A 57671-nucleotide genomic window follows, 5' to 3' on the forward strand; every position below is an offset into this window, starting at 1 on the left:
GAGGACTATGAAGCCCTGCTGCCCTGGATCCTCAACGCGACTGAGTAACTGCGCCTACTCGCATCGCAAGGACGTCGTCAATCAAGCGCTTACCCCTCAACAGCAGCACGTCGACCACCCTGAACAACGCCATCAACCTGAACGCCAACCTGACCGCCGGTGGCTCCAATGCGTTGACCCTTGGCGGGGTGATCAGCGGCAATGCCGGCCTGCTCAAGACCGGCCTGTCGAGCCTGACACTGAGCGGCAACAACAACTACAGCGGCAACACATCGCTGAGTGCCGGCTCACTGATTGTCGGCTCCAACACCGCACTGGGCACAGGCGTCCTGAACGCCGCCAGCGGTACCCAGCTCGATGCCAGCACTGCCACGTCGCTGGCGAACAACATCAACCTCGGTGGCAACCTGACCCTGGGGGGCAGCAATGCGCTGACCCTCGGTGGTGTCGTGGCCGGTGTCGGGGGGCTGGTCAAGAACGGATCCGCCGACCTGACGCTCAACGTTGCCAACACCTACTTCGGTAACACAGCGCTGAACGCCGGCAAGCTCATCGTCGGCAGCAATACAGCGCTGGGCACTGGTGCGCTGAACGCAGCGGCCGGCACCACGCTGGATACCAACACGGCGGTCAACCTGGGCAACGCCGTCAACCTCGCCGGCGCCCTGAATATCGGCGGTTCGGCTGATCTGTCACTGGCAGGGACGGTCAACGGCGCGGGCGGCCTGGTGAAAAATGGCGCGGCCAATCTGACGCTCAACGGTGCCAGCGGCTACCTCGGCGGTACTACGCTGAACGCCGGCAAACTGACCGTCGGCAACAGCTCGGCGCTGGGTTTGGGGGCTCTGACCGTTGGCGGCGCATCGACGCTGGACAGCAATTCGTCGCTGGTCAATCTCAACAATGGCGTCACCCTCAACGCCGGGCTCACCGTCGCTGGCTCCCAGGACCTGGCCCTGGGCGGCGTGGTCAGCGGCACAGGTGCGCTCATCAAGAATGGCGCGGCCAATCTGACCCTCAATGGCATCAACACCTTCCAGGGTGGCACCACGCTCAATGCCGGCACGCTGACCCTTGGCAATTCCGGTGCCCTGGGCAACGGCAAATTGACCGTTGGCGGGGCGGCGACGCTGGACAACAGCTCGCCTCTCGCCCTTGGCAACAACATTGACCTGAACGCCGACTTGTCTTTGGCTGGCAACAATTCCCTGGTGCTCGCAGGTTCGATCGGCGGCTCCGGCGGCCTGACCAAGAATGGCCTCGATGACCTCATGCTGGTGGGCAACAACACCTTCACGGGTGCACTGAATATCGCCTCCGGCAGCGTCACTACCCTGAGCAGCGGGGCGCTGGGCAACACCTCGGGGGTCGACATCAGCGCCGGTGCCAGCCTTAATCTCAACGGCAACGCGAGCGTGGGGCTGCTCAGCGGCAGCGGCAGCGTACAGACCGGTAGCGGCAGCCTGCTGACGGTGGGCAGCAGCAACGGCAACAGCACCTTCTCCGGCGATCTCAGTGGCAACGGCTCACTGAGCAAAATCGGCAGCGGTATCTTCACCCTCAGCGGGATCAACGGCATTACCGGCGACACCACGGTCGATGGCGGTACGCTGAACCTCAGCGGCTCGCTGGCCAGCTCGCAGCTCACCGTCAACAACGGCGCAACCCTGACCGGCACCGGCTCGGCACTCGGTGCGGTCACGGTCAATAATGGCGCTCACCTGGCGCTGTCGTCGGGCAATACCCTGAGTGCCGGTTCGCTGCTCCTCAGCTCCAACAGCAACGTCGACGTCACACTCGGTGCCCCGTCAACCACATCGTTGATGGATGTCAGCGGCAACGTGACCCTCGATGGCAAGCTCAATGTCACCGATGTCGGCGGTTTCGGCGCTGGCGTGTATCGCTTGTTCAACTACACCGGCGCCCTGGTCGACCAGGGCCTGGATGTGACCAGCGTGCCGGATGGTTTCGGCCTCAGCGACCTGTTGGTACAAACGGCGATCGGCAACCAGATCAACCTGCTGGTTTCGGCCCCGAATGCCAACATCCGCTTCTGGGATGGCAGCCAGACCATTCCCAACGGTGCGATCGATGGCGGCAGCGGCACCTGGAACGCCGGTGGCACCAACTGGACCAACGCCAACGGCACGCTCAACCAGACCTGGGCTGGCGACTTCGCCGTGTTCCAGGGCAATGCCGGCACCGTGTCGGTCAATGGCACGCAGCTGTTCACCGGCCTGCAGTTCGCTACCGATGGCTACAACCTGGTCAACGGCGTAGCGGGGCAGCTGACCGCCGTCAACGGCACTGCCGGTACCACGGCGGTGCGGGTCGATCCGGGGGTGACGGGCACCATTGGCGTCAACATCGATGGCAGCGGCATTCTCAACAAGCTCGACGCTGGCACCCTGGTGCTCAACGGCGCCAACAGCTACAGCGGCGGCACGCAACTGGACGGCGGCACTCTGGTCGTCGGCAGCAACAGCGCATTGGGCAGCGGCGCACTCACCGCCAACGCCGGCACGCAGCTGGACAGCAATACAGCAGTCACCCTGAGCAACGCCGCAACGCTCAACGGCAACCTGACGGTGCTCGGCAGTAATGCGCTGGCCCTCAACGGCGTGATCGGCGGCAGCGGTGGCTTGATCAAGAACGGTTCGGCCAGCCTGACCCTCGGCGGCAACAACGCCTTCCTCGGGCCGGTGGCCCTGAACGCGGGCAATCTGATTCTGGCGTCGAACAGCGCCCTGGGCTCGGCCACCCTGAACGCGGCGAACGGCACCACTCTGGATGCCAGCAGCGCCGTTTCAGCGAACAACGCAGTCAACCTGGCCGGTAACCTGGGCATTGTCGGCAGCGGCAACCTGACCCTGGCCGGCACCATCAACGGCGCCGGCAGCCTGACCAAGAACGGCGCGGGCAACCTGACCCTGAGCGGCAGCAACAACTTCCTCGGCGGCGTCACGCTGAACGCCGGCAGCCTGACCGCCGGCAGCAATACGGCACTGGGCCTGGGCAACCTCACCGTGGCGGGTGCTGCAGCGCTGGACAGCAATGGCGCGATGAGCCTGGGCAACAACCTGGTACTCAACGCCAACCTGACCAACACCGGCAGCAACGACCTGAGCCTGAATGGCGTCGTCAGCGGCACTGGCGGCCTGGTGAAAAACGGTGCGTCGAGCCTGACGCTCAACGGCATCAACACCTACAGTGGCGCCACCACGCTCAACGGCGGCACCCTGACCCTCGGCACCAGCGCCGCGCTGGGCAGTGGTGCGCTGACCGTGGCGGGGGCTTCGAGCCTCGACAACAGCGCACCGCTGACGCTGGCCAATGACATCAACGTCAACGCCAACCTGGGGCTGGCCGGCAACAACAACCTGAACCTGGCCGGCGTGATCGCCGGCGCCGGCACCCTGACCAAGCAGGGTCTGTCCGATGTGACGCTGAGCGGCAACAACACCTTCAACGGCACCTTCGATGTGCAGTCCGGCAGCCTGACCACCTTGAGCAGCTCGGCGCTGGGCAGCAACGCCGCGGTCAACCTTGGCGGCGGTGCAGTATTCAATCTGGGCGCCTCGGGCAGCCTCGGCGCGCTGACCGGCAGCGGTACTGCACTGATCGGCACCGGCACTACCCTGAGCGTTGGCAGCAACAACCAGAGCAGCACCTTTGCCGGTGCTCTCAATGGAATCGGCGCGCTGAGCAAACTCGGCAGCGACACCCTGACCCTGAACGGCATCAGCAATCTGACCGGCAACACCACGGTCAACGCCGGCACCCTGTTGGTCAACGGCTCGCTGGCGAGCGCCAACGTGCAGGTCAACAGCGGCGCCACACTGGGCGGCAGCGGCAGCCTGGGCGGTGCAGTCGACATCGCCGATGGCGGTCACCTGGCCCTGGCCACCGGCAGCACCTTGTCGGTGGATTCGCTGGTACTCAACGCCAACTCGAACCTCGACGTCGCGCTGGGCGCGCCAGTGAACGGCGGCGGCACAGGGCTGCTGAACGTGGGCGGCAACCTGACCCTCGACGGCACTCTCAATGTCAGCGACGCCGGTGGCTTTGGCAGCGGTGTGTACCGTCTCGCCAATTACGCCGGAGGCCTGACCGACAATGGCCTGCTGATCGGCAGCGTGCCAGGCAGCGTCATCCCCGGCGACCTGCAGCTGCAAACCGTCATCGCCAATCAGGTCAACCTGCTGGTCACCAGCCCCGGCGTCACCGTGCAGTTCTGGGACGGCAGCCAACTGGCGGCCAACGGCGCTATCGACGGCGGCAGCGGTACCTGGAGCGCCGGCAACACCAACTGGACCCGCGTCGACGGCGCGCTGAACCAGTCCTGGGCCAACAGCTTCGCGGTATTCCAGGGCAGCGCCGGCAGCGTGACGGTCGACGGCACGCAGAACATCACCGGCCTGCAGTTCGTCACCGATGGCTACAGCCTGCAGAGCGGTGCGGCCGGGGCCTTGAATCTGCTGAACGGCTCACTCGGTAACGCCACGGTGCGGGTCGACCCGAACGTCACCGCCACCCTCGGCGTGGCGCTCACCGGCAGCGGCACCCTGGGCAAGTACGACAGTGGCACCCTGGTGCTCACCGGCAACAACAGCTACAGCGGCGGCACCGCGCTCAATGGCGGCAAGCTGGTCGTGGGTAACGCTGGCGCGCTGGGCAGCGGCGCCCTGACCGCGGCCGCTGGCACCCACCTGGACAACAGCTCGGCGCTGGCCCTGAACAACGCCGTGGTACTCAACGGTGGGTTGACCCTCGACGGTAGCCACGACCTGACCTTGGCTGGCGTGGTCAGCGGCAATGGCTCGCTGACCAAGCAGGGCGGCAGCACCCTGACGCTCAATGGCGTCAACACATACAGCGGCGGCACCCAGCTCAACGGCGGCACGCTGGTACTGGGCAACGCCGACGCGCTGGGCAGCGGCAGCCTGACCGTGGCGGACGGCACCACCCTGGAGAACAGCGCAGCCCTGACAGTGAGCAACGCGGTATCGCTCAACGGCGATCTCGCCCTCGCTGGCAGCCATGACCTGACCCTGGCCGGCGCCATCAGCGGCAACGGCTCGCTGACCAAGCAAGGCGCCAGCGACCTTACCCTGAGCGGCAACAACAGCTTCAGCGGCATGCTCAACGTGCTCGCCGGCTCCCTGACCCTGAGCGGCACCAATGCCCTGGGCAATGCCCTGCTGAACGTCGGCAGCGCTGCCGACGTTGCCCTTGGCGGCTCGACCGTGCTCGAAGCACTGAGCGGCTCGGGCGACCTCAGCCTCGCTTCGGGCAGCCAGCTGCAGGTCGGCAGCAACGACGCCAATAGCACCTACGACGGCACCCTGAGTGGCGCCGGCAGTCTGACCAAGACCGGCAAGGGCAAACTGGTGCTCAACGGCCAGTCGAGCATTGGCGGCGGCACCCAGGTCAACGCCGGTAGCCTGGTGGTCGGCGGTGCACGCGGCAGCAGCGCGACTCTGGCCAGCGATGTGCAGGTCGCCAGCGGCGCATTGCTCGGTGGCCACGGCACCATCATCGGTGATGTCGGCGTTGCCAATGGCGCGACCCTCAACCCGGGCAACTCCATCGGCACGCTGCACGTGAACGGCGACGTCAACCTGGCTGCTGGCTCAAACCTGGAAATAGAAGCCAATCCTGACGGCAGCTCGGACCAGCTCATCGCCACCGGTACCGTCAGCGTCGCCGGCGCCAATCTCAAGCTGCTCGCCGGTGCCGGTGACTGGGCGCCCAGCACCAGCTACGGCATCATCCAGGCCGCCGCACTCAACGGGACATTCGCCAGCGTCAGCAGCAACCTGGCGTTCCTCACACCGGAGCTGGCCTACAGCGCGACCGGCGTGCAACTGACCCTGGAGCGCAACGAAGTCAGCTTTGTCTCGGTCGGCCGTACCTACAACCAGCGCGCAGCCGCCGCTGGCGTCGAGTCGCTGGGCTCGGGGAGCCTGTATAGCGCCATCAGTGCGCTCACTGCCGAGCAGGCGCAGGATGCCTACGACAGCCTTTCCGGCGAGCTGCATGCCAGCACGCAAGGCGCTCTGTTCGATGACAGCCGTTACCTGCGCGATGCCGTTGGCCAACGCCTGCGTGCGGCCCAGGGACAGGCCTCGACTGACGCCATTCTGCACACCGACGCCGACAGCGGCATGACCTTCTGGCTGCAAGGCTACGGCGGCTGGGGCGACAATAGCGGCAACAGCAATACCGCGCGCCTGGATCACGACAGCCGCGGCACCCTGCTGGGTATCGACCTGCCAGTGAACGACAACTGGCGCATCGGTGTGGCGGCGGGCTATGGCACCAGCAAGCTCGACGTCGACGCGCGCAACTCCTCGGCCGAGATCGACAGCACCTCGCTGACGCTGTTCGCTTCCGGCCAGTGGGACGCCATCAACCTGCGCCTGGGTGCCTCGCATGCCTGGAACGACATCGACAGCAGCCGTCACGTCCAGGCCGGCGGTATCGCCGAGCACGACAAGGCCAGCTACGACGCCAACACCAGCCAGGTCTTCGGCGAACTGGGCTACGCCATCGCCGCCGGCGACTTCACCCTGGAGCCTTTCGCCGGCCTGGCCCACGTCAAGGTCGACAGCGACAGTTTCAAGGAGCACGGCGGCAGCACCGCTCTGCGCAGCGACAGCGAGAAGGACGAGGTGACCTACGGCACCCTCGGCCTGCACGCCTCGACGGCGCTGACCACGGTGGGTTCGGTGCCGCTCGCGCTGCAAGGAACGCTGGGCTGGCAGCATGCCTTCGACGACCTCGATCCGAAGCGCCAGCTGTCGTTTGCCGGTGGCGACTCGTTCACCGTCAAGGGCACGCCGCTGGCGCAGGACACCGCACTGGCGGAACTGGGCGTGACGGCGCAGGTCGCCAGTGGCACCACGGTGGGCCTGGGGTATTCCGGGCAATTCGGCGACGGCTACAAGGACAACGGCATTCGCCTGGGGCTGAATGTGAGCTTCTGAGCCCGACTCGTTAAGCGCCCGCTACGGGCCGGCAGCTGACTCAGGAGAGAGGTCTTCACTCGTGCTCGGTGCTCGTAGCGGACAACGTGGCTGACGCTGCAAGGGCTGTCGGCCATGCGCAACGGTGGGGGTGCGCCTCGCTCCGGGAGAACTGTGCCGTGAAGCAGCGGCCGCTTCTGGCGCCGCTCCGAATGCCATCGGGAAGCCGGCCTTGCCGTGCCGATGGCAGGCGGGGTGTCGAGCGCCGCCGGTTCTGTAGCGAGCGGAGATGCCCGCTCGAAGTCGGGGTTGAGTCTACGCCGACGAAGTCCGGGCAGCTCTACAGGTAACGCACGTTCTTCCAGCAGTCACCGGTGCTTGGTTGGCCGCTCTGGCTGGCCGGCGCGGCTGGCTCGCGCGGCCGGACAGACGATGCGCCGCGGGTCTGATCAACCCCGCGCAGCCGTTGCGGACTCGGGGGAGTGCCGGTCGGCAACACGATTGCGCCCCGCGCTCTTGCCGCGGTACAGCGCGGCATCGGCCTGCTGCAGGTAGTCGTCGAAGGCGTAGGGGTTGTCGAAGGCCTCGGAGACGCCGAGCGTGGCGGTGCAGCGGATCGGCTGAGCGGGGCCGATGCCGGGCATTTCGCTGTGCTCGATGGCCGTGCGGATGCGCTCCGCCAGGTGCAGGGCGCCGTTGTCGTCGGTGCCGAAGGCGACCAGGACGAACTCTTCGCCACCCAGGCGGCAGATCAGGTCACCCTGGCGAGCCGTGGCCTGGAGGACGCCGGCGACATGGCACAGCACCAGGTCGCCCACCTTGTGTCCATGGGTATCGTTGATCCGCTTGAAGTGGTCGATATCCACGATCACCAGGTAGGCCGGCCCCGCGCTGGCCGAGTCGAAGTGCGCCTTCAGCCCCTCGGTCAGCCCGCGCCGGTTCAGCAGCCGGGTGAGCGGGTCATGGGCGGCCATCCTGCGCAGTTCGTCGGTGAGGCGGCGCAGCACCAGCCAGACGGCGCAAGGCGGAAGCACGGTGCCGAGGAAGGACATGTAGAGGTAGAAGACCTTCTGGAAGCCACTGTCCATATCCAGCGCGGCCAGGCCGTGCTGGAGGATCATCACGAACTTCGCGGCGTTCAGCACGCAGATGCCGCCGATCAGGACGGCCGATACCAGCATCTCCACCCGCAGGTCGCGAGCGACGCTGCGTCGGGCCAGCAACACGGCGATGGTCATGCCCAGGAAGAGCAGGGCGCACGACGCTGCCAGCAGTGCATGGCGCGCGGCGCCGCCGAGCGTCGATTGCACCACGACCTGCAGAACCGTGTAGACCAGCGCCAGGCTGAGCAGGGGCCGCCACACCGCGGTCGGCCGATCGAAGAAGCGCATCGCGCCCAGGACGTAGGCGACCGGGGCGCAAAGCGTCATCGTGTGGTTGACCAGGCTCAGCGCGTCCCCGCTGGCAGAGCCGCCGATCAACTGCAGGATGTAGGCGAGCCCGAGCAGCAGATTGCCCAGGGCGAAGACTTCCATGCCCATTTTCCGGCCGTTGAGCCGGGTGCTGATCAGCAGGAACATCACGCAGAAGCACAGCAGGTGCACGCAGAGCATGCTGAGGATGACAGTGGAGACCATGGGTTCGCGTCGCTGAAGGCACTGCAAAAGGGAGGCGAATGCAGGAGCAGGGGGGAACGCGCGGGCTGATTCCCTGGCCGCCTCCCCACCCAGCGCTGCAGTCGCGGGCCCCGGCACCTAAGCACATGCGCCAGGGGAAGGCAATCCGCTATCACGGGCAAGGTCGAGGCGTCAGCGCGTGCGGGCGTGCAATGCCTGACGCATTGGCGCCGCCCGTACAACGCGCGGGGCAGGGCGCTGGGCCCTGGCCAGCGGCAGTTGCGGTTCGCCGGACCGACCCGCCAGCCGATGCGCCTCGATCCGCCTACTGCTTCGGATAGGCAAACGAGTAGGAATTGCAGGCGTCGCCCACGCTTTTCCAGGTCTTGAAATCGGTGATGACGTTCTGCGCATTGAAGGTCAGCTCCAGCCGGCATTCCTTGCCGTAGGTTTCCTCATAGGAGTGGGGCGTCACCATGACGCCGCCGGGAGTGGGGCCGGCGGACAGTTCGTTGTAGCCCTGGGTGCGGGTGAACTGTTCGCTGTAGATCCAGCGGGCCACCGAGTTGTTCTGCGCGTCCTTCACCACATCGCTGGGCTCGCCGAAGGTGTCCACCGCTTCCTGCAGCGGGCGGCCCTCCCAGTCGGCGGCGTCCATGAGGTCCGGGATACCCTGGAAGTAGTGGGAGCAGCCGGCCAGCAGGGTGACGCCAAGGCCGAGGGCGGCGTGGAGCAGCAACGATCTTGCAGACATGAATGATCCTTCATCGAATGTGAGCGATACGGGCTACAGGGTAGGGAGTTGACGGCCAGTGGTCCGTGCATTGGTCAGCGGATTCTGCCATTCGCCGATAGACAGCCCCACCTGCCGGTGGAGTTCCCTTCATCGCGAGCGGCCTGAAACCTGCCAGCGCAGTGGCTTTGCGTTCGTCGTGATTTCTAAATTTAAATTGAATTTAGAATATGGCGAGCGCAAGCTGCCGTTCATTGTCCGCTCCAGCAGGAAATACCATGGCCATCCGCGAGTCCCGCAAAGACGGTGAAGCGACCCGCATGCGCATCCTCGAAGCCGCCGGCGAGCTGTTCTCGGCCCTGGGCTTCGGCGAAACCAGCAACAAGGCGGTGGCCGCCAGGGCGGAAGTCGACCTGGCGTCGATCAACTACCACTTCGGCAGCCGCAACGGCCTCTACCAGGCGGTGCTGGGCGAGGCCCGGCGGCGCTTTCTCGATATCGCCGACCTGCAGCGGATCATCCAGGGCGAGCAACCGGCGCCGGAGAAGCTGCGCGCACTGACCGAGCTGGTGGTGCGCAAGGCGGCGCGGGGCCGCGAGAGCTGGCACCTGCGGGTGCTGGCGGCCGAGGCCCTGGCGCCCAGCAGTCACGGCCAGGAGGTGCTGCATCCGCAGAAGGCCCTGAAGCTGATGCTGCTCAAGCAATTGTTCAGCGAGCTCACCGGGATACCGAGCGACGACCCCACCCTGATGCCCTGCATTCTCAGCGTGACCGCGCCCTGGGCCATGCTGCTGATCGGTCCGCGCGGCGGCCAGGGTGCCCTGCGCGACACCCTCGACCTGCCTGTCGAGGTGATCACCGCCCAGCTCTACAGCTTCACCCTGGCCGGCCTGACGGAAGTCGGCCGGCAGTACCGCCAGCGCGCCGCTGGCGCGGACGCCTGAGTCCGCCTTCCACGCCCTCACACGACGCTTCAACCCAGCAGGTCAGACCATGCCTTCGGCCGCCGATCAGAGCCTGGTGTCGAGCGCGAGTCCCGCGCTCGACACCAGCACACGTCCTTCCATCCCGCTGTTGCTGGCAGCCCTGCTGCTGGTGATGTTCCTCGCGGCGCTGGACCAGACCATCGTCTCCACCGCGCTGCCGACCATCGTCGGCGAGCTGGGCGGCCTGCACCTGCTGTCCTGGGTGGTGACCGCCTACCTGCTGGCGTCCACCGTGGTGGTGCCGCTGTATGGCAAGTTCGGCGACCTGTATGGCCGCAAGCGCGTGCTGCAGACCGCCATCGTGCTGTTCCTGCTGGGCTCGGTGCTGTGCGGGCTGGCGCAGAACATGACCCAGCTGATCCTCCTGCGCGCGCTGCAGGGGCTGGGCGGCGGCGGCCTGATGGTGGTGGCGATGGCGGCCATCGGCGACGTCATTCCTCCCGCCGAGCGCGGCCGCTACCAGGGGCTGTTCGGCGGTGTGTTCGGCCTCGCCACCGTGGTCGGCCCGCTGGTGGGCGGCTTCCTCGTCGAGCACCTGTCCTGGCGCTGGATCTTCTACATCAACCTGCCGCTGGGGCTGCTCGCGCTGTTGGTGATCGGCAGCGCGTTCCGTCCCCACGTTGCGCGGGTGAAGCATGTCATCGACTACTTCGGCGCCTTCTTCCTGACCCTGGCGCTGGCCTCGCTGGTGCTGATCACCAGCCTGGGCGGCAGCACGCTGAGATGGATGTCGGTCGATATGTTCTGCCTGGCGCTGTTCGCCGTCGTCGGCTTGATCGGCTTCGTCACCGAACAGCGGGTCGCCGCCGAGCCGATCATGCCGCTGCACCTGTTCCGCCATCGGACCTTCGTGCTTGCCGGACTGATCGGCTTCACCGTGGGCGTGTCGCTGTTCGGCTCGGTGACCTTCCTGCCGCTGTACCTGCAGGTGGTGAAGGACGCCACGCCGACCAGCGCCGGCCTGCAGATGCTGCCGCTGATGGGCGCCATGCTGGTGGTCTCGGCGATCACCGGCCGGCTGATCAGCCGCTTCGGCCGCTACCGGCTGTTCCCGATCCTCGGCACCCTGCTGCAGGCGATCGCCCTGGGGCTGCTCAGCCGCCTCGACCTGCACTCGTCGATGTTGCAGATGAACCTGTGCATGGCCCTGCTCGGCGTCGGCCTGGGCATGGTGATGCAGGTGCTGATCCTGGCGGTGCAGAACAGTGTCGAGTTCCGCCACATGGGCGTGGCTACCTCCGGCGCGACCCTGTTCCGTTCCATCGGCGGCTCCATCGGCGTTTCGGCATTCGGTGCATTGTTCTCCCATGAGCTGATCAGCCGGCTTGCCAGCAGCTTCCCGGCCAGCGCCGGGTCGCCGGCCAACCTGTCGCCGGCCGCCGTGCATGCCTTGCCGGCAGCGTTGCAGCAGGCCTACCTGGAGGCTTTCTCCGGGTCGATGCACGGGGTGTTCCTGGTGGCTTGCCTGGTCAGCAGCGTGGCTTTCGCGCTGTCCTGGCTGCTCACGGAAGTGCCGCTGCGCAAGGCTTGAACCTGGCAGCCGGACGCTTCGTCAGGGCGGCGCTCGACGGCCTTGCTTTCGTGGCAGAACGGTCAATGCTCAAGCGGCCTCCGACGATCTGCGCAGTACGGCTGCGGCGGTGGGCGAGGGCAGAGGGCGGGCGGATCGATACGCAGGCTTTCCCCGGCAGTTGATATGCATCAACCGTGATTCTCCGTCGACAAGCACACTGGACCGGCTCGGCCGAGGCTGCACAGCGCCCTCGGCCAGGCTGCATCCAAGCGCAATTCCTGCAAGGAGAAAGAACGATGGCAATGATGAAAGCGGCGATCTTCGTGGAGCCGGGACGAATCGAACTGGCGGACAAGCCCATCCCGGAGATCGGCCCCAACGACGCGTTGATCCGCATCACCACCACCACCATCTGCGGCACCGACGTGCACATCCTCAAGGGCGAGTACCCGGTGGCCAAGGGGCTGACCATCGGCCACGAGCCGGTGGGCATCATCGAGAAGCTCGGCAGCGCGGTGAAGGGCTACCGCGAGGGCCAGCGGGTGATCGCCGGGGCCATCTGCCCGAACTTCAATTCCTATGCCGCCCAGGATGGCGTGCCGTCTCAGGATGGCAGCTACCTGAACGCCGACGGGCGTTGCTCCTGCCACGGCTACAAGGCCACCGCCGGCTGGCGCTTCGGCAACCTGATCGACGGCACCCAGGCCGAATACGTGCTGGTGCCGGACGCCGAGGGCAACCTTGCACCGATCCCCGACAGCCTCACCGACGAACAGGTGCTGATGTGCCCGGACATCATGTCCACCGGCTTCAAGGGCGCCGAGAACGCCAACATCCGCATTGGTGACACCGTGGTCATCTTCGCCCAGGGTCCTATCGGCCTCTGCGCCACTGCTGGCGCGCGGTTGCTGGGTGCCTCGACCATCATCGCGGTGGACGGCAACGAACATCGTCTGGGTATCTCGCGCAACATGGGCGCCGACATCACCCTGGACTTCACCCGCTGCGACGTGGTGGTGGAGGTGATGAAGATCACCGGCGGCCGTGGCGCGGATTCGTCCATCGAGTGCCTGGGGCTGCCGAGCACCTTCGAGCAGGCCATGAAGGTGCTCAAGCCGGGGGGCACGCTGTCCAGCCTGGGGGTGTATTCCCAGGACGTGCACATCCCGCTTTCGGCCTTCGCCGCCGGCCTGGGCGACCACCGCATCAACACCGCGCTGTGCCCCGGCGGCAAGGAGCGCATGCGCCGGCTGATGAGCATCATCGAGTCCAATCGCGCTGACTTCGGCTCGCTGGTCACCCACCACTACGCCCTCGACGACATAGTCGCGGCCTACGACCTGTTCGCCCACCAGCGCGACGGTGTGCTGAAGATCGCCATCAAGCCCTGACTGCCCGGCCGCGCACCAGCGAGTCCCCCGCAGGGGGGCTGGCTGGTCGATTTCCTGGAGGGCTGGCGGTTCTCCGGCAGCTTCGTCCAGGGCAGTTCCAACGGCCAGATCCCTCTGCTGGTGGACCTCAGGACTGACCATGTGAGCCGACTGTTCGAGAGTGGCTCACTCCCGGTTTATCTCGCAAAGCGCTTTGGCGCTTCCTTCCCCTACCACGGCCGGGCCCGGTCCGCGACCCTGATCTGGCGGACGCGCCGCTGGAAGGCACCAGCAAGGAAGTCGGCATCAAGGGCAGCCTGCTCGACAGCCGCATGAGCGTCAGCGCCGCACTGTTCAAGACCGAGCAGCGCAACGTCCAGGAATACGCAGGATTGGTGGATGGCCACTACGTCTACAAGGGCGTCGACAACAAGAGCAAGGGCATCGAGTTGCAGGCCTCCGGCGAGGCGCTGCCGGGGCTGCCGCAGGTCAAGGTCGGCTCCCGTGTCAGCTGGCAGAGCGGCGTCGAAAGCGACACCTACAGCGCCGTGCGGCAGAGCGCCTATGCACTGGTCGACCTGATGACCCGCTATGACATCGGCTCGAACTGGAGCACCTCGCTGAACCTGAACAACCTCACCGACCACAAATACCTGCTCTCGCTGGAAAGTGGCAGCACCTCCAACTACGGCGCCCCGCGCAACCTCACCGCCTCGGTGACCTGGAAGTATTGACCGGCGAACTTCGTCGGGCGCGCTGAGCACGTGCCCGGCGAAGGTGGCGGCAGCGCGTCGCCTGGCGTTAGAATTTTTCGCTTGTGGACGGCTTTCGGCACCCCGGCCGGTCGCTCGTCCCCGTGGCCCCTCAGCTGGTCTTCGCGGGGCGCTGTCACGAAAGCGGAGTATTCATGGAACATCCGGTCTTCACGTTCAGCACCCAGCCGTACCCGCAGAAGTCGCGTTTCGAAGTCTGGCGCGAAGAGGTCAACGCCATCTTCGACATCAACATCGGCGCACCGCAGTCCGCGGCCTTCAATTACCACCTCGCCACCAGCTACGTCGGTTCGCTGCTGATGGGCTGCGGCACCTGGCAGGGCGAGGGGCAGCCGGTGTACTACGACGTCAAGCGCCCGCTGCAGATGATCCGCCGCGACGGCCTCGACCACTATTATCTGTGCCTGAGCCTGTCGCATTCCATCAGCGGTGCCGCCGGCCGCGCCAGCCTCAACGCCGGCAGCTCGCAGATCTACGTGCTCGACCTGGCCCGCGAACTGGACAGTGTGATCGCTGCCGGCGATACCATCATCCTGACCATTCCCCGCGACCTGCTCAGCCCCCGGCTGGGGCACAAGGGCTTCCACGGGATGGTGCTGCAGGGTGGGCTGGGCGAATTGCTGGGCGACCACATGCGCGCCCTGCGCCAGCGCCTGCCCAGCTTCACCCCGGAGGACATCCCCCACGTGCAGCAGGCCACCCTGGCGCTGGTCGCGGCGGCGATGGCGCCGGGGCTGGCGAACCTGGAAAGCGCCGAGGCGGCGATCGACCACAACCTGTTCAACCGTGCCCGCCAACTGGTCGAGCAGCAGCTACAGAGCCCCGAGCTGACGCCGGACTTTCTCTGCCGGCGGCTGGGCATCTCGCGGGCGCGGCTGTACCGGTTGTTCGCTCAGGAGTCGGGGGTGGCGGCCTACGTCCAGCTGCGCCGGCTGAGCAAGGCCCACGAGTTGCTGCAGGCCGACCTGGGCCGGCAGCACCGGGTATCGGCCCTGGCATTCCGGTTCGGCTTCAAGAGCGACGCGCATTTCAGCCGCACTTTCAGGGCGGCGTTCGGTTACTCGCCCACCGAGGCGCGGGACCTGGCGCTGGCCGGCCAGCAGAGCGAGCGTCCGCAGCCGGTGCATGCCCAGCACCGCACCTCGTTGCACAGCGTGCTGAGCCGGATGAAGACCGGCTGAGACGCCCAGGCAAGAGTCCGAGACGCCCAGGCAAGAGATTCCCCTGCGCGCAAAACCCCGCTCCCTATAATCGGTTTCAGATGATTTCAGGGTTATCCGGCGGGCTTTTTCCGGGTGATCCAGGCCATTCCCCGAACCTTCCCTGCCCCGGACAAACGTCCGGCAATGGGCGGTGCCTGGGAGTTGCAGACGCTGGTTGAAGGATTATCCCTTGCGCAATGGATTGCACCCTTTCCTCGGTATTCCCTGTCTGGCGATCCTGTCGGGATGCAGCAACGGGAAATTCGATACCGCCAACCTCTTCCCGAGCATTCCGGACGTGATCAACGCCCGCAACTGGGAAGGGCAGCCGCTGCAGAGCGCCGTGGCCGAGTTCGGCGAGCCGACCGATTTCGTCGAGGATTCCAGCGGCCATCCGGTGGCGCGCTGGCGCTACATCCGTACCTGGTCCTCGAGCACCAGCTACAACACCCTCTCCGCCGGCCCTGGGCCCGGAGGCGTAACCGTCACTCCCAACAGCGTACAGAGCTCCAGCCCTCTGGAAAGCCGGCTGGAGCTGAGCTTTGAGCGGGGCGGGGACCAGAGCAACACCATCACGAACTTCAAGACGTGGAAAAGCTACCCGGGCGGCTGCAACGACTATTCGTTCGCGCGGCCCGGCAGCTGATGCCATTCCCTGTTCGACGACCCAGCAAAACCATGGAGTTCAACATGCCCGTGCCTTTCGTGAAATTCAGCTTTCTCGCCATCGCCCTGCTGACGGCCGCCGGGTGCAGCACCCTGGGCGGCGGCGAGGACAAGTTCAATGATGCCTATGTGCGCTCGCACGTCATCCCGCACAAGACCACGCTGAACGAGATCCAGGCCATGTACGGCTCGCCGGATACGCGCAACAGCCGCAGCGACGGCAGCCTGTCGCTGACCTATCACAAGCGCAGCGCCGGCGATCAGCTGAACTCGCTGTACAACCTCGCCGGCAGCATCCCCGGCGGCGACAAGGTGTCGTCGGCCCTGGCCGATGCCAAGGGCAAGGGCTACAACAGCAACAACCTGGACCGCGCGAGCAACTCCCTCGGCGAGCTGACCGGCAACCAGCAGGGCAGCATCAGCAATTCCCTGTCGATCGATTTCGACAAGGACAGCGTGGTCACCAACTGGTCGTTCTGAAACGGCTCGGCTTGAGCCTGGCGCGCTCCGGCCCGGTGGCGGGCGGGAGCGCAGTAGAGTGGGGTATCAGTGCAGGGTCGGGAAGCGTTCCTGCACCAGCTGCTGCGCCTGCCAGGTCATCTGGTCGAGCAGGCGGTCGCGCTTGCGCTCGGCGTCGCTCATGGCCTTGGCGCCGTTCTGCTTGAGCAGATAGGCGTGGATCTGCCGCACTTCCCTGGTCTGGTAGATCGGCGCCAGGTCCTGCACCGCCACCATGCCGTCGGAGCGCTGCGCACGGGTGTTGAGCAGCACGTGGGGCCCCTGGGCCGCCAGCACGCGGAAGCCCAGCGCCTCGAAGACCGGCACCTTGCCTGCGGCGCAGGCCAGCTCCGCATGGGGCCGGTGTTCGAGCATGCGCTGCAGCAGGGCGCGGGCGATGCCCTGGCGGCGGTGGCTGGCGCTCACCGCCAGATAGGCCAGGGTGCAGGCCTGCTCATCGTCCGGGCTGGGCAGGTACAGGGCGAAGCCCAGCACCTGCGACGGGTCTTCGTCGTCCAGTGCCAGCAGCAGCCGGGTGCCGCTCGGGTTCGAGCCGTCCATGGCCTGCAGGTACAGGTGGACCTCGAAGCCGATCACGTACTGGTAGAGCTGGAACAGCGGGTTGCTGGGCGTCAGCGGCACCGGGCTGATGTCGCTGAAGTAGTCCACCACCATCTGCAGCACCTGGCTCTTCAGGGACTCGGGTGGCGGGTTGTCGAGACTTGCGAGGGTGAACATCGGTAGAACGGGCTCCGGGCTTGCCCGACCGCGGCGGGTCGGCAGGGGCGCCATTGTAACCCCTGCCGGCGCGAACCTTCAGTGGCTCTCCTGCAGCCTTACCGACGGCGAGCCTTCCAGGCTCAGGTGGATCACCCCGGCGCGGCTGGGGAAGTTCGGCGAATCGTCGTCGGTGTTTTCCAGCACCGGGACGTCGATGCGCGTTCGCTCCGGCGTCGGCTCGCCGACCAGACGTGCATCCAGTCTGTCGATTGCACGCCAGCCGCCACCGCCGATGACCAGCGCATCGAGCAGGGTGTAGTGGACCACGCCTTCCTCGTTGGCGCTGGGGGTGAAGGCGGCGAGGTACTGGCTGTAGTTGTTGCCCATGTCGAAGCCTTCGATGGTGAACACCGCCAGGATGATCTCGCTGCCCTGGCCGGTCTTCAGGGTCTGCACCCGCGTCGCTTCGGGATAGCCGGTGGCGAAGCCGTCCTTGAACAGTTCCACCAGGCGGGCGACCTGTTCTTCCAGGGGCTTGGGAATGGCTTGCGGTTCGCCGGCGTGGGCGAGGGTGCAGGCCAGGAGCAGGCAGGCGGGCAGCAGGCGCAGTTTCATCGGGCAACATCCGTGTCGGTGCAGAAGAGGCTGACGATGTTAGCCGCCAGCCTCGAAATTGCTACCGAGCCGTTGGCAGTTTTTCCGCCTCGCTGGCACTGGCGTCGCGCGGCGCCGCGGCTTTGGCACCGGACAGCCGCGACACGCCCAGGAGCACCAGCGCGAGGCCGGCGATCTGGTACAGCGTGATCGCCTCGTTGAGCAGCGCCCAGGAGGCGAACACCGTCAGCACCGGGCCGAGATTGCCGAAGGCCGCCGCGTGGGTGGCGCCCATGCGCTGGATCGCCAGGGCCATCCAGTAGATCGGCAGCACGGTGGAGACCAGCGCCATCAGCGCCCCGTAGACCCACACCGAGACGGGCAGGGCGGCCAGCTGGTGGACGTCGCCGGTCACCGCGTAGTGCATCAGCACCATCAGTGAGGAGGCGATGCCGGCGAGCCCGGAGAGGCGCATGGAGCCGACGCGCTGGATCACCGCGGCGGTGCCGATGTAGTAGATGGCATAGGTGACGGCGCTGGCGAAGACCCAGATGGCGCCCAGCAGGATCTGCCCGTCGCTGCCTTCCACGCGGATGTCGTGCACCAGGGCGATGCCCAGGCCGGCGTAGCACAGCGCCATCGCCGCCAGGGTGCGCGAGCTGGGGCGCTCGCGGGTCATGGCCATCTGCAGCAGGAGGACCAGCGTCGGGTAGGTGAACAGGATCAATCGCTCGAGCCCGGCGCTGATGTACTCCAGGCCATAGAAGTCGAACAGGCTCGACAGGTAGTAGCCGACCAGCCCGAGCAACAGGATGCGCGCACCGTCGCCCGGCGACAGTCGCGCCTGCCCGGTGCCGCGGCTGAACCACAGCAGCCAGAGGAACAGCGGCAGCGCAAGGCCCATGCGGATGGCCAGCACCGTCACCGCGTCGACGCTGGCGGCGGCATAGGAGAGCTTGACGAAGACAGCCTTGAGGCTGAAGCCGGTGGCCGACAGCACGGCGAAGAACACGCCGTTTTGCAAGCTGCGGTGGTACAGGGAAGTCAGATTGTTCATCTCGGCGGGCAGGCAGGGCAGGGGAAAGTCTTTATTCTAGAGAGAAGGCCGTCTCGCCAGAATCCCAGTTTGGCGAAGAGGGCTTTCACTTCTGGAGAACGCCAAGTGTATTTCGATCTCGCCGACCTGCGCCTGATCTGCGCCATCGCCAGCACCGGCAGCCTGAGCAAGGCCGCGGCTTCGGTACCGGTGGCGGTATCGGCGGCGAGCAACCGCCTGCGCCAGTTCGAGGAGCGCTGCGGCCTGGCGCTGTTCACCCGGCACAGCGACGGCATGAGCCCGACGCCGGCCGGGCGCCTGGTGCTGGAGGCCGGCCAGCGCGTGCTGCGCGAGGCCCAGCAGCTGCGCGACATGCTGCAGGAGCTCAAGGGCGAGAAACGCATCACCCTGCGCCTGGGTGCCTCCACGGTGGCCAACAGCACTTTCCTGCCGACCGCCCTCGGGCCGTTCCTGGCTGACTACCCGCAGGTGGACCTGGAACTGATCGAGCAGAACAGTCGCGACGTGCTGCGTGCGGTGCAGGAGGGTGGCGTCGATATCGGCGTGTACGACGGCAACCTGCCCACCACCGGCCTGCTGTCGCTGCCGTTCCGCCAGGACAAGCTGGTGCTGCTGGTGCCCCATGACCACCCGCTCGCCAGCCAGCGCCTGCCCAGCCTGCGCGATGCGCTGAGCTTTCCGTTCGTTGGCCTGCCGGCCGAGCGCGCCATGCAGCGCTTCGTCGAAGCAATGGCGGTGCGCAACGCGATGCCGCTGAAGGTGCGTGTGCGCGCTCCCAGCTTCGACGCCATCGCCCAGCTGGTCGCCCAGCGCGTGGGCGTGTCCATGCTGCCCGAGGCGGCGGCCACGCGGTTGGCGCAGGAGCTGCCGGTCAGCGTGGTGCCCCTGGAAGACGCCTGGGCCACCCGCGAGCTGCGCCTGTGCGTGGCGAGCTGGGATGCCCTGTCCTCCCATGCGCGGCAGCTGGTGACCTACCTGATGGGCGAGGGGCGCTGACTCCTCCGTTCACCGCCCTCGTTTCCCAGCGGTTTTTCGCTTGCAGATTTCCGCCTGCAGTCTGCCGCAACCTCCTTCATACATTTGTACAGCGCCGTCTCCGCGGGCTTTGATTTCGTCGATGTTCAGCCGCCAGGCGCGTCCCTAATCTCCGGGGCAGGCGGCGTTGATGACGAATAATAAAAGGAGACAACCTGTGCCTATACAGACTGAGCACGACCCGCGCTTGAAGCGTGCCCTCAAGACGCGACACATCAGCATGCTGGCCCTGGGCGGCGTCATCGGCGCCGGGCTTTTCGTCGGCTCCAGCGCGGTAATCGCCGCCACCGGGCCGGGTGCCTTCATCACCTACGCCATCACCGGCATCATCGTTGCGCTGGTGATGCGCATGCTTGGCGAAATGGCTGCCGCGCATCCTGCCAAGGGTTCCTTCGTCGATTACGCGCGCATGGCCTTCGGCCGCCCGGCGGGCTATATGACCGGCTGGTTGTACTGGTACTTCTGGGTGATCGTAGTCGGCTTCGAGGCCGTGGTCGGCGGGCAGATCATCAATGGCTGGTTCCCCGACCTGCCGGTGTGGGCCATCGCCCTCGGGCTGATGGTCGGCATGACGCTGCTGAACCTGATGTCCGTGCATTCCTTTGGCGAGGCCGAGTACTGGTTTGCCGGAGTCAAGGTGGCGGCCATCATCGTCTTCCTGATCGTCGCCGGCGCCTATGCCTTCCACCTCTGGCCGAACTCCACCGCGAGCTTCGCCAACCTCACCGAGCACGGTGGCTTCCTGCCCCACGGCGTGTCCTCGCTGTTCACCGGCGTGGTGGTGGTGATCTTCTCCATGACCGGCGTGGAAGTCGCCACCCTGGCCGCCGCCGAGTCCGAAGACCCCTCGCGCAACATCCGCAAGGCGGTGAACACGGTGATGTTGCGCATCCTGGTGTTCTTCGTGCTGGCGACCTTCTTCATCGTGGTGGCGCAGCCCTGGACCGAGATCAAGGCCGGCAAGTCGCCGTTCGTGGCAACCCTGGAACACATCGGCATCCCCGGCGCCGGCCACATGCTCACCGCGGTGATCCTGGTGGCGGTGCTGTCGGTGCTCAACGCCGGGCTCTACACCTCCTCGCGCCTGCTCTACGTGCTGGCCTCCAACGACGAGGCGCCGCGCTGGATTGCCGCGGTGAGCCGCCGTGGCGTGCCGGTGCGCGGAGTGATCGCTTCGACCCTGGTCGGCTATGGCTGCGTGGTGATCGCGGCGCTCTGGCCGGACACCGTGTTCCAGTTCCTGATCAACTCCTCCGGCACCGTGTTCCTCTTCGTCTACCTGGTGATCTGCCTGTCGCAGCTGAAGCTGCGTCGCCGCTGGGTGGCCGAGGGCAACCTGAAGTTCGCCATGTGGGGCCACCCCTGGCTGCCGTTGCTGGTGACCGCCTCGATCATCGCGGTGCTGGTGAGCATGGCCTTCGACCCGGGCATGCAGATCAGCCTGCTGCAGTGCCTGATCGCCATCGCCGCGATCGCCGCTTCCTACGTGCTGGTGCGCCTGTCCCGCAGCCGCCAGCAGGGCGGGGCGGCCCCGGCGGGCAGCGCTACATAAGCCCGCGCGCAACGCCGCGTAACCCCCATTCGCCGCCGACTCATCACCTGTTCCATGGCCGTCAATTGGAAGCCAAGCCCATGACCGCGAGATTCGATCTGACTCAGTTACCCAACAAGCCCCTGTGGTTCGAACAGGGCCCGTCCCGCGCACCTCTGGAAGGCAGCACGGACGCCGATGTCATCATCGTCGGCGCCGGCTACACCGGCCTGTGGACCGCCTACTACCTGCTCAAGAGCGACCCTTCGCTGCGCGTGGTGCTGCTGGACAAGCGCGAGGTCGGCTTCGGCGCGTCCGGGCGCAACGGCGGCTGGGCCTCGGCGATCTTCCCGATCTCCCTGGAGCGCGTCGCCCAGCTGTACTCCCACGACGCCGCCCTGCAGCTGCAGGCGGCGATGAACGAGACGGTGGACGAGATCGGCCGCGTCCTGGCGCTGGAAGGCGTCGAGGCGGACTACGCCAAGCAGGGCTTCCTCTCCCTGGCCCGCAGCGAGCCGCAACTGGCCCGTGCGCGGGCCACGGTGGAAGGCTCCGCGCGCTTCGGCCTGCCGAACCAGTGGCAACTGCTCAGCGGCAACCAGGCCGCCGCTCGGGTCGGTGCCGAAGGTACGCTGGGTGGGCTCTACACCGAACATTGCGCGCTGATCCATCCCGGCAAGCTGGTGCGCGGCCTCGCCCGGCTGGTGGAGACCCTGGGCGCGACCATCCACGAGCATTCCGCTGTCACCGAGATGGCGCCGGGCGTGGTGCGCACTGCGCGCGGCTCGGTCAAGGCCGGTTTCACGGTGCGTGCCACCGAGGCCTTCACCTCGCAGCAGTCGGGTTTCTCGCGCTTCGTCATCCCGCTGTACTCGCTGGTGCTGGCCACCGAGCCGTTGCCCGTGGAGTTGCGCCGCCAGCTCAACCTCGATCACCGCCTGGCCTTCAACGACATGCGCCACCTGCGCGTCTACGGCCAGGTAACGGCCGAGGGCCGGCTGGTCTTCGGCGGCCGCGGTGCACCTTATCGCTGGGGTTCGCGGATCACCGAAGACGCCGACCTGGTGGACAGCATCCACGGCAAGATCCACCAGACGCTGCTGGAGTTCTTCCCCGCGCTGGGCGACGCCCGCATCACCCATCGCTGGGGCGGCGCGCTGGGTGTGTCGCGTGACTGGTGCCCGACCGTGAGCATCGACCGCGCCAACCGCATCGCCTGGGCCGGCAACTACGTGGGCGACGGCGTGGCCACCAGCAACCTGGCCGGCCGCATCCTGCGCAACCTGATCCAGGGCCGGGACGAGGCGATCAACAGCCTGCCCCTGGTCAACCACCGCTCCCCGTCCTGGGAGCCCGAGCCGCTGCGCTGGCTGGGTGTCAACAGCGGGCTCGCCGCCGCCTCGCTGAGCGACATCGAAGAGCGCGTCACCCATCGACCATCCCGTACCGCGATGCTGCTGGAAAAGCTCACCGGTGCGCACTGACAGGAGTATGCCGTGAGCACTTTCACGATCCTCAAATCCGCCGCCCTGCAAGCGCTGCCGCTGGTCAAGGCCGGCCAGCGCGCTGGCGCCGACCGTGGCGATCCGCAGATCGCCATCCAGCAGCTGGCGCCCGAGGCCACCGGCAACCTCGGCGTCTGGGAATGCCAGCCCGGTGGCTGGCCGGTGGTGAACCGCCCGGATACCGAATTCACCTACATCCTCTCCGGCCGCGCCGTGCTGACCGACGACGCCAGCGGCGAAGCGGTCGAGGTCAGCGGCGGTGACCTGATCATCCTGCCACCGGGCTGGACCGGCCGCTGGGACGTGCTGGAAACCGTGCGCAAGGTCTACGCGATCTACTGAACGCAGCCATTTCACCGACGGGGAATTCACCCAGTCGCCCCGATTTTCCGGGCGCCGTGCAGCGCCCCCTGAACGAGAACCCGCAATGACCAACAGCATCGTCAACTGGATTTCCGGCGCCCGCGTGGAGTCCACCAGCGGCCAGCAACTGCCGGTCTACAACCCCGCCACCGGCGTCGTCACCGGCCAGGTACAGCTGGCCAGTCATGCCGACGTGGATAGCGCCGTGGCTTCGGCCAAGGCCGCGTTCCCGGCCTGGAGCAACCTGTCACCGCTGCGCCGCGCGCGCATCCTCAACCGCTTCCTGGCGCTGCTCAACGAGCATCGCGACGACCTGGCCCGGCTGATCACCGCCGAGCACGGCAAGGTGTTCACCGACGCCCAGGGTGAAGTCACCCGCGGCATCGAGATCGTCGAGTTCGCCTGCGGCGCGCCGCAGCTGCTGAAGACCGATTTCACCGACCAGGTCAGTACCAACATCGACAACTGGACCCTGCGCCAGGCATTGGGCGTGGTGGCCGGCATCACCCCGTTCAACTTCCCGGTGATGGTGCCGATGTGGATGTTCCCCGTGGCCCTGGCCACCGGTAACACCTTCGTGCTCAAGCCGAGCCCCATCGATCCCAGCCCGAGCCTGTTCATCGCCGAGCTGCTCAAGCAGGCCGGCCTGCCCGATGGCGTGTTCAACGTGGTGCAGGGCGACAAGGAAGCGGTCAACGCACTGCTGGAGCATCCGGACGTGCAGGCGGTTTCCTTCGTCGGCTCCACGCCGATCGCCAACCATATCTACGAGACCGGCGCGCGCCACGGCAAGCGCGTGCAGGCCCTGGGCGGGGCGAAGAACCACCTGGTGGTGATGCCCGACGCGGACATCGACCAGGTCGTCGACGCGCTGATCGGTGCCGCCTACGGTTCGGCCGGCGAGCGCTGCATGGCGATCAGCGTGGCGGTGTTCGTTGGCGACGAGACGGCCGAGAAGGTGATGCCGAAACTGATCGAGCGCACCCGCAGCCTGAAGGTGCTCAACGGCACCAACCTCGAGGCCGAGATGGGCCCGATCGTCACCCGTGCCGCGCTGGAGCGCATTACCGGCTACATCGAACAGGGTGTCAAAGAGGGCGCCACGATGCTGGTGGATGGTCGCGGCTTCCATGGCGAAGTGGCCGGCGAGGGTTGTGGCGACGGCTTCTGGCTGGGCGGCACGCTGTTCGACCACGTCACTCCGGACATGCGTATCTACAAGGAGGAAATCTTCGGCCCGGTGCTGGCCTGCATCCGCGTGAAGGATTTCGCCGAGGCGGTGCAGCTGATCAACGACCACGAATTCGGTAACGGCGTCAGCCTGTACACCCGCGACGGCCACGTCGCCCGCGAGTTCGGCCGGCGCATCCAGGTGGGCATGGTCGGCATCAACGTGCCGATCCCGGTGCCCATGGCCTGGCACGGCTTCGGTGGCTGGAAGAAGAGCCTGTTCGGCGACATGCATGCCTACGGCGAGGAGGGCGTGCGCTTCTACACCAAACAGAAGAGCATCATGCAGCGCTGGCCGCAGGCGATCGCCAAGGGCGCCGAGTTCGCCATGCCGACCAGCAACTGACGCGAAGCACCCGTGACACGCGACGGCCCCGTACACTGGTACGGGGCCGTCGTGCTTTCAAGGCTCGAACAGGTCGGCGTTCCTGCCGGCCTGGATGGCGATCCAGAAGCGCGCGATGCCCTGGGTGGTGGTGGGCTTGATGCCGGTGAGCTGTTCCACCAGCTTCAGGCGGTAGACCAGGGTCTGGCGGTGGATGCCCAGGTCGAAGGCGCTGGCCTTCCAGTTGCCGTCGTTGTCCAGGAACCTCAACAGCGTCCTGAGCAGCTCCGCACCCTGGCTGCGGTCGTGCTCGATCAGCGGGCCGAGGTAGCGGCCCACCAGCGCGCGGGCTTCGGCCAGGGACTTGGGCGCCATGATCAGCCCGGTCTCGGCTTCGCCGTAACGCAGGACGACGGCCCCGATATCCTGCGCCTGGGTCAGGGCCAGGCGTGCCTGGCGCACGCTTTCGCGCAGACCGGTAGCGGCGGCGATGGCACCGCTGACGCCGACTACCGTGTCTTCGCCCAGAAGGCTGCGCAGTGCCCGGATGCTGTCGGCGTCGTCACCGATGATCGCCAGCAGCAGACCGTTGTCGTTCAGCAGCAGTGGGCTCGCCTGATGCAGGGCAGGCGCCTGGTGCAGCTCCTCGGCGCTCCAGGTGCCACGCTTGCCTGGCTTGACGGCCAGGCACACCAGGGTGCCGCCCAGGCCGCGCTGTTCGAGCAGGGGCCGGGCCAGGGCGAGTTCGGTTTCGCTTTCCAGCAGGCTGCGCAGCAGCGCAGCGCCTTCTTCGCGCTGCACGTCGCGATGGATCATCAGGCGTTCCAGTTCGACCCCCAGCAGGCCGACCAGGGAGCGCACCAGGATGGGGTCGTCGAGGGTTCTTTCACCCTTGCGGGCGAGCAGCAGGTTGGCGCGGGTGCGCCCGCCGATGGGAATGCGCTCGACCTGTTCCGGAGCCGGCCGGCGCGGGGCGCTGGATTCGACGATGCGCTGGCCGCTGGCGGCGTCCTCGATGGCCAGGCTCAGGTCCAGGGTCGCGGCGAGGATCGACAGTCGTCCGGCCATCTGCGGTTCCTTGCGCAGCGCTTCGGCGTAGGTCTGGAACAACCGCTCGCTGGCGTTGAAGCGCTCGCGCTGGGCCTGCAGCACGCTTTCGATCACATGGTGGGAGAGCTTGTTGAAAGCCAGCTCGAAGCTGCCGAGCAACACCGGGAACAGCAGGCGGTCGGCGGCCTTCAGCAGCTTGGCGGACAGCTCCGGCGCCCCCGGCCTGGGCGCGTACACCAGCGCGCTGGCGTTGCTCTGCACCAATTGCTCGAGCCAGCTCACCTGATCCGCCGCCGCCTGCGGCATGCCCAGGCCGGTGGTCATCACCAGGTCGCCCGGCGAAATCCAGCGCCAGGGGTCCGGCAGATCCACCGCGTGGGCCCAGGTGATCAGTCGGCTGGTGCCGCTCAAGCCTGCAACGCGCTGCAGTTTCAGCGCATCGATTTCGATGAGGTCCTGCACCGTGAGCATGGTGGCCGTGTTCCTGGAAGCGAGCCCGGCATGCTACCGGCTAATGCCGCGGGGAGCCATTTTCCTGGGGCGCCTGGAGAGCCCTTGTATCGCCGTCGATACACAAAAGAGGAGAAATTCGCAAATAGGATGAATTACTATTTGCAAAAAATAATCACTCTCTGCCAAAACTTCCACACAAGGCCGTTCATCCATGAAACCCCGTCTTTCCGCCCTGTTGCTCACCGGAGCCTGTAGCGCCCTGCCTGCGGCTCATGCCGCGGACGATGTATTGAACCTGTCCGACAGCGTGATCCAGGCGCCTGATCGCTCCGAGGCGCCGGCCGAGGGCTACCAGACCAAGCCGTCGCGCAGCACCACGCGGATGAAACTGAGCGACCAGGAGACGCCCCAGGGGGTCACCACCATCACCCGCCAGCAGATCGACGACTTCGGCCTGCACGACGTGCGCGACGCCCTGCGTTCGGCGCCCACAGTCACCGTGGAACAGTTCGAGACCGACCGCACCATCTTCACTTCGCGCGGCTACCAGATCGACACCTTCGAGTACGACGGCATGGGCCTGCCCTTCGCCCAGACGCTGATGGGCGGCGGCCAGGACATGGCCGAGTACGAGCAGGTCGACGTGCTGCACGGCGCCAACGGCCTCATGAGCGGCACCGGCAATCCCTCGGCCACGGTCAACTTCGTGCGCAAGCGTCCGACCGATACCTTCCAGGCCAGGATCGGCAGCAGCGTCGGCTCGTGGGACAACCGTCGCGTCGACGCCGACGTATCCGGCCCGCTGACCGACAGCGGCAACGTACGCGGGCGCTTCATCTACGCCCACGACAAGGGCAACTCCTGGCTCGACCGCTACAGCCACGAAGTCAACGTCGCCGCCGGCCTGCTGGCCTTCGACCTGTCAGCTGCGGACACCCTGACGGTGGGCTTCTCCCAGCACAACACCGACTCCAACGGCACCACCTGGGGCAACCTGCCGCTTGTGGACAGCAGCGGCAACCCGATCCACTACAGCCGCCGCAGCTCCAGCGTCGGCCAGGACTGGACCTACTGGAACCTGCACACCCAGCGCGCCTTCGCCGAGCTCGCCCACGACTTCGGCAACGGCTGGAACGGCAAGCTCACCCTGACCGGCATAACCCAGTACCAGGACACCCAGCTGTTCTACCTCTACGGCATCACCGGCGATACCGGCACCGCCTATGCCAACCAGACCGCCAGCACCCAGCACCAGGTGATCGGCGAGGGCCAGCTGTCCGGTCCGTTCCAGCTGCTGGGTCGCGAGCACGAGCTGACCCTGGGCGTGAACTATGGTCGTACCCACCTCAAGGCCGGCGCCAACACCATCGCCGCCAATGGCTACTACAGCGCCAACCTGTCCGACGCCCTGGCGGGCAACCTGCAGCGTCCGAACCTGGCTTACACCAACGACACCACCAATGCGCAGAACTTCGAGGACAGCCAGAAGAGCGTCTACGCCGGCGCGCGCTTCAGCCTGCTGGACGACCTGCACTGGATCGTCGGTGCGCGCATGCTCAGCGCCGATGGCAGTGGCGACAGCTACGGCGCCGCCCACGACACCCGCGAGCACGGCAAGGTCACCCCGTACACCGGCCTGGTCTACGACCTGAGCCCGGAATGGGCGGTGTATGGCAGCTGGACGCGGATCTTCTCGCCGCAGTACGTGATCGCCACCGACGGCGGCCTGCTCGATCCGCTGGAAGGCACCAGCAAGGAAATCGGCATCAAGGGCAACCTGCGCGACAGCTCGCTGAGCCTCAGCGCCGCGCTGTTCAAGACCGACCAGCGCAATGTCCAGCAGTACGCCGGGCTGGTGGACGGTCACTACGTCTACGACGGCGTCGACAACAAGAGCCATGGCGTCGAGCTGCAGGTTTCCGGCGAAGCGTTGCCGGGCCTGGACCTGCTGGCCGGCTACACCTACGTGCGCATCGATGACGACAATGGCGACCGCACCCGCAAGTACGTGCCCAAGCACACCGTGCGCGGCAGCGCGACCTACCGCCTGCCCGGCCTGCCGCAGGTCAAGGTCGGTTCGCGCATCAGTTGGCAGAGCGGTGTCGAGAGCGACACCTACAGCGCGGTCCGGCAGAACGCCTATGCCCTGGTCGACCTGATGACCAGCTACGACATCGACGCGAACTGGAGCACCTCGCTGAACCTGAACAACCTCACCGACCGCAAGTACCTGCTCTCGCTGGAGAGCGGCAGCACCTCCAACTACGGCGCGCCGCGCAACCTGACGGCCGCGGTGACCTGGAAGTACTGATCGACGGGCAGCCGCGAGCGCCAGGCGTGGGCCTGGTGCTGCAGCGGTAGGCAAGGGGAGCGCCCGCTCCGGATCGAAGCGGGGCGTCGCGACGGCCAGTCACTGGCCGTCGGAGCTTCCTGACCGCCAGCCCATCACATGCTCAGTGAACATGCGAGGAGTTGCCGGTGGACAGGGTTCAGTCCGCGGACTGCGGCGCTTCTTCAGCGGGGGCGGCCGGCGCGGGCTGGGCCTGGGCCTTCGACTTGGCGCGGTTGCGGCGATCCTCGCTGCGTTGCCGCGAGGCCTGGCGCTTCGCGTGCAAGGCCTGGGCAGCGTTCACCGCACCAACGGCCTGGCCGTTCAGGTCCAGGCGTGGCGCATCCGCCACCATGCAGGCCCAGTAGCGGGAACCGCGGCACCAGGCCGCGATGCCCAGCTTGAGCTGTTCGCTGGTCAGGCCCAGTTTCTCCAGGTGCTGCTCGGCGTCCTTGAGGATGCCTTCCTTGAGCGGCACCTTGGGAGCCGGGTTGACCGGGAAGGCCAGGGGGAAATGCTTCTGCAAGCGCCAGATCGCTTCCAGCGCGGGATCCTGCTCACGCGACTTCTGCTGAGGAGAAGGCTTGCGCTTGGGGCGCTGTTCCCTTTCGGTTCTTGCCTGTTCTTTTTCAGCCCGCAGGCGGTCACGCAGACCCGCTAGTTGTTCAAAACCCATCGTTCAATTCACAGCTTCGACGTTGATGACGTGGTGCAAGCTTATTCCATGTCTGGCGTCGGAGCACCTGAATCCGTGCAATTCGCCTGTGGACCAGACGGGAGAGGCGGCTACTGGAGGTGGCTTGCCGCCCTCGGCGAGCGCTACCGCGCGGCGCAAGGCCGCGGATTCCCTCCAGTGCCGCCCCTTCGTCGGCGAACTGCGCTCAGAGGTCGTATTGCAGCGCCACGGTGAACGTACGGGGCGCGCCGACGTCGACGAAGTCGCCGCTGCGATCGTTGGTGATGTAGTCCTTGTCGAAGAGATTCTTCACGTAGCCCGACAGCGTCAGGCCATGGCCCAGCTGATACTCGGTGTTCAGGTTGACCAGCGTGTAGTAGTCGCTCTTGCGCTGATGGACCACCTGGCCGTTGTCAGCGAGCTGGTATTCCGACGGCGCGCCGTCCTGGTAGAGAAGGTCGCTGCCCAGGCTCAGGCCATTGGCGAAGCGATAGACGATCCCGGCAGACGCCTTGTACTTGGGCGAGTAGAGGAACGATTTTCCGCCCAGGTCGGTCTCGCCGATCATGAAGTCGCGGTAGCGACCGTCGGTATAGGCCAGGCCGGCGTTGAGGCTGAGGCTGCTGCCGAAGTCCTTTTCGAGGAAGGTTTCCAGGCCGCGGATGGTGCTTCGGCCGGCGTTGTAGACCTGGAAGAAATTGCCCGAGCTGTCGAGCATGCTGACCTGCTGATCCTTCCACTGGGTGTAGTAGAGGTTGGCGCGCAGCCGCAGGGTGCGCTCCTGCCAGGCGCCCCGGTAGGACAGCTCGTAGTTGGTGGTGTATTCCGGGTCATAGGCCGCATGGCCGCCGCCGGCACGGACGTTGACGCCACCGCCGCGATAGCCTTTCTGCACCATCACGCCGAGGTATTGGTTGGCCGCCAATTCGTGGTCGAGACCAAGCTTTGGCAGGAATGCGCTGAAGCGCTTGGAGGCGTCGCCGGGACTGGAAAAGTCGTCCTGGTCGACCCGGGTGTCGTTGTGTTCGCTGTCCAGGCGTGCGCCGGTGATCAGCGTCCAGCCGGGCTGGAAGGTCCAGTTGAGTTCGCCGAACAGCGCGCGGTTGTCGATGCGCGTATCGCCTTGCACGGTGCCGAACGGGGCGCCGTCGGAGGTCAGCAGGTCGTGGTAGTCGTTGCGCGTGTGGCCGTAGTACAGGCCGACGAAACCGCGCAGGTCGGTCGCCTCGTAGCCCAGCCGGAGCTCCTGGCTGAACATCCGGGTGTCCTGGCTGCGGATCGCCTCCATGAGGTCGCTCGAGGTCTGGTCGAAATCCAGCAGGGCGTTGTAGTCCGAGCGGGTGATGGCGGTCAGGGAGGTCAGCGTCCAGGCGTCGTCCAGGCGGTAGTCGATCTTCGCCGTGCCGGTGTCCTGGCGCATCTTGTCGTAGGCGCTGGAGTTCTCGTCGATGCGGTAGAAGCGTACGCGTCCGTCCTGGCGGGTGGAGGCGTTCACTCCCTGGCGGTTTTCGCTGTGGGCATAGCCCAGCAGCACGTCCATGTCGTCATTGGGCAGGAACAGCAGCTTGCCGCGCACGTTGCTGTTGCGCTGGATGTTGGCATCGTCGTTGGTGGCGAGGTTCTCGATGTAGCCGTCGCTTTGCTGGTAGTCCACGGCGATGCGTCCGGCGAGTACCCCCTCCATCAGGGCTCCGCCGGCGGCTGCGGCGGCGCCGCGGGTGCCGTAGTCGCCGACATTGGTGCGCACCGACGCCGATGGCGTGAAGCTCGGGTTGCGGGTCTGCACCACCACCGCGCCGGCCAGCGAGTTGCGGCCCTGGGTGGTCGACTGCGGCCCCATCAGCACCTCGACCTGCTCGATGTCCCACAGCGGCAGCGGACTCAGAGTCAGTGCCCGGTTGGGCAGTTGCGCGCCGTCGACGAAGACCGACACCGCCCCGTTCAGCGTGGCCGGTCCCTGGTCGTCGAAGCCCGATACCGGGACCCCGCGAATCCCCCAGTTCTTGTTGCCCGGCTGCGTGTAGACGCCAGGAGTGCGGGCGAAGACGTCGTTCAGGGTGTTGTCGCCATGCTCGGCGAAGTCCGCCGCGCCGTTGACCACCACGCTGGTCTGGGTTTGTTCCAGGGTGCGATTGATCTTCTCCCCAGAGATCACCACGGGAGCCATTTCCAGCGGGCTGTCGGGAGCGCCCGCGGCTTCCTCGCGACCTTGCAGGGTCACGCTGCGCTGATCGGTGAAGCGGAACGACAGTCCGGAGCCGGCGAGAATCTGCGCCAGCGCCTGCTCCCGCGTCAGCCTGCCGGTGGCCGGGCCGGAGCGCAGTCCCTGGGTGAGGCCGGCCGGGTAGAGCACCTGGACGTTCGTGGCTATGCCATAGGCCGCCAGGGCATCGTCGAGCGACATGGCGGGGATGGCGAAGTCCAGCTCCTGCGCGCGGGTCGTGCCGGCGCCCGGCGGTTCGGCTGCCGTGGCGGGCTGGATGACCAGCGCCGAGCAACCGAGCAGTGCGCTCAGGGCCCAGGAGCCAGGGGTGAAGGACAGTCGTTGCGCAGGAGCACGGAGTTTCGATGCAGATGGCTTTGCCATGTTTTCCCCAGGTGGCAGCAATAGGTAAGTGCAGCTGAAAAGCATTCCTATCTGAAAGACGCTGCCCGATTGCCCGACCCGCAATCGCCGGAGAGATTTTTATCGGAGCACGATGATTCCGCCGGGAAGCCGGGTGGCGGAGAGCTGCAGGCTGCTTTCGATGTGCTGCAGCACTTCGTCGGGACGTTGCAGGTGGAAGACGCCGCTGACGGGGGCGGCCGCCACCCGGGTATCGGCAATGAGGATATGCCCCTGGCGGTAGCGGTTCAGCTCGTCGACCAGATCTTGCAAGGGACGGAACTTGAAGACCAGCAGGTTCTGCCGCCAGGCCAGGGCCTGTTCGCCATCCACCGGGGCCACTGCGGAGGCACCGCGGCGGCCGTAGGCCAGTTGCTCGCCGGCGCGTACCAACACTGGCGCCGCCTGGACCGGCTGTACCTGCACCGCGCCCTGGGTGCAGGTCACCTGGATATCGTCGTTGCGATAGCGGACTTCGAAGACGGTACCCACGGCGGTCACGCTGCCGCCCTGGGCGCTGACGACGAAGGGACGGGCAGGATCGTGACGGACATGGAACACCGCCGCACCATCCCCCAGGGAAACACGCCGTTGGCCAGGGGTGAAGTCCACGCTGATGCGGGTTTTCGCGTCGAGCTCGACGGTGCTGCCGTCCTCCAGGGTGATCTGCTGATGCTCGCCAAGGCCGGTGTGGTGATCGGCCAGCAGGGCAAGGCCGCTGGGCAGCACGCCGACCCGGATCGCCGCCGACACTCCCAGCGCCAGGCACGCGGCGGCGAGGCCGCCGACCAGGAGGCGGCGCAGCGGGCGGCGCGCTCTGCTGGCTGCCGGCAGTTGACCGGCAAGCTTCCAGAGTCTGGCGGCGTCCTGGTACGCGGCGGCATGCTGCGGGCTCTGTGCGCACCAGTCCTTCAACGCCCGCGCATCCTCCACCGTCGCCTCTCCCGAGGTCAGGCGGACGACCCAGGCATTGGCCTGGCTCGCGAGGCTATCGGATTGCTCTGTCAGAGGGGATGACTGATTCATGGGCGCGCACTATGGGAAGGGGACACTGTACATGAGCTGGCTAGCGAAGCCTCTGTTCGCCGGTCATCTGCTGCAACCTGGCCAGGCAGTAATCGAGCGCCCGCTGGATCTCCAGCTCGACAGTACGAAGACTGACGCCGAAGTGGCTGGCGAGCTGTTTGTGGGGCAGGCCTTCCACCCGTGCCGCGAGGAACAGCTCGCGTCGGCGCACGGGCAGCTCCTTGAGGATTTCCGTCAGTCGCTCCAGGGCCTGGCGATCGGCGACCTGCTGCTCGACGCCGGGAGCCTCGTCGGGCACATCCAGCAACGCGTCGATCTCGGTGGCGTCGAGCAGTCGCCGCGAGTTGGCGCGTGAATCGTCGATCGCCAGGTTGGCGGCCATGCGCCGCAGGTAGGCGGCGGGATTCGCCACGGCATCGCTGGCCTGCGCCCGATTGAGTTTGAGCCAGGCTTCCTGCAGCAGGTCTTCGGCGGTGTCGGCGCAACCGGTGCGCCCGGTCAGGTAGCGGGCCAGGGTCTTGCGCTCAGCCACGAAGCACGCGAGGAGCGATGAGGATTTCTGCTTCATGGCTGGCGGTGGCCGAAGAGGGGTAGGGGAAGTGCAGATGGGAAGTATTCTCAAAATACTCCGGGAACCCGGTCGTTGGCAATCCAGACGATGCGGTGGCGGGGCAGTGCCTGCCGTGCAATCAGTGGGCGGCCTGACTATCCGTCCCGGCCTGCCCGCCAGGGGCCGGAGTTCAGGCGCTTCCTCGGCCGCAGAGCCAGCCGATTGGCCTGCGCGGACATCGGGCCGACCGCGCGGCGCGCACTAGACTGCGGCTACCCAACACAAGGAGTGGCGCATGACTTACGACAACCAAGTGGTCTGGATCACCGGGGCCTCCTCGGGCATTGGCGAGGCCCTGGCCCGCCTGCTGCTGCAACAGGGCGCAAGGGTCATCCTCTCCGGCCGGCGCGAAGCCGCGCTGCAGGCGGTGGCCGAGCAGGCGCCGCAGCGCGCCCTGGTGCTGCCCTTCGAAAGTACCGACTACGCCGCGTTGCCGCAGGTGGTCGAGCAGGCCTGGGCCTGGCAGGATCGGATCGACTGCCTGATCAACAATGCCGGTGTCAGCCAGCGCAGCCTGGCCCTGGATACCCGCCTGGAGGTCTATCGCGAACTGATGGAGGTCGACTACCTGGCGCCGGTGGCCCTGACCCAGCTGCTGCTGCCGCGTCTGGTCGAGCAGGGCGGGGGCCAGCTGGCGGTGGTCAGCTCGGTGGCCGGCAAGGTCGGCGCCCCGTTGCGCACCGGCTACTGCGGCGCCAAGCACGCCGTGGTCGGCTATTTCGAGGCCTTGCGCGCCGAGGTCGAACAGGCCCACGGCATCCGCGTCAGCGTGATCCTGCCCGGCTCGGTGCGCACCGGCGTGGCGGTCAATGCGCTGAGCGGTGACGGCGCCCGTCGCGGTCGCTCCGACGTCAACATCGACAACGGCATGCCCGCCGAAGAAGCCGCGCGGCGCATCGTCGAGGGCCTGGCGGCCGGCCAGCGCAGCATCGAAGTGGTGGAGGGCACCGAGAAGATCGCCCTGCACCTGCGCGTTGCCGACCCGGAGCGGCTGTTCACCCTCACCGCCGCCGAAGGCGCGCGCCTGGCCGAGGAGCGCGCCCGCAACGGCCGGGCCGATATCGATCCGGGAGCGGTGCAGCGCCTGGAAAGCTGAGCGGCGCTGCGGGACGGCTCGGCTCAGGGCGAGCCGGTCGGTGGCTGGTAGCGGTCAGTGCCTGGTAGCAGTCAGTGCCTGGTAGAGGGTATCGACGTTGTCGCGATACAGCCCCAGGTAGGTGCTGGCCGGCCCCTCGCTGGCGAGCGCGTCGGAGTGCAGCGTGCCGCCGATCTTCGCGCCGCTTTCCTCGGCGATCTGGCGCATCAGCCGCGGGTCCTTGATGTTCTCCACGAACACCGCGCGGATGTGCTGCTCGCGGATTTGCCGGATCAGTGCGGCGACCTCGGTGGCCGACGCCTCGCGTTCGGTGGAGAGCCCCTGGGGCGCCAGCAACTGGAGGCCGTAGGCCTGGCCGAGGTAACCGAAGGCGTCGTGGGAGGTCACCAGGCTGCGACGGTCGGCAGGTAGCTTGCCGAGTTTTTCCCTGGCGTAGGCCAGCAGGTCGTGCGCCTGCGCCAGGTAGGCCGCGGCGTTCTGCTGGTACTCGGCGGCGTTGGCCGGGTCCAGCTGCTTCAGCGCCTGGGTGATGTTCCTGACGTAGAGGTCGGCGTTCGCCAGGTTGTTCCAGGCGTGCGGGTCGGGAATGGTCTGGCCGTCTTCTTCGAGGCTGCGCGGGATCACCCCGGTGCTGGCCTGGATCACCAGGGCGCGGCTCTCGGTGCTTTTCACCAGGCGATCGAGCCAGGGCTCGAAGCCCAGGCCGTTCTCGATCACCAGTTGCGCGGAGCGCACCGCACGTGCGTCGTCCGGGCTGGTCTCGTAGGTATGCGCATCGCTGTCCGCGCCGACCATGTTGGTCAGCTGGATATGCTCGCCGCCGATGTGGCGGGTGATGTCGGCGAGGATGCTGAAACTGGTCACCACCTTGAGCTTCTCGGCGGCTGACAGCGGGAGGGATAGGCAGAACGCACACAGCAGGATCAGGAGGCGCATGGTACTTCGTTCCTCGGGATAGTTCAGGGGTTGGTTCAGGGGATGGATGGGTTCATTGCGGAACGGGCAGCAGCCCCCGACGCAGCAGGCCGTGCACCGGGCCGAACAGGACGGAGAGCAGGTAGAACAGCCCGGCGAGCATGACGATCGCCGGGCCGCTGGGCAGCGACCAGGCATAGGACGCCGCCAGGCCCAGCCAGACCGCCAGCGCGCCGAGGCCGGCCGCCAGCGCCAGAAGGATCGGCAGGCGGCGACTCCAGAAGCGCGCGGCGGCGGCTGGCAGCATCATCAGGCCGACCATCATCAGCGCGCCGATGGCCTGGAAGCCGATCACCAGGTTGAGCACCACCGTGCCCAGGAAGATGCCGTGGGCGAACGGGCCGAGCCGGCTGACGCTGCGCAGGAACAGCGGGTCGAGGCTGTCCAGCAGCAGGCTGCGATAGATCAGCGCGAGCACGCCCAGGCTCAGGGCAGCGACGCCGAGCATACCCAGCAGCGTGGTGCGGTCCACGGCCAGCGCCGAGCCGAACAGCAGCTCCAGCAGGTTCAGGCGCTTGCCGGCCAGCCCGAGCAGCAGCACCCCGCAGGCCAGCGAGATGGGGTAGACCGCGGCGAGGCTGGCGTCTTCCCGCAGTCCGGTATGACGCGTCACCCAGGCCGCCAGGCCGGCGACCGCAAGCCCGGCGCCGAGGCCGCCGAAGGTCAGCGCCGGCAGCGACAGCCCGGCCAGCCAGAAGCCGATGGCGGCGCCCGGAAGGATGCCGTGGGCAATGGCGTCACCGATCAGGCTCATCCGCCGCAGGATCAGGAACACGCCCAGGGGCGCGGCGCTCAGGGCCAGGGCGATGCCGCCCAGCAGAGCCCTGCGCATGAAGGCGAACTCGACGAAGGGCTGCCACAGGGCGTGCAGGGCCATCATGCCTCCTGCAACCGTTGGCGCGGGACGATCAGTTCCGCGCTGGAGCCGTAGCGACAGCCCTCGGCGGCGATGCGCAGGCAGTCGGGCACGCGTTCGCGCACCGTCGCCAGGTCATGGCAGACCAGTACCAGGGTGCGGCCCTCGCGGTGCCAGTGGCGAATCTGCTGCCAGAGCAGTTCCTGGCTGGGTTCGTCGAGGCAGGCATCGGGCTCGTCGAGCAGCAGCAGCGGCGCCTCCAGCAGGCTCAGGCGGGCCAGCAGCGCGCGTTGCAACTGGCCGCCGGAAAGGGCGGCCAGGGGCCGCTGCTCAAGGCCTTCGAGATGCCAGAGGGCGAGGACCTCGCGCAGCTTTTCCCGGCGCCTGGCGGTGTCCAGCGAGCTGTTCCAGAAGCCGGCGCCGACCAGCTCGCCGAGGCTGATGGGGAACTGTCGGTCGAGCGCCTGCTGCTGCACCAGATAACCGATTTGCCGCGGGCGGACGGCAACCTTGAGCTTGCCTGCCAGGGGCTTCTGCAGGCCGGCGAAGACTTTCAGCAGGCTGCTCTTGCCGCAGCCGTTCGCGCCGATCAACGCGGTCAGGCTGCCGCTGGCCAGCTGCAGCTCCAGCGGCGGTGTCAGCGGCAGCCGGAGAGGGCCCCACTGCAGGGATTGGCAATCGATCATGTGGATTTCCAGCTTATTGGGAGGGGGCAGAGAGGCAGTTGAGTTCGGTTGCGCTGACGGTGCGATCACATTGAGATTTTGAGATGTTATAAAGTAACATAAAATTTCCTGCCTTCCGTTGCAACCCTTCCCAGATGAACAGACGTCGATTGCTTCAGAGCCTGCTCGCCAGCGCTGCCTGGCTTCCTTCCCTTGCGGCCTTTGCTGGCACCCGCGTGCTGGATGCACGGGTTTTCCAATCCGGAGGCGGCCTGCGCCTGGTGGTCGACCTGGATGGGCCGTTCCACTTCCGCACCTTCGCGCTGTCGGCGCCGGAGCGCCTGGTGGTCGATCTGGAAGGTGCGCATCCTGGCGCGGACCTCAGTCACCTGAAACTGCCCGGTGGCCTGCTCAAGGACCTGCGCAGCGGTAACCAGGGCACGGGGTTGCGCCTGGTGCTCGACGTCACCGAGCCGGTGGACGTCAATGCCTTCGCCCTGGCACCGGAAGGCGGCAAGGGCCACCGGCTGGTGCTCGACCTGCGAGCCAGAGCCACCAGGGCCGTGGCCGCCGGCGCCGCGCAGAAAGTCCTGAATGGAGGGCGCGACATCGTCGTGGTGGTCGACGCCGGCCACGGCGGCAAGGACCCCGGCGCCCTCGGCTCGAAGGGCGAGCGGGAGAAGGACGTCGCCCTGCTGATCGCGCAGAACCTGGCCCGGCGCATCGATTGCCAGCCGGGCTTCAAGGCACGCCTGGTGCGTAACGTCGATGTGTTCATCCCGCTGCGCCAGCGGGTGGAAGTGGCCCGGCGCTGCAATGCCGACATGTTCGTCTCGGTGCATGCGGACGCGGCGCCCAGGCGCTCGGCTTCCGGGGCCTCGGTGTATGCGCTGTCCGAGCACGGCGCCAGTTCGACCCTGGCGCGCTTCATGGCCCAGCGCGAGAACGGCGCGGACCTGATCGGCACCTCCAGCAATCTCCCGCTCAAGGGCAAGGACCCGGCGCTGGCCGGGGTGATCCTCGACATGTCGATCAACGCCACCATCGCTTCCAGCCTGGACCTTGGGCACAGCGTGCTGCGCAGCCTGGGCGGCATTACCCGCCTGCACCAGCAGCGTGTGGACCAGGCCGGATTCGCGGTACTCAAGTCGCCGGATATCCCGTCGATCCTCGTCGAGACCGGGTTCATCTCCAACGATGCCGACTGCCGCCGGCTGCACGACAGCCGGCACCAGCAGCAACTGGCCGAAGCCATCTTCAGCGGCCTGCAGGGCTACTTCGTGCAGCGGCCGCCCCAGGACAGCCTGCTGGCCAGCCTGGTGCGGGACGGTCGCTCAGGCTGAAGGGGTATCAGCAGCGCCAGGTCAATGTCAGGGAGGCGCCGGTTGCCCCCTGGGAAAGGTGACAACCGGCGAGGTGCAGCGCTCACGGAAGTGGCGCGTCAAACGGCAGGAGCCTCGTCAGCGAATGCCGCTCCCTCCAGGTGATAGACCTGCGGCTCAGCCGCGAGATAGTCCTGCAGGCCGTTCATGAACAACTGGTGGTCTGCGCTCGCTTCGAAGCCTGGGGTGTGGTCCTCGAGCGATTGCCAGCGCACGATCAGGTTGAAGTGCTGCGGCGTTTCGATGCCCTGGGCCAGCAGGTGCCCGCAGTAGCCTTTCGCGCGGCACAGCAGCGGAGCGACCTCGGTGAAGGCCTGCCGGAAGCGTTCAATCTGCCCGTGGCGCACGGGCAGTAGAGCGATCTCGTAGATCATGGGATACCTCTGTAGTGGGTTGCTCGGGGAAGTGAGTCCTGCGGCGTGAGATCGGGTCAGGGCACTACGGCAATCGCGATCTTTCCCTGCAGGCCGTTGTTCGGGCTCTCCAGCCGGGCGTGGGCGCGGGCGATGTCGGCCAGCGGGTAGACGGCGCCCACGTGCGGTCGAAGTTGGCCGCGTTCTACCAGCGTGCTCAATTCATCCAGCTTGCCGCGGTTCTGCCGGGTGAAGACGAAGTGGTAGCTCGCATTCTTGCCCCAGGCCTGGATGAGGTTCTGCGGCTGGGCGATGTCGACGATGCTGACCACCCGGCCGAGCTGGGCGAGGACGTCGGGGCTGCGCGACAGGGTGTTGCCGCCGATGGTGTCGAACACCACGTCGACGCCGTGCCCCTGGGTTTCGCGCAGGATGACTTCGACGTAATCCTGCTTCTCGTAGTCGATGAGCACATCGGCGCCCAGGCCGCGGACGAACTCGAAATTCTCCTCGCGCACGGTGGTGAAGACCCGCGCGCCCATGGCTTTGGCCAACTGGATGGCGACGTGGCCCACGCCTCCTGCGCCGCCATGGATCAGGATGCTTTCGCCGACCTTCAGCGCTGCTCGCACGGTCAACGCTTCCCACGCCGTGCCGCCCACCAGGCTCAGGCTGGCCGCCTCGAGATGGCTCAGCGAGGCCGGCTTCCTGCCGACTATGCCCTGCGCCGCCACGTGGTACTCGGCGTAGCTTCCCGGACCGTCGAAGATCTGCGGGGTGTACCAGACTTCGTCGCCCGGAGCGAAGGCGGTCACCCCCGGCCCGACCTCTTCGACGACCCCGGAGATGTCGTGGCCGGTGATCGCCGGCAGGGGCACCAGGTCGGCGTAGTCACCGCGGCGGACCTGGTAGTCCAGGGGGTTGATGGAGGTGGCGTGGACCCGGACCAGGACCTGTCCCGCGCCCGGCACGGGCCTGGGGACCTCGCACAGTTCGAAGGAATCCGCAGCACCGAAGGACTTGAGCAGCATCGCTTGCATGGCAAAACCTCATTTCTTGAAAAAGGGATATCGCGAAAATTCGATATATTGCAGTGGTGTTTTACCCTGAGTTCCAGGCCATCTCGGCTCTCCAGTTCGGTTAAAAGGGATATCGCGAATTTACGATATGTGAAGATAAAAAATTACAGGTCGGTACCGATGGCGTCGGCAAGGGCCTTGATGGCTGCTTCGTTGCGCTTGTAGTAGGTCCACTGGCCGATGCGCCTGACCTCCACCAGCCCGGCGCGTTGCAGCGTCGCGAGGTAGTCGGAGACGGTCGACTGCGACAGCCCGACGCCTTCCTGGATGCTGCTGACGCAAACGCCCACGGTGAGCACGTCGCCCTCGTCCTGCGGAGGGAAACTGTTCAGCGGATCCTTCAAGCCCTTGAGGATGTCCAGGCGGGTCCGGTTCGAGAGCGCTTTGAAGACGTCGAGTAATTCCATGGGGCGATGATATCGGTATTTACCGATATGTCAATGCGCCGGGTTCACGCAGCACTCGTTGGCGCCGCAGCATCCCTGACGCGAGAAGACAGGCCAGGCACCGAGCAGCCTTCAGCGCTTCACACAGACGAACAGCGCGTTGCCCGAACGGCCGGCCCAGGGGGTGATGCGCTCGTAATCGTGCTCGAACACCTGAACCTCGAAGGAAGGCTGCAGCAGTTGCTGGAGTTCGGCGAAGCTGGTGGCGACCATCGGGTGTTCGTCCTGCCAGCTCCGGGTCACGCCGTCGGTGCTCTTCTCGATGCTCAGGCGCAGTGCCTGGCGCTCGCCGCTGCCGGGGTAGTACCAGCCGGAGCCGAAGGTGAAGGCGCTGCCCTGGTGCTCGATGCTGTGGCGCACGAAGGAGGCGTTGTCGATCTGCAGCTTGTCCACCGTGTTGAAGCAGAACACGCCGCCTGTGGCCAGGGCGCGGTGCACGCTGGCCAGGCAGGCGCCCAGGCGCTCGAGGTCGGCGTTGTAGTGGATCGAGTAGAGGAAGCAGGTGATCAGGTCCTGCGGCTCGTCGACCTGGAAGTCCGCCATGTCCTGGCGGCTGAATCGCGCCTCGGGGCAGCGCTGGGCGGCGATGTCGAGCATCGGCTGGTTGATGTCCAGGCCGGCGCTGCGGTAGCCGGCGTCGAGGAAGTGGCGCACGTGCGGGCCGGTGCCGCAGGCCAGGTCGAGGTGGCGCTTTTCCTGCCGCCCGGCCGGTGGGTTGCCGAACAGCTGGTGCAGCCGGCGCACGCAGTGGCTCTGCGCCGGGTAGTCGATGTCGGCGCACATCAGGTCGTAGTAGCAGGACAGATCGGTGTAGAGCGCGTTCGAGGACATGGGCGACCAGCAGGGCGACGGGTTTTTCGGCGCGGCATGGTACCTCAAGCGAGCCGCCTGCCGGCGAATTCGGATGCCCGGCCCGCGGGGCGATGCCGGCTGGAGAGGCCTGCCGGTCGGAATCCGACGTGTCAGTGCCGGCCTCGACTGCTACCATGCCGCGCCGGTATGCCATCTGACGGGCGCCGGCGCCTTCCGTCCCGAATCCGCTGTGACAAGGCCGCACCGATCGCCACCGCCCTGCGCGGGGGCGCCCGCCGACAGGCGCGGGAATCGCTGCGGTGCTTCTGGAATCCCGATGCACGATCCGATCAAACTCAAGGACCATCAGCAGGAGTCGAAGCTGGTCAATCGACGACTGATGGCCTGCGGCGCGCTGGTCGCCCTGATGAGCGTGACCCTGGTGGCGAGGATGTACTTCCTCCAGGTGACCGACTACGCGACCAACGCCACCGTCTCCGAAAACAACCGCATCCACGTGCTGCCGATCGCGCCGGAACGCGGCTTGATCTTCGACCGCAATGGCAAGGTGCTCGCCGAGAACCTGCCCAGCTTCAACCTCACCCTGACCCGCGAGCGCGCGGGCAATTCGCAGGAGGTGCTCGACCAGGTCACGGGGATTCTTCACCTCTCCGCCGAGCAGCGCCTGCAGTGCGACAAGGCACTGAAGAAGAGCCGCCATCCGTTCGAGCCGGTGACCATCCTCCACGACCTGAGCGAGGAGCAGATCGCCCTCGTCGAGGTCAACCGCTACAAGCTGCCGGGCATCGATGTGGATGCCGAATTCATCCGTCACTATCCCTACGGCGAGCACTTCGCCCATTCGGTGGGCTTCGTCGGGCGCATCAACGAGCGCGAGGCCGCGCGCCTGGACAGCACCGAGTACCGCGGCACCGAGTACGTCGGCAAGACCGGCGTCGAGCATTTCTACGAGGCGCAGCTGCACGGCCACGTGGGCTATGAAGAGGTCGAGACCAACGCCCAGGGCCGCGTGATGCGGGTGCTGAAGAAGGTGCCGCCGGTGGCCGGCGAGAACATCGTGCTGGGCCTGGACGTCGACCTGCAGCAGGCTGCCGAGAAGGCCCTGGGCGACCGCCGCGGCTCGGTGGTGGCGCTGGACCCGAACAGCGGCCAGGTGCTGGCGATGGTCAGCAACCCGAGCTTCGACCCCAACCTGTTCGTCAACGGCATCAGCTCGGCGCAGTACGCGCAGCTGCGCGACTCCATCGACCGGCCGCTGTTCAACCGCGCGCTGCGCGGGCTCTATTCGCCGGGCTCGACCATCAAGCCGGTGGTGGCCATCGCCGGGCTGGACACCGGCACCATCACGCCGGCCACGCGGGTGTTCGATCCGGGCTACTTCCAGCTGCCCAACTACGACCACAAGTACCGCAACTGGAACCACAGCGGCGACGGCTGGGTGGACCTCGACACGGCGATCAAGCGCTCCAACGACACCTACTTCTACGACGTCGCGCACAAGCTGGGCATCGACCGCATGCACGACTACCTGAGCCGCTTCGGCCTGGGCAGCAAGGTCTCCCTCGACATGGACGAGGAGGCCAGCGGGCTGATGCCCTCGCGCGAATGGAAACGGGCGACGCGGCGACAGGTCTGGTACCCCGGCGAGACGGTGATCCTCGGCATCGGCCAGGGCTACATGCAGGTCACGCCGCTGCAACTGGCTGAGGCCACTTCGCTGATCGCCAGCAAGGGCGTCTGGCACCGGCCGCGACTGGCCGAGTCGGTGGGCGGCGAGGATGTCGTCGACAGCGATCCGATGCCCGATATCCGCCTGCACGACCCCCATGCCTGGGATGCGGTGAACTACGGCATGCAGCTGGTGATGCACGATCCGGGCGGCGGCGCGCGGGCGGCGGGGCAGGGCGCGCAGTACCGCATCGCCGGCAAGAGCGGCACCGCGCAGATCGTCGCGATCCGCCAGGGCGAGCGCTACAACCGCCTCAAGACCCAGGAACGCCACCGCGACAACGCCCTGTTCGTCGGCTTCGCCCCGGCGGCTGCGCCGTCCATCGTGGTCTCGGTGACCATCGAGAACGGCGAGGCCGGCGGCCGCGTCGCCGGCCCGGTGGTGCGCGAGATCATGGATGCCTGGCTGCTCGACGACGACGGCAAGCTCAAGCCGCAGTACGCCACGCCGGCTCCTGCTGCTGCGCCGGCTTCCGGCAAGCATGCCTGAGGCCGCGGCGGGCGTGGCTCAGTCTTCGCCGCGCTGCGTGGCCAGCGCCGCCAGGTAGGCCCGTGGCGGCTGGCCGGTGTGTTCGCGGAAGCAGCGGTAGAACACCGACAGCGAGTTGAAGCCCACCGCGAAGGCCAGCTCGTCGATGCGCGCGGCGGGTTCTTCGCGCAGGCGTTCGAGCAGGTGGACGATGCGCGCCTGGTTCAGGTAGCGGTAGAAGCTCTGCCCGAGCACCTGGTTGAGCAGGTAGGAAATCTGGTTGCGGGTATAGCCGGTAGCACGGGCCAGGCGTTCCAGGTCCATCTCCGGATCGAGGTAGGGGCGCGCGCTGCCGAAGTACGACTCGATGTCCAGCAGCATCTTGCCCACCTGCGCCGAGCTCAGGCCCAGGCGCTGCTGGTCGCCGGGGCCTTCGCTGCGCTGTTCGCGCACCGGCGTGGCGTATTCGTGGACGCGCCAGATCAGCCCGTCGCGCACGGTGATCGCCTCGCTGGCGCGGAACGAGGCCAGCCGGCTGCTACGCCGCAGGGTCAGGCGCGACTGGTACTGGATGAAGGCGGTGTCGCCGTCGGCGCGGATCTTGTCGATGTGCTCGATGCGGTGCTGCGGGCTGCGCGGCATGGCCGTGCGGATATAGGCCGGCAGCTCGGCGGCGGGGATTTCCAGGTCGTTGTAGAAGTCGCAGTACTGCACCTGCGGGTGGAACATGCCCAGCACGCCCTCGATATCGCGGTCCATCCAGTACTGGTGGTAGCGCGTCACCACTGCGCGGGTGCGTTCGGTTTCCTCGTCCACTCTCCAATCCTCCGCCAATCCTCCGCCGTCGGGGCCCGCAGGGTAGGGCGCGCGAGGCCGCCTGCCCAGCGTTGCGGGTCCGCAGCAGCATGGCGCATTCCGAGCGTGCACGGAAGAACGACGCCGGCAGGCCCCGCGCCTAATTTCCGGTCAGGGCCGAAAACAACTTGAAGAAGGCCCATTCCCACCTGCCGATCGCATTGCGCCGCGCTAGCTGGCGCGCTCCAGGAGTTGAGATGAACAAGCGTGCTTTGGGTTGTCTGGCCGGCCTGCTGGCCGGTGTCGCGTTGCCGTTGGCGGCGGCGCCGCAAGAGGTGCACTTCGCCAACTGGGCCGATTACATCGGGCCGACCGTGCTGCAGGACTTCCAGAAGGAAACCGGTATCCACGTGGTGCTCGACGCCTTCGAGTCGGATGAAGTGCTGGAGGCCAAGCTGCTTACCGGGCATTCCGGCTTCGATGTGGTGGTGCCCTCGGCGGACTTCCTCGCCCGCCAGCTCAAGGCCGGTGTCTACCGTCCGCTGGACGATGCGCTGCTGCCCAACCGCAAGAACCTCGACCCCGACCTGCTGGCCCGCGTGGCGCTGTCCGATCCGGGCAACCGCTTCGCCGTGCCGTACCTGTGGGGCACCGTGGGCATCGGCTACAACCCGGCCAAGGTCAAGGCCGCACTGGGCGCCGACGCACCGGTGGATTCCTGGGACCTGGTGTTCAAGCCGGAGAACCTGGCCAAGCTCAAGGGCTGCGGCGTAGCCCTGCTCGACTCGCCGGCGAAGATCCTGCCGCTGGCGCTGCACTACCTGGGCCGGGACCCGAACAGCAACAACCCGGCGGACTACGAGGCCGGCACCAAACTGCTGGAAAGCCTGAAGCCCTCGGTCACCTACTTCAGCTCGACCAAGTACATCGCTGATCTGGCCAACGGCAACATCTGCCTGGCCATCGGCTTCTCCGGCGACGTGCTGCAGGCGCAGAAGAGTGCCAAGGACGCCGGCGGTTCGGTGGACGTGGAGTACAGCGTGCCGAAGGAAGGCACCAACATCTGGTTCGATAACCTGGCGATTCCCAAGGACGCGCGCAACCCCGAAGGCGCCCATGCCTTCATCAACTACCTGATGCGCCCGGACGTGATCGCCAGGACCAGCGACTACCTGCACTACGCCAACGCCAACCTGCCGGCCAAGGCGCTGATGGACCCGAAGGTCAGCGGCAACCCGGCGGTGTACCCGGATGCGCAGCTGGTCAAAAGCATGTACGTCAGCCTGCCGCCGAGCCCGTCGATCCTGCGTCTGATCACCCGTAACTGGAGCCGGATCAAGTCGGGGGTCTGATAGCGGCCTGATCCTATCCGCCTGAATCAACCCGCGTGGCCTGGTGCCACGCGGGTTTTCCTTTGCCCGCAGGCTTACTGCGCGGTGTTACGCCACTGGTTGCGATAGTGCCGCGGCGCACTGCCGGTGATGCGCTTGAAGGCGTTGCTGAAGGCGCTCTCGGAGGCAAAGCCCAGCTCTGCGGCGAGCTCCGCCAGGGTCACGTCGCGGCGTCGCAGCGCCTGTTGCGCCAGGACCATGCGCCACTGGCTCAGGTAGCCCAGCGGCGGCATCCCGGTGATCGACTTGAAGTGCACGGCGAAGCTGGTGCGTGACATCCCCGCGGCCTTGGCCAGTTCGCCCAGTTGCCAGGCTCGGCCCGGCTCGTTGTGCATCAGCCCCAGCACCGGTGCCAGGCGCTTGTCGCTGGCCGCCCGCAGCCAGCCGCAGGGCAGCGCGTCGGCGGCTTCCAGGTAGGCGCGCATGGTCTGCACGAACAGCAGCTGGGTGAGCTGCGCCGACACCAGGCCCACGCCCGGCCGCCACTGCGTGCGCTCCTCGACAATCTGGTCGAGCAGCCATTTCAGCCGCCCGGCCTGTTGCGAGCCGGCGTGCACCTGCATCACCGGTGGCAGCAGACGGAAAGCCAGTTCCTCGCTGGTCGGGTCCAGGCGCACGTGGCCGCCCAGCTGGATGCAGTCCTCGCCGTTGCCCAGGGTGGCAGTGCGCTCGCCGGCCTCGCCGCTGAACACCTGCATCGCGTCCAGCGGCGTCAGCCCCAGGTCGCTGGCCAGCACGAAGGAGCACCGCGAGCAGAGGATGAACACGTCACCTTCCTTGATCCGTACCGGCTCCACTTCACTGTCGATCTGCAGCCAGCATTCGCCCTTCACCAGGGCGAAGAACTTCAGGTGCGCCGGCGGCGGGAAGCGCAGGCTCCAGTCACCGCCTGCGCTGAAGCCGCCGGCCACGGTCAGCTGGGCGTCGGCCACGCGCAGGAAGTCGGAAAGCGGGTCGGACCTGGGCGGCAGAAATGCGTTCATGTCGGGTGCCTTGTCGGGACTGCTGCATCTTCGGTGGTGTTCAGGTTCGCATCGGGCCGTGAGCCGGGCAACCGGCGAGCGGGCCACGGGTGAATTTGAACGCTCACGCAAGTAATGCGCACTCCGGCGCATTCACGGTTCGGCGGGACGGGCGTAGCTTGCCTCCCACCGGCCCGCCAGGTGGCGGGGTTACTGAGCGTGAGAGAAAACATGATCGAAGAAACCGTACTGGTCACCGGCGGCACCGGGTTCATCGCCCAGCACTGCATCCTCGCCCTGCTGCGCGGTGGCTACCGCGTGCGGGCTACGGTGCGCTCCCTGGCGCGGGAAGACGAAGTGCGCGCCAACCTGCGTGAAGGCGGTATCGACGCCGGCGAGCGACTGAGCTTCGTGGTCGCCAACCTGGAGCAGGACCAGGGCTGGGCCGAAGCTGTCGGCGGCTGCCGCTACGTGCTGCACGGCGCCTCGCCGACCCCGACCGGCCTGCACGCCAACGAGGACGACTGGGTGCGCCCGGCCGTAGAAGGCAACCTGCGGGTGCTGCGGGCAGCTCGCGATGCCGGGGTCAGGCGGGTGGTACTGACTTCGGCCTTCGGCGCGATCTGCGCGGGCCATGGGGAGATCGGGCGGCCGTTCGACGAGAACGACTGGAGCGATCTTTCCGCCAGTGACGTCTGGCTCTACCAGAAGTCCAAGACCCTCTCCGAACGCGCCGCCTGGGATTTCATCGCCCGTGAAGGGCAGGGGCTGGAGCTGTCGGTGGTCAACCCGGTGGCTGTGCTCGGGCCGGTGCTGGGGCCCGACTACTCGCACTCGATCCGGCTGATCCGCAACCTGCTGGCCGGCCAGCCGGGCAGCCCGAAGATCAACTGCGGCTTCGTCGATGCGCGCGATGTGGCCGATCTCCACCTACTGGCCATGACCCACGCCGCAGCACGCGGCGAGCGCTTCATCGCCACCGCGGGGGACAGCCTGTGGCTGGGGGAGGTCGCCCGCCTCCTCAAGGAGCGTATGGGGCCTGTCGCGGCCAAGGTCTCGACGCGCGTGCTGCCCAACTGGGTGGTGCGCCTGGGGGCGCTCAAGGACCCGGCGCTCAAGGGTTCCGTGCCGTTGCTGGGGCGCACCCTGAACTCCACCAGCGCCAAGGCGCGCAGGCTGCTGGGCTGGTCGCCGCGGCCTGCCGAGGAGGCCATCGTCGCCACCGCCCGAAGCCTCGACCGCCTGGGGCTACTGGCCAACTGAAAAAAAGGGCGTGCCCTGCCGGAGCAGGGGCACGCCCCGTCGCCTCAGACCTGGGCCATGCCGCCGTCTACGAACAGCTCGATGCCGTTGACGAAGCTGGAAGCGTCGGAGGCGAGGAAGGCCACCGCCTTGCCGATCTCCCGCGGCTCGCCCAGGCGACCCAGCGGCACCTGGCTGGCGAGGGCATCGAACAGGCCCTGGCGGGCTTCTTCGGGGACCAGGTCGCCGAGGCCGGGGGTACGCACCGGGCCGGGGCTGACGACGTTGACGCGGATGCCGCGATCCTTCAGGTCCAGCGCCCAGGAGCGGGCGAAGTTGCGCACGGCGGCCTTGCTTGCGCTGTACACGCTGAAGTTGGCAGTGCCCTGGATCGAAGTGGTGGAGGAGGTGAGGATCACCGAGGCGCCATCGGTCAGCAGCGGCAGGGCCTTCTGCACGGTGAACAGCACGCCGCGCACGTTGGTGCCGAAGATGCGGTCGAAGTGTTCCTCAGTGATCGCGCCCAGCGGCAGCATGTCGCCGCCACCGGCATTGGCGAAGACGATGTCCAGGCGGCCGGCGCTTTTCGCGATCTGCGCGTACACCGCGTCGAGATCGGCGAGCACCGAGGCGTCGGCGCGGATGGCGGTGGCGGCCGGGCCGATGGCTTCCACGGCGGCGTCCAGTTCGGCCTGACGGCGGCCGGTGATGAAGACGCGGGCGCCTTGCGCGGCGAGTTCCTGGGCGGCGCCCAGGCCGATGCCAGTGCTGCCGCCGGTGACCAGTGCAATTTTGCCAGTGAGGGATTTGTTCATGATCGACTCCAGAGCTTCAGTGGTTGAGGGTTCTGCCTCGGTCGCCGCGTTCTGTGCGGCTTTGCGGTGAGGCATGGCGCTACTCTAGGAGTCTTTTATTGGTGGAAAAAGCGCAGCCAATGGAATGACTATCCATATCCATGGATAATCGGGGAAACCTTGCCGAGGACCACTTGCATGGATCAGCTCCAGGCCATTCGCGCCTTTGCCCGCGTCGTCGAGGCCGGCAACTTCACCCGCGCCGCCGATTCGCTGGACATGCCCAACGCCACCCTGAGCAAGCTGGTGCAGGAACTGGAAGCGCACCTGGGCGTGCGCCTGCTGCAGCGCACCACCCGGCGCGTCACGGTGACGCCCGAAGGCCAGGACTACTACGCCAAGGCCAGCCGTGTGCTGCGCGACCTCGAAGACATCGATTCGTCCTTTGCCGTCACCCGCGGCAAGCCGCGCGGCCATCTGCGCATCGATGTCGGCGGCTCCACCGCGCGCGATGTGCTGGTGCCGCTGCTGCCGGACTTCCTCGCCCGCTACCCGGAGATCCGCATCGACCTGGGTGTCTCAGATCGCTCGGTGGACCTGATCGGCGACAACGTCGATTGCGTGATCCGTGGCGGCCCGCTGGATGCCTCGTCGCTGGTGGCGCGCCGCCTCGGCCAGGCGCCGATGGTCACCTGCGCGTCGCCGCAGTACCTGCGCCACAACGGCATCCCTGCCTACCCGGAGGAGCTGCGCAACGGCCACCGGGTGGTCAGCTACCTGTCGCCGCAGACCGGCCGTGCCGTGCCGCTGCGCTTCGAGCGCGACGGCGAGCGCAGCGAGCTGAAGCTCGACCACCGCATCGGCGTCAATGAAAGCAATGCCCACCTGGCGGCCGGCCTGGCGGGCCTGGGCATCCTGCAGACCTTCACCTACGCCGCCGGCCCCGCCCTGCGCGACGGCACGCTGGTGGAAATCCTCGCTGACTGGCGCCCGGCGCCATATCCCTTCCACGTCGTCTACCCGCAGAGCCGCCATGTCACCCACCGCCTGCGGGTGTTCATCGACTGGCTGGTGGAGTGCCTGGGGCAGCGGCTTGCCGGCTGAATGAGGCGCTGCTCGGGGCGCCCTGTTGTCTTCGTCGTGGCTGGGTGAGGTCCTGATATCCGCCGAGATCATTCCGGCATTCGACGAGCGCTGCGCAACCTGGCTGGGATGCCGCGCCGCATCCTTTGCCGGTATCTGCCCGCCGGCCCTGCGGTGGCGACACCCAGGTGCCGGGGCTATGATCCTGCAGTCATTGCGGCAGCGCCCTGCCGCGCGAATCCTCCTGCCAAGCGAGCGACGTGAAACTTCCCACCTTACCCGCGGCGTTGCTCTGTTCATTGCTCAGCGCCAGTGCCTGGGCCGGCGATTACCGCCTGGTCACCGAGGAGTGGGCGCCCTACAACTACGTCGAGGACCATCGCCTCACCGGCATGGCGACGGACGTGGTCAAAGCCATCATGGGGCTGACCGGGGATGATTTCGTCATCGAACTGCTGCCCAGCATGAGGACCAGCCGCGCCCTGCAGTCGCAGAGCCGGACCATCATGTTCTCCATGTTCCGCACCGCCGAGCGCGAGTCGCTGTACCACTGGGTCGGGCCGATCGTCGAGGAATCCATCCATCCCTACCAGCTGGCCAGCACCCAGGCGCCGGTGGAGACCCTGGAGCAGTTGCGTCGCGCGCCGCGCATCACCACCCGGCACGCCGGGCTGCTGCCGGACGTGCTGCAGGCCGAGGGCTTCGCCAATCTCGACAAGCGCGCCACCGGCAGCCAGCAGCTCTACCTGATGCTGCTGGCCGGGCGCACCGAGATCATCGCCGGCGATACCGACGCGGGCGTCGCCTACTACAGCCGCCAGCTCGGGCTGGCACCGGGCACCCTGCGCCGGGTGCCGGTCGAGCTGTATCGCTCGTCGCTGTACATCGCCTTCAGCCGCGACAGTGACGAAACGAAAGTGGCCGCCTGGAACCGCGCGCTGGAGCAACTGCGCGAATCCGGCGAGCTGGCACGCATCCAGCGCCGCTATGAGGATTCCGCGCCTCAGCCCGCGCTGCAGTGAGTCGAGAAGGAGTACTGCGGGTGAGCGTGATGTCGTGAGCACACTTCGCCTGCCCGATGGCGTACCGCCCCGAACACTGCCGTGCAGCGGGGCTGAAGGTCGGATTGGGATGGTGGGTGACCTTCTCGGAAATCTGCAGAAGGCCCGTCATCGGTTGCTCGAAAAGCATCTTCGCTGCGCGAAAGCAGTCGTGCCGGATGGCAGGGCAGAGTGGTGTTGGCAGCTGCGGGGAAGGGCGGGTGGAAGGGTGTGGAGGGCTCTGCAGGCTGGATCGGTCAAGCAGAGCAATGCGGTGACGGACAGTGTCGCGTCAGTAGGGAAGCTCCCTGCGGTAGTTCCTGATGTGTTTCAGCCGGGCGATGTTCTCGGCATCCACCAGAGCATTATGTGCCCGGCCTTCGAAACGCAGGCCTTCGGCAACCACTGCCTTGCCCAATCCCATCGGCCGCTGCCGGGCGCGCTCTGCCCAGATGCTCTTCAGGTTATGGTGGGTAGAATCCTGCGCCAGGATCTGCAGAGTCACTTTCTGGCGCCGGGCATCCTTGATGAATTGGTTGCGATCGTAGGCGCCCCATGAGCCCCAGTGGCCAAGGTGATCAGAGTGAATGCCGGCGACCCACTTGTCGAATTCCACCAGCACCTCGCTAAGGGGTTTGGCCTGGTCGATCCTGCTCTGGGAAATGCCGGTCAGGCGTGTGCAGAAGCTGGTCAGCTTCGGATGGATGGAGGGTCTTGCGTAGGCTTCGAATCGGTTGATGAGCGTGCCATCTTTGGCCATTACCACGGCGCCGATCTGGATCAGCTCCATTTCGTCACGGTTCCAGTCTGGAGAGTCGTCGCAGGTGGCCTCCAGGTCGAGAATTATCATTGAGTGATTCCATTCCTGATGTTGTTGTTATGTTCGAGCCATCCCTGTCGCAGGTCCTGCGGCTGAAGACGGACTCGAGGCCGATTGTATCTGGGATACAGGGCAGTCGAAAGAATGCGGGCGGTTTCGGGTATCTCGTTGATGTGGGGCGCTCCAGGTCGCACCGGCGGTCATGTCGGTGTTAACGCAGAGCGCGGGTTCTGCCGTAGTGAGGTAGCCACACCCGGCCATGGTGGATATCTCTGTAGTTGTGCGTATCCCGATAGCGCGAATTTCAGCGCCTGCCTTGCGCTGCATTGGCATTCTCTCTGGTGGCATGCAGCGCCGCTCGTTTTGCTCTCATCTCGATTCAGGAATGCGGATACCCAATGCATTCAAAGTCGCTGTGTCCATGCGCCCATTGATTTCCAGACCGCTGTCCATCTGAAACGACATCAGTGCGCCGCGAGTTGTCTTGCCCAGAACTCCGTCGATCGAGCCTTCGTAGTATTTGCGCACCATCAAGGCGGTCTGCACCCGCATCACGAGATTCGACAGCTCGCCAGCGGCAGGGCGTGCCGGTGTTGTCCTGGTCGTCGTATCACGGGGGGCTGTCGAGGAATCACTGAAACTGTTTCCTGATCTTCTGATAGTGCTGCCTGAGCTTCCACTCGAGGTGCTTGGCGCGCTGTAGTAAGTGTTTGGTGTGTGGCTCGGCGTTGGGGCGGCCGGTGGGCTGTAGTAGCGAGGTGCGCTGTAGCCACCCGATCCGCTGTAGTGCGAGCTATGCGAGCTGTGGGAACGGTGAGAGCTGTGCGAGCGGTGTGCGGCGTAGACGTTCACGGCATCGGGCGCGTTCAGGGTATTCATGAACACGGGAGGCAGGGTGTCGCTGCGTGGCTCCCAGCTGGCCTCGGCGAGAGGCAACTGGTTGGCGTGCGCGAAGGCGCTACCGGCGACCGGCAACAGGGTGATATGGCCGAGCAGAATCTTCCAACGATCGAGCAAGCTCATGGAGCACTCCTTGCGTAGGTGCTGAGTTCTTCCGTGGATAGCGGACGAATACCGCGGCTCTGCCAGCGGTCGGTATGGGACTTGAAGAATCCTGCACATTGACTCCGCGCGGCGCAGTTCTGGCAGGCGTCGATGAACAGGTTTTTCCAGTCGGAGATGCTTTGCCTGGCAAAGCGCGACAGGTGCGTCGGCAACAGGCACAGGGGCAGGTTGTAAATCGAAACGGGAACGCCTCGGTTGTGCAGGAAGCAGGCCGCTTGGCTGAGCTGTTCCTGATAGTCCAGCGGGTCTATCCACAACTGGTCGTAGTGCTTCTTCGCCAGGCCTGTGCTTTCGATGCCCATCAAGGCGACGTGGCGGGCGAAAGGCAGGTTGCGAAAGATGAAATGGGCGAGCCCGGGCAGCCGAGGAGTTGTCAGGCGGTTGAGCACCACGCGGAGCTCCACGACCTGATTGGCCCGCGCCAGGTTGTACAGACCCTGCAGGGTTTCACTGAAGGCTCCAGGTGCCTGCACGAGGTGGTCGTGGTCATGGGCGTTGTCGCCGTAGAGCGGCACTCCCCAGCTCAATGCGGGATGGTCCAGCTGTTTCAGTTCAGGTATCCAGGTGGGATCTTTCAGGAGCCTGCCGTTGCTGAGGAGATGGATCGACTTCTCCGGTAGAACGGCCTTGCACTTGGCGAGAATTTCCAGCAGTCCCTCGCGATACAGCGTCGGCTCCCCACCACTGACGCCAAGTTGTTCCTCTCCCGGATCCATCAGGTCGATCAAGCGCAGGTTTTCCTCGATGTGCCAGCGATCATCGATGTCCTTCGGCGGTTGCGAGCACATCAGGCACAGACTGTTGCAGCGATCGGTCATGAACAGCAGATTGGAATTGGCACCTCGCCGATACAGCACACGGACCAGATTGCTCGCTGGCGTGAGGGCAATGACATCACCAGGCCGGACCACATCAGGATCCTTGGGAGCGTGCAGCTGCACGACCGAATTGGGCAGCTCCGCCGCTGCCTGGCAGGGGCACAGGAAGGCGCCTACGGGAAGCGTGCCCAGGGCCGGATGATTCAGCAGGTCGTGTGGTTCGAGCCAGAGCGCCAGGTCATCGAACGTCGCATTGCCGGCGCAGATGGCCGTGCCTTTCTCGATGAGTTCGCTGACGGTGATCACTTTCAGCAAGCGTGGTGCGGCAAGATTGCGGATGTCGAAATGAGTCTCTCTGCGCAGCATGGCCTATCCCCTGTATCCGGCGTAGACAATGTCGTCAAACGAGCGACGCGTCAGCCAGGACAACAGGACACGCTGAGTATCGTCGTCACCGTCGCGCAGCAGAAGCAGCAGGTGCTGGAGAAGTCCCATGTTCTTTTCGCAGAAACTGCTGAAGGCGCGATGGCCGATCGGGTCGCCCTGCCGGGCGAAATGCTCGACGGGGTCCGCGCCGCAATACGGAACCAAAGCGCAATCGCTGCACCCCGGCAGGGCTTCCGCGATCCCGGCTTCGAGCAGCAGGTGCATCACAGGCGCATTCAGCAATTCGCGCAGTGGTTGGCGAACAGTGCCCAGCCGCAAACCGTCCTCGCCCATCTCCAGGAGCATGCGAGCTTCATCGGAGGGGTAGACATGGCCGTCGTAGTTGTAGACCAGGGCGCCAGTTCCCGCGCCCATGGGCGAGCGCAGGTCGACATATCCGGACGAGAAGGGTGTCAGGATGTTGTTCAGCAGAAGCGTGGTGTATCCCTCCGAGAGGTGGATGCCCTGCTGGTTCAGCTCCAGCAGATAGGCGAGAGCTTCCTTGTAGAAACTCACATAGCGATCCATCGGGTAGTCCAGCCGGTGCGCGCTTCTGGCGGCGAAACCGTAGGGGCTGAGCGGGCGCAGGGAGATGCTGGAGAACCCCTGCCTCACGTACTCATCGATGATCGCCCGCGGTTGCTCCAGACTCCTGGCGGTAAGAGTGGTCAGTGCTGATACCGCGTCGTGCCCAAGCCGCGCTCGGGCGCGACGAATCCCCTCCAGCGTTCGCTCGTAGGAGTCGCGAGCAGGAGTCGGGCGGTTGGCGTTATGCAGTTCGGCCGGCCCATCCAGCGAGGTCGAAAACTGGATGCGGTGCTGATGGGCGAAATCCAGCACTTCTTCGCTCAAGTGATGCAGCGTGCTGGTCACAACGAACTGGATGTCGCGCTGCTCCGCCTGGTTGCGCTCCACCACACGTTCGACGATCTGGCGTATGCGCTCGAAGGCGAGCAACGGCTCACCGCCCTGGAACTCGACAGTGAGGGTCGGGGAGCTGGATTCGAACATGCGCTCGACTGCATCCATCGCGTCTTGTTCGGACAGGTCGTGGCCATCGCCGGCGAGTGGGGCGCGCGAGACCTGGCAGTACTGGCAAGTGTGGTTGCAGCGCAGGGTGACAACGAAGAGATGCAGGGCCGGGCCTTGCAGAAGAAAGTCCTTGCGGCTACGAACCTGCGCGGCCATTTCCGGCAGTGGGTCGTGTTTCCCCGGCTCATGGATGAAGTGCCGTGCCAGCAGGTCCTTGTATAACCGGGTTCCCGATTGCAGGCGCTTGTCCAGCAGGTCACGCAACTGGTTATCGGCGATGAAGAGGTACTCACCTGTATCGGCGGTGATCAGTACATCCTGCGAACTTTTACCGTCCATGCGCATGAAGCGGAACGGTAATAGCCGATAGCAGCCATCGGTTGCAATGAGTCCGCTCATTCAGATGCTGCAGCCGATCAGTGCTGCGCGGATCAGTGCCTCTCTGAGGCCGGCGGTTTCCTGCTGGATTCGCTCGCGCAAGGCGAAGTCATTCAACTGCTGAAGCAGCCGGCCTTTGACCTGGTCTGCACAGAGCGTGGCCGCGACAGTGGAGGATGGGTGGGGATTGAGCAGTACGACGATGCGTTGCCCTTGTACTTGGATTTCGGCGATGAAATCGCTGGCAACGCTATAGGCAGCTCTCTGTACGACGCTGGCCGAATAGGAGCGCTCGTCAAGCTGCAGAATGACAGGCCATGTCATTGGCTTCTTCCCTGAAAGACAGACTTTATGTGTGGGATTTTGCCTGGTGACAGGGCGAATGGCCAGTATTCATGCCCGAGCTATCCATGCAGGGAAGGTCGCTTCGCTTGTGCGCAGCGACGCGCCGCATCGCTGCGGCGGGTCGCTGGAGCAGGGGGCTAGACGCGCGGATCGTTGTCCCAGGTGGTGCCGTAGTAGGCGTGGATGTCGCGGCCCCAGGTCGCGTCGTGCATGTCCGGCCAATGGTCCTTGTCGAAGCCCGGCGCATGTTTCAGCCGGTCCTTGTCGACGTCGAGGACGAAGCGCTTGTTCACGGTATCCAGGCGCAGGGCGGCCCAGGGTACGGCGAAGAGTTTCTCGCCCATGCCCAGGAAGCCACCGAACGAGAGGACCGCGTAGGCCACCTTGCCGGTCGCCGTGTCGAGCATGATTTCCTTGATGTCGCCCAGGTCCTCGTCCTGCGCGTTGTAGACGTCGTTGCCGATCAGGGTGTCGGCTCCCATCAGCCGCGGGCCGGGCCCGCGATCGCCTTCGGCGGTGAAATCGGTACGTCCCTTGTACATCCCGTACTTGTCGCGTTGTTCGAAGTTCATAGGTGCGCTCCTGGCCCAGGGCCACAGGCAGTAGGACCACTCCCGTGCGAGTGGCGGACTGCTCCGGTCGCGCCGGCGAAAACCGGATGGTGCGGCGCGGGACCGGACGACTTTTCTGGCCGCGCAGCTGCCCGCGGGCATTCGCGTGATGCCCGTATGAACAGGTGGCGGGGACGAAGAACGTCTAGGGGTGAATCGAACCGACCCGGTCGGCGGAATCTTCCGCGACGCTCTGATCAGGAGAGTGGCCGGCCGGATTCGGCGTTCGCAAATTGCGACCAGCGGTGGGGTTGTCCTGGGTGGCGCATGGAGTGGCCGAGGGCACGCCGCCGGGTCTCCTCCCTTGGTACAGGCCAGTCCCGCCCATCGTAGGATTCTTCGCGGCGCGCCGTCGCACTACCGTCTGGCCATCCGCCGCCACGCACTCGCCGCCCATCCCGACTGCCGTTTCCGGGACCAGCGTGCGTTCGCGTATCCGGCGGCTCCCGTTCCGCTCGACGATAACCACAACAAGACAGGTAACGCCGCCATGCCCGGATGCCCGCTGTTCCGCTCCAGTGCCCTTGCCCTGTTCATTTCCCAGACCGTTGTCTGGGTGCCAATGGCCGGCGCGGCGGAGCAGGACCCGCCGCTGGCGCTGGAGGACAGCGAGGTGATCGGCGCGCTGCCGCTGCCGTCGCTGGGCCTGGCCCGCGACCGGATCGCCGCGCCGGTGCAGACCTTCGACGCTGACGAAATCGCCAGGAGCCAGTCCCTCGGCCTGGCCGACTTCCTCGACCGGCGCGCGGCCGGCGTCTACGTCAACGACATCCAGAACAACCCGCTGCAGCCGGACATCAACTACCGCGGCTTCACCGCCTCGCCGCTGCTGGGCACGCCCCAGGGGCTGTCGCTGTACCTGGACGGCGTGCGCATGAACCAGCCGTTCGGCGACGTGGTCAGCTGGGACCTGATCCCCGACAACGCCATCGCCAGCGCCCAGCTGATGCCCGGCAGCAACCCGCTGTTCGGCCTCAACACCCTGGGCGGTGCGCTGGCGGTGCAGACGAAGAACGGCCGCGACAACCCCGGCGGCGCCATCCAGACCACCCTCGGCTCCTATGGCCGGCGTATCGGCGAGGTGGAGTACGGCGGCAGCGAAGGGCAGTGGGACTGGTTCGCCGCCGGCACCCACTTCGAGGAAGACGGCTGGCGCGAGCATTCCGATTCCGACGCGCAGAAGCTGTTCGGCAAGCTTGGCTGGCGGGGCGAGAGCACCGACCTGAAGCTGACCTACAGCTTCGCCGACACCGACCTCAACGGTAACGGCATGGTCCCCAGGAGCTTCCTGCGGCGCGACTACGACAGCGTCTACACCTACCCGGACAACACGCAGAACACCGCCAACTTCTTGAACCTGCAGTGGAGCCACGACTACAGCGACGACCTGGGCCTGTCCGGCAACCTGTATTACCGCCACATCGGCACCGACACCTTCAACGGCGACATCAACGATGAAGCCCTGCCCGAGGAGATCGGCGGTCCCGGCCAGAACATTCTCACTGCGCCGGGCGCCTACACCACCGCCGGCAACCTGCAGGCGTGCAGGGCGCAGTTCGAGCCCGGCGGCGAA

At 66.4% G+C, this 57671-nt stretch carries 47 protein-coding genes and 1 pseudogene (1 of these 48 running past the window's edge); 22 read left to right on the top strand and 26 right to left on the bottom strand.

All coding sequences use genetic code 11. The features are described from left to right. Positions 1-95: 95 nt before the first annotated feature. Positions 96-6989, top strand: a pseudogene (locus HNP46_RS22690) (autotransporter domain-containing protein); the annotation flags it as partial. Positions 6990-7417: 428 nt separating this feature from the next. Here the strand turns inward: HNP46_RS22690 and HNP46_RS22695 are convergent. Further along, complete coding sequence (locus HNP46_RS22695) at positions 7418-8605, bottom strand: GGDEF domain-containing protein (protein WP_184593472.1); 1188 nt, start codon at positions 8603-8605, stop codon at positions 7418-7420. Positions 8606-8909: 304 nt separating this feature from the next. Further along, on the bottom strand, positions 8910-9338 hold the full coding sequence (locus HNP46_RS22700; protein WP_184593474.1) for a hypothetical protein: 429 nt from the start codon (positions 9336-9338) through the stop codon (positions 8910-8912). 257 nt (positions 9339-9595) lie between these two features. Here HNP46_RS22700 and HNP46_RS22705 point away from each other — a divergent pair, with 257 nt between their 5' ends. The 7 genes from HNP46_RS22705 to HNP46_RS22735 all read left to right on the top strand — a co-directional run bounded on the left by HNP46_RS22705 (position 9596) and on the right by HNP46_RS22735 (position 16307). After that, positions 9596-10261 carry a TetR/AcrR family transcriptional regulator gene (locus tag HNP46_RS22705; protein ID WP_184593476.1) on the top strand — a complete coding sequence of 222 codons (666 nt, stop codon included), beginning with the start codon at positions 9596-9598 and terminating at the stop codon, positions 10259-10261. A 49-nt stretch (positions 10262-10310) separates the two neighbouring features. Continuing rightward, complete coding sequence (locus HNP46_RS22710) at positions 10311-11834, top strand: MDR family MFS transporter (RefSeq protein ID WP_184593478.1); 1524 nt, start codon at positions 10311-10313, stop codon at positions 11832-11834. Positions 11835-12112: 278 nt separating this feature from the next. Continuing rightward, complete coding sequence (locus HNP46_RS22715) at positions 12113-13207, top strand: NAD(P)-dependent alcohol dehydrogenase (protein WP_184593480.1); 1095 nt, start codon at positions 12113-12115, stop codon at positions 13205-13207. A 242-nt stretch (positions 13208-13449) separates the two neighbouring features. Next, positions 13450-13920 carry a TonB-dependent receptor domain-containing protein gene (locus HNP46_RS22720; protein ID WP_184593680.1) on the top strand — a complete coding sequence of 157 codons (471 nt, stop codon included), beginning with the start codon at positions 13450-13452 and terminating at the stop codon, positions 13918-13920. A 173-nt stretch (positions 13921-14093) separates the two neighbouring features. Continuing rightward, complete coding sequence (locus HNP46_RS22725) at positions 14094-15140, top strand: helix-turn-helix domain-containing protein (RefSeq protein ID WP_184593482.1); 1047 nt, start codon at positions 14094-14096, stop codon at positions 15138-15140. Between the two features lie 211 nt (positions 15141-15351). Next, complete coding sequence (locus HNP46_RS22730) at positions 15352-15807, top strand: hypothetical protein (protein WP_184593484.1); 456 nt, start codon at positions 15352-15354, stop codon at positions 15805-15807. 44 nt (positions 15808-15851) lie between these two features. Beyond that, on the top strand, positions 15852-16307 hold the full coding sequence (locus HNP46_RS22735; RefSeq protein WP_221455071.1) for a hypothetical protein: 456 nt from the start codon (positions 15852-15854) through the stop codon (positions 16305-16307). Between the two features lie 66 nt (positions 16308-16373). Here the strand turns inward: HNP46_RS22735 and HNP46_RS22740 are convergent, their stop codons facing one another. The 3 genes from HNP46_RS22740 to HNP46_RS22750 all read right to left on the bottom strand — a co-directional run bounded on the left by HNP46_RS22740 (position 16374) and on the right by HNP46_RS22750 (position 18696). Then, the gene (locus HNP46_RS22740) at positions 16374-17063 is read right to left on the bottom strand and encodes a GNAT family N-acetyltransferase (protein ID WP_184593486.1); all 690 of its coding nucleotides are present in this window, start codon (positions 17061-17063) and stop codon (positions 16374-16376) included. A 78-nt stretch (positions 17064-17141) separates the two neighbouring features. Beyond that, positions 17142-17660 (bottom strand): hypothetical protein, encoded by a 519-nt coding sequence (locus tag HNP46_RS22745; RefSeq protein WP_184593488.1) that lies wholly within the window; start codon positions 17658-17660, stop codon positions 17142-17144. A 61-nt stretch (positions 17661-17721) separates the two neighbouring features. Then, positions 17722-18696 (bottom strand): DMT family transporter, encoded by a 975-nt coding sequence (locus tag HNP46_RS22750; protein ID WP_184593490.1) that lies wholly within the window; start codon positions 18694-18696, stop codon positions 17722-17724. Between the two features lie 105 nt (positions 18697-18801). Here HNP46_RS22750 and HNP46_RS22755 point away from each other — a divergent pair, with 105 nt between their 5' ends. From HNP46_RS22755 to HNP46_RS22775, 5 genes are all read left to right on the top strand, one after another. Next, entirely contained in the window at positions 18802-19692 is an 891-nt protein-coding gene (locus HNP46_RS22755) for a LysR family transcriptional regulator (RefSeq protein WP_184593492.1), read from the top strand. 196 nt (positions 19693-19888) lie between these two features. After that, entirely contained in the window at positions 19889-21283 is a 1395-nt protein-coding gene (locus HNP46_RS22760) for an amino acid permease (protein WP_184593494.1), read from the top strand. 80 nt (positions 21284-21363) lie between these two features. Then, the gene (locus HNP46_RS22765; RefSeq protein WP_184593496.1) at positions 21364-22746 is read left to right on the top strand and encodes an NAD(P)/FAD-dependent oxidoreductase; all 1383 of its coding nucleotides are present in this window, start codon (positions 21364-21366) and stop codon (positions 22744-22746) included. Positions 22747-22758: 12 nt separating this feature from the next. Continuing rightward, positions 22759-23109, top strand: coding sequence for a cupin domain-containing protein (locus tag HNP46_RS22770; protein ID WP_184593497.1), 351 nt, complete (start codon positions 22759-22761; stop codon positions 23107-23109). 85 nt (positions 23110-23194) lie between these two features. Further along, a complete protein-coding gene (locus tag HNP46_RS22775; protein WP_184593499.1) occupies positions 23195-24706 on the top strand; it encodes a CoA-acylating methylmalonate-semialdehyde dehydrogenase in 1512 nt (503 codons plus the stop codon). A gap of 57 nt (positions 24707-24763) precedes the next feature. On the opposite strand, the gene HNP46_RS22780 is transcribed toward HNP46_RS22775, so the two are convergent. Beyond that, positions 24764-26206: a PucR family transcriptional regulator gene (locus tag HNP46_RS22780; RefSeq protein ID WP_184593501.1), complete on the bottom strand. Its 1443-nt coding sequence runs from the start codon at positions 26204-26206 to the stop codon at positions 24764-24766. Positions 26207-26399: 193 nt separating this feature from the next. Here HNP46_RS22780 and HNP46_RS22785 point away from each other — a divergent pair, with 193 nt between their 5' ends. Further along, entirely contained in the window at positions 26400-28499 is a 2100-nt protein-coding gene (locus tag HNP46_RS22785) for a TonB-dependent siderophore receptor (protein WP_184593503.1), read from the top strand. Positions 28500-28677: 178 nt separating this feature from the next. On the opposite strand, the gene HNP46_RS22790 is transcribed toward HNP46_RS22785, so the two are convergent. From HNP46_RS22790 to HNP46_RS22805, 4 genes are all read right to left on the bottom strand, one after another. Next, complete coding sequence (locus HNP46_RS22790; RefSeq protein WP_184593505.1) at positions 28678-29193, bottom strand: ProQ/FinO family protein; 516 nt, start codon at positions 29191-29193, stop codon at positions 28678-28680. Between the two features lie 205 nt (positions 29194-29398). Beyond that, positions 29399-31780, bottom strand: a complete 2382-nt coding sequence (locus HNP46_RS22795; RefSeq protein ID WP_184593507.1) for a TonB-dependent receptor domain-containing protein — start codon at positions 31778-31780, stop codon at positions 29399-29401. A 99-nt stretch (positions 31781-31879) separates the two neighbouring features. Next, on the bottom strand, positions 31880-32824 hold the full coding sequence (locus HNP46_RS22800; RefSeq protein WP_184593509.1) for a FecR family protein: 945 nt from the start codon (positions 32822-32824) through the stop codon (positions 31880-31882). 40 nt (positions 32825-32864) lie between these two features. Next, positions 32865-33356: a sigma-70 family RNA polymerase sigma factor gene (locus HNP46_RS22805; protein WP_184593512.1), complete on the bottom strand. Its 492-nt coding sequence runs from the start codon at positions 33354-33356 to the stop codon at positions 32865-32867. A 313-nt stretch (positions 33357-33669) separates the two neighbouring features. On the opposite strand from HNP46_RS22805, the gene HNP46_RS22810 reads away from it, so the two are divergent. After that, entirely contained in the window at positions 33670-34530 is an 861-nt protein-coding gene (locus HNP46_RS22810) for an SDR family NAD(P)-dependent oxidoreductase (protein WP_184593514.1), read from the top strand. A 54-nt stretch (positions 34531-34584) separates the two neighbouring features. Here the strand turns inward: HNP46_RS22810 and HNP46_RS22815 are convergent, their stop codons facing one another. From HNP46_RS22815 to HNP46_RS22825, 3 genes are read right to left on the bottom strand one after another with little or no spacing between them, the layout of a single operon-like run. After that, on the bottom strand, positions 34585-35466 hold the full coding sequence (locus tag HNP46_RS22815; RefSeq protein ID WP_184593516.1) for a metal ABC transporter substrate-binding protein: 882 nt from the start codon (positions 35464-35466) through the stop codon (positions 34585-34587). 52 nt (positions 35467-35518) lie between these two features. Further along, positions 35519-36385 (bottom strand): metal ABC transporter permease, encoded by an 867-nt coding sequence (locus tag HNP46_RS22820; RefSeq protein ID WP_184593518.1) that lies wholly within the window; start codon positions 36383-36385, stop codon positions 35519-35521. Continuing rightward, positions 36382-37047 carry a metal ABC transporter ATP-binding protein gene (locus tag HNP46_RS22825; protein WP_184593520.1) on the bottom strand — a complete coding sequence of 222 codons (666 nt, stop codon included), beginning with the start codon at positions 37045-37047 and terminating at the stop codon, positions 36382-36384. Before HNP46_RS22825 ends, HNP46_RS22820 begins: the two co-directional genes overlap by 4 nt. Before the next feature lie 134 nt (positions 37048-37181). Between HNP46_RS22825 and HNP46_RS22830 the strand changes: the two genes are divergently transcribed. After that, complete coding sequence (locus HNP46_RS22830; protein WP_184593522.1) at positions 37182-38369, top strand: N-acetylmuramoyl-L-alanine amidase; 1188 nt, start codon at positions 37182-37184, stop codon at positions 38367-38369. A gap of 98 nt (positions 38370-38467) precedes the next feature. Here the strand turns inward: HNP46_RS22830 and HNP46_RS22835 are convergent, their stop codons facing one another. The 4 genes from HNP46_RS22835 to HNP46_RS22850 all read right to left on the bottom strand — a co-directional run bounded on the left by HNP46_RS22835 (position 38468) and on the right by HNP46_RS22850 (position 41117). Continuing rightward, positions 38468-38782, bottom strand: coding sequence for an antibiotic biosynthesis monooxygenase family protein (locus tag HNP46_RS22835; RefSeq protein WP_184593524.1), 315 nt, complete (start codon positions 38780-38782; stop codon positions 38468-38470). Positions 38783-38838: 56 nt separating this feature from the next. Then, a complete protein-coding gene (locus HNP46_RS22840; RefSeq protein ID WP_184593526.1) occupies positions 38839-39801 on the bottom strand; it encodes a zinc-dependent alcohol dehydrogenase family protein in 963 nt (320 codons plus the stop codon). Positions 39802-39944: 143 nt separating this feature from the next. Beyond that, on the bottom strand, positions 39945-40247 hold the full coding sequence (locus HNP46_RS22845) for an ArsR/SmtB family transcription factor (protein ID WP_184593528.1): 303 nt from the start codon (positions 40245-40247) through the stop codon (positions 39945-39947). A 111-nt stretch (positions 40248-40358) separates the two neighbouring features. Continuing rightward, the gene (locus tag HNP46_RS22850; protein WP_184593530.1) at positions 40359-41117 is read right to left on the bottom strand and encodes a class I SAM-dependent DNA methyltransferase; all 759 of its coding nucleotides are present in this window, start codon (positions 41115-41117) and stop codon (positions 40359-40361) included. A 298-nt stretch (positions 41118-41415) separates the two neighbouring features. Here HNP46_RS22850 and mrdA point away from each other — a divergent pair, with 298 nt between their 5' ends. Beyond that, entirely contained in the window at positions 41416-43317 is a 1902-nt protein-coding gene (gene mrdA, locus HNP46_RS22855) for a penicillin-binding protein 2 (protein WP_184593533.1), read from the top strand. Between the two features lie 18 nt (positions 43318-43335). On the opposite strand, the gene HNP46_RS22860 is transcribed toward mrdA, so the two are convergent. Continuing rightward, the gene (locus HNP46_RS22860) at positions 43336-44112 is read right to left on the bottom strand and encodes a nuclear transport factor 2 family protein (protein WP_184593535.1); all 777 of its coding nucleotides are present in this window, start codon (positions 44110-44112) and stop codon (positions 43336-43338) included. Between the two features lie 236 nt (positions 44113-44348). Between HNP46_RS22860 and HNP46_RS22865 the strand changes: the two genes are divergently transcribed. Continuing rightward, positions 44349-45443: a polyamine ABC transporter substrate-binding protein gene (locus HNP46_RS22865; protein WP_184593537.1), complete on the top strand. Its 1095-nt coding sequence runs from the start codon at positions 44349-44351 to the stop codon at positions 45441-45443. Between the two features lie 74 nt (positions 45444-45517). Here the strand turns inward: HNP46_RS22865 and HNP46_RS22870 are convergent, their stop codons facing one another. Then, positions 45518-46465: an AraC family transcriptional regulator gene (locus HNP46_RS22870; RefSeq protein WP_184593539.1), complete on the bottom strand. Its 948-nt coding sequence runs from the start codon at positions 46463-46465 to the stop codon at positions 45518-45520. A 210-nt stretch (positions 46466-46675) separates the two neighbouring features. On the opposite strand from HNP46_RS22870, the gene HNP46_RS22875 reads away from it, so the two are divergent. Continuing rightward, positions 46676-47707 (top strand): SDR family oxidoreductase, encoded by a 1032-nt coding sequence (locus HNP46_RS22875; protein WP_184593541.1) that lies wholly within the window; start codon positions 46676-46678, stop codon positions 47705-47707. A 44-nt stretch (positions 47708-47751) separates the two neighbouring features. Here the strand turns inward: HNP46_RS22875 and HNP46_RS22880 are convergent, their stop codons facing one another. Next, positions 47752-48501 (bottom strand): SDR family oxidoreductase, encoded by a 750-nt coding sequence (locus HNP46_RS22880; protein ID WP_184593543.1) that lies wholly within the window; start codon positions 48499-48501, stop codon positions 47752-47754. 177 nt (positions 48502-48678) lie between these two features. Here HNP46_RS22880 and HNP46_RS22885 point away from each other — a divergent pair, with 177 nt between their 5' ends. Both HNP46_RS22885 and HNP46_RS22890 read left to right on the top strand, forming a co-directional pair. Beyond that, entirely contained in the window at positions 48679-49584 is a 906-nt protein-coding gene (locus tag HNP46_RS22885; protein WP_184593545.1) for a LysR family transcriptional regulator, read from the top strand. Between the two features lie 239 nt (positions 49585-49823). After that, a complete protein-coding gene (locus HNP46_RS22890) occupies positions 49824-50585 on the top strand; it encodes a substrate-binding periplasmic protein (RefSeq protein ID WP_184593547.1) in 762 nt (253 codons plus the stop codon). 310 nt (positions 50586-50895) lie between these two features. Here HNP46_RS22890 and HNP46_RS22895 read toward each other — a convergent pair whose 3' ends face one another. The 6 genes from HNP46_RS22895 to HNP46_RS22920 form a co-directional block, all read right to left on the bottom strand. Continuing rightward, positions 50896-51453, bottom strand: coding sequence for a 3'-5' exonuclease (locus tag HNP46_RS22895; protein ID WP_184593549.1), 558 nt, complete (start codon positions 51451-51453; stop codon positions 50896-50898). 339 nt (positions 51454-51792) lie between these two features. Next, positions 51793-52446, bottom strand: a complete 654-nt coding sequence (hxsA, locus tag HNP46_RS22900; RefSeq protein WP_184593551.1) for a His-Xaa-Ser repeat protein HxsA — start codon at positions 52444-52446, stop codon at positions 51793-51795. Further along, entirely contained in the window at positions 52443-53672 is a 1230-nt protein-coding gene (gene hxsC, locus HNP46_RS22905) for a His-Xaa-Ser system radical SAM maturase HxsC (protein ID WP_184593553.1), read from the bottom strand. Before hxsC ends, hxsA begins: the two co-directional genes overlap by 4 nt. 3 nt (positions 53673-53675) lie before the next feature. Continuing rightward, a complete protein-coding gene (gene hxsB / locus HNP46_RS22910; RefSeq protein WP_184593555.1) occupies positions 53676-55163 on the bottom strand; it encodes a His-Xaa-Ser system radical SAM maturase HxsB in 1488 nt (495 codons plus the stop codon). Then, a complete protein-coding gene (gene hxsD / locus HNP46_RS22915; RefSeq protein WP_184593557.1) occupies positions 55164-55466 on the bottom strand; it encodes a His-Xaa-Ser system protein HxsD in 303 nt (100 codons plus the stop codon). It lies immediately after the preceding gene. 158 nt (positions 55467-55624) lie between these two features. Further along, positions 55625-56059 (bottom strand): PRC-barrel domain-containing protein, encoded by a 435-nt coding sequence (locus HNP46_RS22920; RefSeq protein WP_184593559.1) that lies wholly within the window; start codon positions 56057-56059, stop codon positions 55625-55627. 529 nt (positions 56060-56588) lie between these two features. Between HNP46_RS22920 and HNP46_RS22925 the strand changes: the two genes are divergently transcribed. Next, positions 56589-57671, top strand: partial view of a TonB-dependent receptor gene (locus HNP46_RS22925; protein WP_184593561.1) — the 5' portion only. The gene runs 1407 nt beyond the window's last position; the window shows 1083 of its 2490 coding nt (coding positions 1-1083); the start codon lies at positions 56589-56591; the stop codon falls past the right edge of the window.

Origin of the sequence: Pseudomonas nitroreducens (assembly GCF_014204515.1) — a bacterium.
Taxonomy (GTDB): Bacteria; Pseudomonadota; Gammaproteobacteria; order Pseudomonadales; family Pseudomonadaceae; genus Pseudomonas; species Pseudomonas nitritireducens_A.

Coding starts and splice junctions, on each gene's coding strand:
- HNP46_RS22800 (WP_184593509.1), bottom strand. CDS start 32,824: ATGAATCAGTCATCCCCTCTGACAGAGCAATCCGATAGCCTCGCGAGC.
- HNP46_RS22880 (WP_184593543.1), bottom strand. CDS start 48,501: ATGAACAAATCCCTCACTGGCAAAATTGCACTGGTCACCGGCGGCAGC.
- HNP46_RS22820 (WP_184593518.1), bottom strand. CDS start 36,385: ATGATGGCCCTGCACGCCCTGTGGCAGCCCTTCGTCGAGTTCGCCTTC.
- mrdA (WP_184593533.1), top strand. CDS start 41,416: ATGCACGATCCGATCAAACTCAAGGACCATCAGCAGGAGTCGAAGCTG.
- HNP46_RS22715 (WP_184593480.1), top strand. CDS start 12,113: ATGGCAATGATGAAAGCGGCGATCTTCGTGGAGCCGGGACGAATCGAA.
- HNP46_RS22695 (WP_184593472.1), bottom strand. CDS start 8,605: ATGGTCTCCACTGTCATCCTCAGCATGCTCTGCGTGCACCTGCTGTGC.
- HNP46_RS22815 (WP_184593516.1), bottom strand. CDS start 35,466: ATGCGCCTCCTGATCCTGCTGTGTGCGTTCTGCCTATCCCTCCCGCTG.
- HNP46_RS22775 (WP_184593499.1), top strand. CDS start 23,195: ATGACCAACAGCATCGTCAACTGGATTTCCGGCGCCCGCGTGGAGTCC.
- HNP46_RS22895 (WP_184593549.1), bottom strand. CDS start 51,453: ATGATAATTCTCGACCTGGAGGCCACCTGCGACGACTCTCCAGACTGG.
- HNP46_RS22795 (WP_184593507.1), bottom strand. CDS start 31,780: ATGGCAAAGCCATCTGCATCGAAACTCCGTGCTCCTGCGCAACGACTG.
- HNP46_RS22835 (WP_184593524.1), bottom strand. CDS start 38,782: ATGATCTACGAGATCGCTCTACTGCCCGTGCGCCACGGGCAGATTGAA.
- HNP46_RS22765 (WP_184593496.1), top strand. CDS start 21,364: ATGACCGCGAGATTCGATCTGACTCAGTTACCCAACAAGCCCCTGTGG.
- hxsA (WP_184593551.1), bottom strand. CDS start 52,446: ATGAGCTTGCTCGATCGTTGGAAGATTCTGCTCGGCCATATCACCCTG.
- HNP46_RS22735 (WP_221455071.1), top strand. CDS start 15,852: ATGCCCGTGCCTTTCGTGAAATTCAGCTTTCTCGCCATCGCCCTGCTG.
- HNP46_RS22920 (WP_184593559.1), bottom strand. CDS start 56,059: ATGAACTTCGAACAACGCGACAAGTACGGGATGTACAAGGGACGTACC.
- HNP46_RS22785 (WP_184593503.1), top strand. CDS start 26,400: ATGAAACCCCGTCTTTCCGCCCTGTTGCTCACCGGAGCCTGTAGCGCC.
- HNP46_RS22850 (WP_184593530.1), bottom strand. CDS start 41,117: ATGTCCTCGAACGCGCTCTACACCGATCTGTCCTGCTACTACGACCTG.
- HNP46_RS22700 (WP_184593474.1), bottom strand. CDS start 9,338: ATGTCTGCAAGATCGTTGCTGCTCCACGCCGCCCTCGGCCTTGGCGTC.
- HNP46_RS22810 (WP_184593514.1), top strand. CDS start 33,670: ATGACTTACGACAACCAAGTGGTCTGGATCACCGGGGCCTCCTCGGGC.
- HNP46_RS22845 (WP_184593528.1), bottom strand. CDS start 40,247: ATGGAATTACTCGACGTCTTCAAAGCGCTCTCGAACCGGACCCGCCTG.
- HNP46_RS22750 (WP_184593490.1), bottom strand. CDS start 18,696: ATGAACAATCTGACTTCCCTGTACCACCGCAGCTTGCAAAACGGCGTG.
- HNP46_RS22780 (WP_184593501.1), bottom strand. CDS start 26,206: ATGCTCACGGTGCAGGACCTCATCGAAATCGATGCGCTGAAACTGCAG.
- hxsC (WP_184593553.1), bottom strand. CDS start 53,672: ATGCTGCGCAGAGAGACTCATTTCGACATCCGCAATCTTGCCGCACCA.
- HNP46_RS22840 (WP_184593526.1), bottom strand. CDS start 39,801: ATGCAAGCGATGCTGCTCAAGTCCTTCGGTGCTGCGGATTCCTTCGAA.
- HNP46_RS22875 (WP_184593541.1), top strand. CDS start 46,676: ATGATCGAAGAAACCGTACTGGTCACCGGCGGCACCGGGTTCATCGCC.
- HNP46_RS22825 (WP_184593520.1), bottom strand. CDS start 37,047: ATGATCGATTGCCAATCCCTGCAGTGGGGCCCTCTCCGGCTGCCGCTG.
- HNP46_RS22745 (WP_184593488.1), bottom strand. CDS start 17,660: ATGAAACTGCGCCTGCTGCCCGCCTGCCTGCTCCTGGCCTGCACCCTC.
- HNP46_RS22865 (WP_184593537.1), top strand. CDS start 44,349: ATGAACAAGCGTGCTTTGGGTTGTCTGGCCGGCCTGCTGGCCGGTGTC.
- HNP46_RS22710 (WP_184593478.1), top strand. CDS start 10,311: ATGCCTTCGGCCGCCGATCAGAGCCTGGTGTCGAGCGCGAGTCCCGCG.
- HNP46_RS22705 (WP_184593476.1), top strand. CDS start 9,596: ATGGCCATCCGCGAGTCCCGCAAAGACGGTGAAGCGACCCGCATGCGC.
- hxsB (WP_184593555.1), bottom strand. CDS start 55,163: ATGAGCGGACTCATTGCAACCGATGGCTGCTATCGGCTATTACCGTTC.
- HNP46_RS22830 (WP_184593522.1), top strand. CDS start 37,182: ATGAACAGACGTCGATTGCTTCAGAGCCTGCTCGCCAGCGCTGCCTGG.
- hxsD (WP_184593557.1), bottom strand. CDS start 55,466: ATGACATGGCCTGTCATTCTGCAGCTTGACGAGCGCTCCTATTCGGCC.
- HNP46_RS22790 (WP_184593505.1), bottom strand. CDS start 29,193: ATGGGTTTTGAACAACTAGCGGGTCTGCGTGACCGCCTGCGGGCTGAA.
- HNP46_RS22885 (WP_184593545.1), top strand. CDS start 48,679: ATGGATCAGCTCCAGGCCATTCGCGCCTTTGCCCGCGTCGTCGAGGCC.
- HNP46_RS22740 (WP_184593486.1), bottom strand. CDS start 17,063: ATGTTCACCCTCGCAAGTCTCGACAACCCGCCACCCGAGTCCCTGAAG.
- HNP46_RS22725 (WP_184593482.1), top strand. CDS start 14,094: ATGGAACATCCGGTCTTCACGTTCAGCACCCAGCCGTACCCGCAGAAG.
- HNP46_RS22870 (WP_184593539.1), bottom strand. CDS start 46,465: ATGAACGCATTTCTGCCGCCCAGGTCCGACCCGCTTTCCGACTTCCTG.